The 57,671-nt window shown below is 27.8% G+C and carries 61 protein-coding genes and 1 tRNA gene (2 of these 62 running past the window's edge); 35 read left to right on the forward strand and 27 right to left on the reverse strand.

What is annotated here, in order from left to right; genetic code table 11:
• The 4 genes from ACH5BF_RS03065 to ACH5BF_RS03080 all read right to left on the reverse strand — a co-directional run.
• Positions 1-685, reverse strand: the 5' portion of a protein-coding gene (locus ACH5BF_RS03065) for a hypothetical protein (protein ID WP_423272582.1). Its footprint begins 65 nt before the window's first position; only the first 685 of its 750 coding nucleotides appear in the window; it begins with the start codon at positions 683-685; the stop codon falls past the left edge of the window.
• A complete protein-coding gene (locus ACH5BF_RS03070) occupies positions 682-1,422 on the reverse strand; it encodes a hypothetical protein (RefSeq protein WP_423272583.1) in 741 nt (246 codons plus the stop codon). The genes ACH5BF_RS03065 and ACH5BF_RS03070 overlap by 4 nt, the downstream gene beginning before the upstream one ends.
• A 32-nt stretch (positions 1,423-1,454) precedes the next feature.
• Positions 1,455-2,084, reverse strand: coding sequence for a hypothetical protein (locus ACH5BF_RS03075; RefSeq protein ID WP_423272584.1), 630 nt, complete (start codon positions 2,082-2,084; stop codon positions 1,455-1,457).
• 63 nt (positions 2,085-2,147) lie between these two features.
• Positions 2,148-2,687: a hypothetical protein gene (locus ACH5BF_RS03080; protein ID WP_423272585.1), complete on the reverse strand. Its 540-nt coding sequence runs from the start codon at positions 2,685-2,687 to the stop codon at positions 2,148-2,150.
• Between the two features lie 294 nt (positions 2,688-2,981).
• Between ACH5BF_RS03080 and ACH5BF_RS03085 the strand changes: the two genes are divergently transcribed.
• The 10 genes from ACH5BF_RS03085 to ACH5BF_RS03130 all read left to right on the forward strand — a co-directional run bounded on the left by ACH5BF_RS03085 (position 2,982) and on the right by ACH5BF_RS03130 (position 13,289).
• On the forward strand, positions 2,982-4,232 hold the full coding sequence (locus ACH5BF_RS03085; protein ID WP_423272586.1) for a GGDEF domain-containing protein: 1,251 nt from the start codon (positions 2,982-2,984) through the stop codon (positions 4,230-4,232).
• An 81-nt stretch (positions 4,233-4,313) separates the two neighbouring features.
• Positions 4,314-6,545 (forward strand): EAL domain-containing protein, encoded by a 2,232-nt coding sequence (locus tag ACH5BF_RS03090; protein ID WP_423272588.1) that lies wholly within the window; start codon positions 4,314-4,316, stop codon positions 6,543-6,545.
• Between the two features lie 50 nt (positions 6,546-6,595).
• Positions 6,596-7,228: a CBS domain-containing protein gene (locus tag ACH5BF_RS03095; RefSeq protein ID WP_423272590.1), complete on the forward strand. Its 633-nt coding sequence runs from the start codon at positions 6,596-6,598 to the stop codon at positions 7,226-7,228.
• Positions 7,229-7,300: 72 nt separating this feature from the next.
• The gene (locus ACH5BF_RS03100) at positions 7,301-8,083 is read left to right on the forward strand and encodes a phosphate/phosphite/phosphonate ABC transporter substrate-binding protein (RefSeq protein ID WP_423272592.1); all 783 of its coding nucleotides are present in this window, start codon (positions 7,301-7,303) and stop codon (positions 8,081-8,083) included.
• A 3-nt stretch (positions 8,084-8,086) separates the two neighbouring features.
• Positions 8,087-9,907: an ATP-binding protein gene (locus ACH5BF_RS03105; protein ID WP_423272594.1), complete on the forward strand. Its 1,821-nt coding sequence runs from the start codon at positions 8,087-8,089 to the stop codon at positions 9,905-9,907.
• A 271-nt stretch (positions 9,908-10,178) separates the two neighbouring features.
• Positions 10,179-10,928, forward strand: a complete 750-nt coding sequence (locus tag ACH5BF_RS03110) for a TIGR04255 family protein (RefSeq protein ID WP_423272599.1) — start codon at positions 10,179-10,181, stop codon at positions 10,926-10,928.
• A complete protein-coding gene (locus ACH5BF_RS03115) occupies positions 10,928-11,515 on the forward strand; it encodes a hypothetical protein (protein WP_423272603.1) in 588 nt (195 codons plus the stop codon). The genes ACH5BF_RS03110 and ACH5BF_RS03115 overlap by 1 nt, the downstream gene beginning before the upstream one ends.
• Positions 11,516-11,522: 7 nt before the next feature.
• The gene (locus tag ACH5BF_RS03120) at positions 11,523-12,197 is read left to right on the forward strand and encodes a hypothetical protein (RefSeq protein ID WP_423272605.1); all 675 of its coding nucleotides are present in this window, start codon (positions 11,523-11,525) and stop codon (positions 12,195-12,197) included.
• 136 nt (positions 12,198-12,333) lie between these two features.
• Complete coding sequence (locus ACH5BF_RS03125; RefSeq protein WP_423272607.1) at positions 12,334-13,017, forward strand: hypothetical protein; 684 nt, start codon at positions 12,334-12,336, stop codon at positions 13,015-13,017.
• The gene (locus ACH5BF_RS03130) at positions 13,014-13,289 is read left to right on the forward strand and encodes a hypothetical protein (RefSeq protein ID WP_423272610.1); all 276 of its coding nucleotides are present in this window, start codon (positions 13,014-13,016) and stop codon (positions 13,287-13,289) included. The genes ACH5BF_RS03125 and ACH5BF_RS03130 overlap by 4 nt, the downstream gene beginning before the upstream one ends.
• Positions 13,290-13,293: 4 nt before the next feature.
• On the opposite strand, the gene ACH5BF_RS03135 is transcribed toward ACH5BF_RS03130, so the two are convergent.
• Positions 13,294-14,058, reverse strand: a complete 765-nt coding sequence (locus ACH5BF_RS03135; RefSeq protein ID WP_423272612.1) for a rolling circle replication-associated protein — start codon at positions 14,056-14,058, stop codon at positions 13,294-13,296.
• A 76-nt stretch (positions 14,059-14,134) separates the two neighbouring features.
• On the opposite strand from ACH5BF_RS03135, the gene ACH5BF_RS03140 reads away from it, so the two are divergent.
• The 3 genes from ACH5BF_RS03140 (at position 14,135) to ACH5BF_RS03150 (ending at position 17,210) form a co-directional block, all read left to right on the forward strand.
• Positions 14,135-15,598 (forward strand): hypothetical protein, encoded by a 1,464-nt coding sequence (locus ACH5BF_RS03140; protein WP_423272614.1) that lies wholly within the window; start codon positions 14,135-14,137, stop codon positions 15,596-15,598.
• Between the two features lie 113 nt (positions 15,599-15,711).
• Positions 15,712-16,020, forward strand: a complete 309-nt coding sequence (locus tag ACH5BF_RS03145; protein ID WP_423272617.1) for a DNA-binding protein — start codon at positions 15,712-15,714, stop codon at positions 16,018-16,020.
• Between the two features lie 74 nt (positions 16,021-16,094).
• Positions 16,095-17,210, forward strand: a complete 1,116-nt coding sequence (locus tag ACH5BF_RS03150; RefSeq protein ID WP_423272620.1) for a tyrosine-type recombinase/integrase — start codon at positions 16,095-16,097, stop codon at positions 17,208-17,210.
• A gap of 82 nt (positions 17,211-17,292) precedes the next feature.
• Here ACH5BF_RS03150 and ACH5BF_RS03155 read toward each other — a convergent pair.
• From ACH5BF_RS03155 to ACH5BF_RS03170, 4 genes are all read right to left on the reverse strand, one after another.
• Positions 17,293-17,369, reverse strand: a tRNA-Arg gene (locus tag ACH5BF_RS03155).
• Between the two features lie 50 nt (positions 17,370-17,419).
• The gene (locus tag ACH5BF_RS03160; RefSeq protein WP_423272623.1) at positions 17,420-18,223 is read right to left on the reverse strand and encodes a GGDEF domain-containing protein; all 804 of its coding nucleotides are present in this window, start codon (positions 18,221-18,223) and stop codon (positions 17,420-17,422) included.
• An 82-nt stretch (positions 18,224-18,305) separates the two neighbouring features.
• Positions 18,306-19,163 (reverse strand): menaquinone biosynthesis prenyltransferase MqnP, encoded by an 858-nt coding sequence (gene mqnP / locus ACH5BF_RS03165; RefSeq protein WP_423272625.1) that lies wholly within the window; start codon positions 19,161-19,163, stop codon positions 18,306-18,308.
• An 82-nt stretch (positions 19,164-19,245) separates the two neighbouring features.
• Complete coding sequence (locus ACH5BF_RS03170) at positions 19,246-19,725, reverse strand: OmpA family protein (RefSeq protein WP_423272628.1); 480 nt, start codon at positions 19,723-19,725, stop codon at positions 19,246-19,248.
• Positions 19,726-19,837: 112 nt separating this feature from the next.
• Between ACH5BF_RS03170 and ACH5BF_RS03175 the strand changes: the two genes are divergently transcribed.
• The 5 genes from ACH5BF_RS03175 to rsmI all read left to right on the forward strand — a co-directional run bounded on the left by ACH5BF_RS03175 (position 19,838) and on the right by rsmI (position 23,320).
• Entirely contained in the window at positions 19,838-21,073 is a 1,236-nt protein-coding gene (locus ACH5BF_RS03175; RefSeq protein WP_423272630.1) for a peptidoglycan-binding domain-containing protein, read from the forward strand.
• Between the two features lie 49 nt (positions 21,074-21,122).
• The gene (locus ACH5BF_RS03180) at positions 21,123-21,320 is read left to right on the forward strand and encodes a hypothetical protein (RefSeq protein WP_423272632.1); all 198 of its coding nucleotides are present in this window, start codon (positions 21,123-21,125) and stop codon (positions 21,318-21,320) included.
• Positions 21,321-21,351: 31 nt separating this feature from the next.
• Positions 21,352-22,227 carry a tRNA (adenosine(37)-N6)-dimethylallyltransferase MiaA gene (gene miaA, locus ACH5BF_RS03185; RefSeq protein WP_423272634.1) on the forward strand — a complete coding sequence of 292 codons (876 nt, stop codon included), beginning with the start codon at positions 21,352-21,354 and terminating at the stop codon, positions 22,225-22,227.
• Between the two features lie 80 nt (positions 22,228-22,307).
• A complete protein-coding gene (rpmE, locus tag ACH5BF_RS03190) occupies positions 22,308-22,505 on the forward strand; it encodes a 50S ribosomal protein L31 (RefSeq protein ID WP_423272636.1) in 198 nt (65 codons plus the stop codon).
• 8 nt (positions 22,506-22,513) lie between these two features.
• A complete protein-coding gene (rsmI, locus tag ACH5BF_RS03195; RefSeq protein WP_423272638.1) occupies positions 22,514-23,320 on the forward strand; it encodes a 16S rRNA (cytidine(1402)-2'-O)-methyltransferase in 807 nt (268 codons plus the stop codon).
• A 16-nt stretch (positions 23,321-23,336) separates the two neighbouring features.
• Here rsmI and ACH5BF_RS03200 read toward each other — a convergent pair whose 3' ends face one another.
• The gene (locus ACH5BF_RS03200) at positions 23,337-25,304 is read right to left on the reverse strand and encodes a methyl-accepting chemotaxis protein (protein ID WP_423272641.1); all 1,968 of its coding nucleotides are present in this window, start codon (positions 25,302-25,304) and stop codon (positions 23,337-23,339) included.
• A 130-nt stretch (positions 25,305-25,434) separates the two neighbouring features.
• Between ACH5BF_RS03200 and rlmB the strand changes: the two genes are divergently transcribed.
• The 5 genes from rlmB to ACH5BF_RS03225 all read left to right on the forward strand — a co-directional run bounded on the left by rlmB (position 25,435) and on the right by ACH5BF_RS03225 (position 30,890).
• Entirely contained in the window at positions 25,435-26,124 is a 690-nt protein-coding gene (rlmB, locus tag ACH5BF_RS03205; RefSeq protein WP_423272643.1) for a 23S rRNA (guanosine(2251)-2'-O)-methyltransferase RlmB, read from the forward strand.
• A 10-nt stretch (positions 26,125-26,134) separates the two neighbouring features.
• Entirely contained in the window at positions 26,135-26,944 is an 810-nt protein-coding gene (locus tag ACH5BF_RS03210; protein ID WP_423272646.1) for a hypothetical protein, read from the forward strand.
• Between the two features lie 4 nt (positions 26,945-26,948).
• Positions 26,949-28,163, forward strand: coding sequence for an LL-diaminopimelate aminotransferase (locus tag ACH5BF_RS03215; protein ID WP_423272648.1), 1,215 nt, complete (start codon positions 26,949-26,951; stop codon positions 28,161-28,163).
• An 8-nt stretch (positions 28,164-28,171) separates the two neighbouring features.
• Positions 28,172-29,434 carry a homoserine dehydrogenase gene (locus ACH5BF_RS03220; RefSeq protein WP_423272651.1) on the forward strand — a complete coding sequence of 421 codons (1,263 nt, stop codon included), beginning with the start codon at positions 28,172-28,174 and terminating at the stop codon, positions 29,432-29,434.
• A 100-nt stretch (positions 29,435-29,534) separates the two neighbouring features.
• Positions 29,535-30,890, forward strand: coding sequence for an MATE family efflux transporter (locus ACH5BF_RS03225; protein ID WP_423272654.1), 1,356 nt, complete (start codon positions 29,535-29,537; stop codon positions 30,888-30,890).
• Between the two features lie 8 nt (positions 30,891-30,898).
• Here the strand turns inward: ACH5BF_RS03225 and ACH5BF_RS03230 are convergent, their stop codons facing one another.
• From ACH5BF_RS03230 to ACH5BF_RS03275, 10 genes are all read right to left on the reverse strand, one after another.
• Positions 30,899-31,585 (reverse strand): HvfC family peptide modification chaperone, encoded by a 687-nt coding sequence (locus ACH5BF_RS03230; RefSeq protein WP_423272655.1) that lies wholly within the window; start codon positions 31,583-31,585, stop codon positions 30,899-30,901.
• A complete protein-coding gene (locus ACH5BF_RS03235; RefSeq protein WP_423272657.1) occupies positions 31,578-32,399 on the reverse strand; it encodes an MbnB/TglH/ChrH family RiPP precursor modification enzyme in 822 nt (273 codons plus the stop codon). Before ACH5BF_RS03235 ends, ACH5BF_RS03230 begins: the two co-directional genes overlap by 8 nt.
• An 18-nt stretch (positions 32,400-32,417) precedes the next feature.
• Positions 32,418-32,777, reverse strand: coding sequence for an HvfA family oxazolone/thioamide-modified RiPP metallophore (locus ACH5BF_RS03240; RefSeq protein WP_423272659.1), 360 nt, complete (start codon positions 32,775-32,777; stop codon positions 32,418-32,420).
• A gap of 33 nt (positions 32,778-32,810) precedes the next feature.
• Positions 32,811-33,389 carry a YceI family protein gene (locus tag ACH5BF_RS03245; RefSeq protein WP_423272662.1) on the reverse strand — a complete coding sequence of 193 codons (579 nt, stop codon included), beginning with the start codon at positions 33,387-33,389 and terminating at the stop codon, positions 32,811-32,813.
• A gap of 101 nt (positions 33,390-33,490) precedes the next feature.
• Positions 33,491-36,607: an efflux RND transporter permease subunit gene (locus ACH5BF_RS03250; RefSeq protein ID WP_423272665.1), complete on the reverse strand. Its 3,117-nt coding sequence runs from the start codon at positions 36,605-36,607 to the stop codon at positions 33,491-33,493.
• A gap of 9 nt (positions 36,608-36,616) precedes the next feature.
• A complete protein-coding gene (locus ACH5BF_RS03255) occupies positions 36,617-37,636 on the reverse strand; it encodes an efflux RND transporter periplasmic adaptor subunit (protein ID WP_423272668.1) in 1,020 nt (339 codons plus the stop codon).
• Between the two features lie 3 nt (positions 37,637-37,639).
• A complete protein-coding gene (locus tag ACH5BF_RS03260) occupies positions 37,640-38,836 on the reverse strand; it encodes a TolC family protein (RefSeq protein WP_423272670.1) in 1,197 nt (398 codons plus the stop codon).
• Positions 38,836-39,219, reverse strand: a complete 384-nt coding sequence (locus tag ACH5BF_RS03265) for a FixH family protein (RefSeq protein ID WP_423272672.1) — start codon at positions 39,217-39,219, stop codon at positions 38,836-38,838. Before ACH5BF_RS03265 ends, ACH5BF_RS03260 begins: the two co-directional genes overlap by 1 nt.
• Before the next feature lie 61 nt (positions 39,220-39,280).
• Positions 39,281-40,354, reverse strand: a complete 1,074-nt coding sequence (locus tag ACH5BF_RS03270) for a sensor histidine kinase (protein WP_423272674.1) — start codon at positions 40,352-40,354, stop codon at positions 39,281-39,283.
• A gap of 55 nt (positions 40,355-40,409) precedes the next feature.
• Complete coding sequence (locus ACH5BF_RS03275; RefSeq protein WP_423272677.1) at positions 40,410-41,072, reverse strand: response regulator transcription factor; 663 nt, start codon at positions 41,070-41,072, stop codon at positions 40,410-40,412.
• 110 nt (positions 41,073-41,182) lie between these two features.
• On the opposite strand from ACH5BF_RS03275, the gene ACH5BF_RS03280 reads away from it, so the two are divergent.
• The 4 genes from ACH5BF_RS03280 to ACH5BF_RS03295 are packed head-to-tail and all read left to right on the forward strand — an operon-like array spanning position 41,183 to position 42,945.
• Positions 41,183-41,398 (forward strand): SHOCT domain-containing protein, encoded by a 216-nt coding sequence (locus tag ACH5BF_RS03280; RefSeq protein WP_423272679.1) that lies wholly within the window; start codon positions 41,183-41,185, stop codon positions 41,396-41,398.
• Positions 41,399-41,827: a DUF411 domain-containing protein gene (locus tag ACH5BF_RS03285; RefSeq protein WP_423272682.1), complete on the forward strand. Its 429-nt coding sequence runs from the start codon at positions 41,399-41,401 to the stop codon at positions 41,825-41,827.
• Positions 41,828-41,836: 9 nt separating this feature from the next.
• Positions 41,837-42,283, forward strand: a complete 447-nt coding sequence (locus tag ACH5BF_RS03290) for a c-type cytochrome (protein WP_423272685.1) — start codon at positions 41,837-41,839, stop codon at positions 42,281-42,283.
• Complete coding sequence (locus ACH5BF_RS03295; protein WP_423272687.1) at positions 42,280-42,945, forward strand: response regulator transcription factor; 666 nt, start codon at positions 42,280-42,282, stop codon at positions 42,943-42,945. Before ACH5BF_RS03290 ends, ACH5BF_RS03295 begins: the two co-directional genes overlap by 4 nt.
• Before the next feature lie 23 nt (positions 42,946-42,968).
• On the opposite strand, the gene ACH5BF_RS03300 is transcribed toward ACH5BF_RS03295, so the two are convergent.
• Entirely contained in the window at positions 42,969-43,169 is a 201-nt protein-coding gene (locus ACH5BF_RS03300) for a hypothetical protein (RefSeq protein ID WP_423272690.1), read from the reverse strand.
• Positions 43,170-43,358: 189 nt separating this feature from the next.
• Here ACH5BF_RS03300 and ACH5BF_RS03305 point away from each other — a divergent pair, with 189 nt between their 5' ends.
• The gene (locus ACH5BF_RS03305) at positions 43,359-45,770 is read left to right on the forward strand and encodes a methyl-accepting chemotaxis protein (protein ID WP_423272693.1); all 2,412 of its coding nucleotides are present in this window, start codon (positions 43,359-43,361) and stop codon (positions 45,768-45,770) included.
• Positions 45,771-45,832: 62 nt separating this feature from the next.
• On the opposite strand, the gene rbp is transcribed toward ACH5BF_RS03305, so the two are convergent.
• From rbp to hisF, 6 genes are all read right to left on the reverse strand, one after another.
• On the reverse strand, positions 45,833-46,099 hold the full coding sequence (gene rbp / locus ACH5BF_RS03310) for an RNA-binding regulator (protein ID WP_423272695.1): 267 nt from the start codon (positions 46,097-46,099) through the stop codon (positions 45,833-45,835).
• Between the two features lie 68 nt (positions 46,100-46,167).
• On the reverse strand, positions 46,168-47,577 hold the full coding sequence (gene gltX, locus ACH5BF_RS03315) for a glutamate--tRNA ligase (protein ID WP_423272697.1): 1,410 nt from the start codon (positions 47,575-47,577) through the stop codon (positions 46,168-46,170).
• 100 nt (positions 47,578-47,677) lie between these two features.
• On the reverse strand, positions 47,678-48,760 hold the full coding sequence (gene rlmN, locus ACH5BF_RS03320) for a dual-specificity RNA methyltransferase RlmN (RefSeq protein WP_423272699.1): 1,083 nt from the start codon (positions 48,758-48,760) through the stop codon (positions 47,678-47,680).
• An 11-nt stretch (positions 48,761-48,771) separates the two neighbouring features.
• Entirely contained in the window at positions 48,772-49,308 is a 537-nt protein-coding gene (locus ACH5BF_RS03325) for a phosphorylase family protein (RefSeq protein WP_423272701.1), read from the reverse strand.
• Positions 49,308-49,994, reverse strand: coding sequence for an SIMPL domain-containing protein (locus tag ACH5BF_RS03330; protein WP_423272704.1), 687 nt, complete (start codon positions 49,992-49,994; stop codon positions 49,308-49,310). The genes ACH5BF_RS03325 and ACH5BF_RS03330 overlap by 1 nt, the downstream gene beginning before the upstream one ends.
• A 2-nt stretch (positions 49,995-49,996) precedes the next feature.
• Complete coding sequence (gene hisF / locus ACH5BF_RS03335; protein WP_423272706.1) at positions 49,997-50,758, reverse strand: imidazole glycerol phosphate synthase subunit HisF; 762 nt, start codon at positions 50,756-50,758, stop codon at positions 49,997-49,999.
• Positions 50,759-50,831: 73 nt separating this feature from the next.
• On the opposite strand from hisF, the gene rsmA reads away from it, so the two are divergent.
• The 7 genes in view from rsmA to ACH5BF_RS03370 are tightly spaced (at most 17 nt apart) and all read left to right on the forward strand, a layout consistent with a single transcriptional unit that may run on beyond the window.
• The gene (rsmA, locus tag ACH5BF_RS03340) at positions 50,832-51,626 is read left to right on the forward strand and encodes a 16S rRNA (adenine(1518)-N(6)/adenine(1519)-N(6))-dimethyltransferase RsmA (RefSeq protein WP_423272708.1); all 795 of its coding nucleotides are present in this window, start codon (positions 50,832-50,834) and stop codon (positions 51,624-51,626) included.
• The gene (locus ACH5BF_RS03345; protein ID WP_423272710.1) at positions 51,613-53,529 is read left to right on the forward strand and encodes a ribonuclease J; all 1,917 of its coding nucleotides are present in this window, start codon (positions 51,613-51,615) and stop codon (positions 53,527-53,529) included. Before rsmA ends, ACH5BF_RS03345 begins: the two co-directional genes overlap by 14 nt.
• A gap of 17 nt (positions 53,530-53,546) precedes the next feature.
• Entirely contained in the window at positions 53,547-54,506 is a 960-nt protein-coding gene (locus ACH5BF_RS03350; protein WP_423272712.1) for a KpsF/GutQ family sugar-phosphate isomerase, read from the forward strand.
• A complete protein-coding gene (locus tag ACH5BF_RS03355; protein WP_423272714.1) occupies positions 54,506-55,327 on the forward strand; it encodes a pseudouridine synthase in 822 nt (273 codons plus the stop codon). Before ACH5BF_RS03350 ends, ACH5BF_RS03355 begins: the two co-directional genes overlap by 1 nt.
• Positions 55,308-56,486, forward strand: coding sequence for a replication-associated recombination protein A (locus ACH5BF_RS03360; protein ID WP_423272716.1), 1,179 nt, complete (start codon positions 55,308-55,310; stop codon positions 56,484-56,486). Before ACH5BF_RS03355 ends, ACH5BF_RS03360 begins: the two co-directional genes overlap by 20 nt.
• Before the next feature lie 17 nt (positions 56,487-56,503).
• Positions 56,504-57,019 carry a protoporphyrinogen oxidase HemJ gene (gene hemJ, locus ACH5BF_RS03365; protein WP_423272719.1) on the forward strand — a complete coding sequence of 172 codons (516 nt, stop codon included), beginning with the start codon at positions 56,504-56,506 and terminating at the stop codon, positions 57,017-57,019.
• Positions 57,019-57,671, forward strand: the beginning of a protein-coding gene (locus ACH5BF_RS03370) for a PhoH family protein (protein ID WP_423272721.1). The gene runs 748 nt beyond the window's last position; the window shows 653 of its 1,401 coding nt (coding positions 1-653); the start codon lies at positions 57,019-57,021; the stop codon falls past the right edge of the window. Before hemJ ends, ACH5BF_RS03370 begins: the two co-directional genes overlap by 1 nt.

The following is a 57,671-nucleotide window of genomic DNA, read 5'->3' on the forward strand; positions in this document are numbered from 1 at the left end:
TAGTTCCCGGAACTAGATTTAAAAACTCTTCTGAATCATGTAAAGTTCTGTCATCTGTGATGATAATAGGTCCTGTTTTAAAGTTTTCTATATAAAAAAACATCAAAAGGTTACTAAGTTTAATATCTCCATTTGTTTCTAGTTTATCTGTTGAATTGAAGATATAAATATGATTATCTTTTAAACAATACTTTATAGTAGTATCTGTACAAGCATTTATAGCTTTACTTTGCATTTGCATCAAAGTGTGTAAAGTTTTTGCATAGCTGTCATTTAATCTAATAATCACCTTATTGTCATAAACAAAAGTATTTTCTCTATAGTTTGTACTTCTATATAAAGCTTTAATTGAAGTATCAATACTTGAATTTGTTGTAATCAGTCTATAGTTGAAATTTAATTTACCAGTTGAATCTAACACATAATCTTCAAAAAGTAATTCATCTCCTGAATCAAAACTACTTTTAAATGTCGTACCTAAGTATTCATCTGTTTTTAGCTGGGATATATTTGTAGGATATTTCATCTCATTTACAATATATCTTTCATAGGCTCTTGCTATAGCTTCTTCTTGTTGAATAATCTTTTTTACTTTATCCACCAAAATTTTTCTTTGCTCAAAAAAATCACTATTAGCTTGTAAAAAGTTTATTATAAAAAATAGGGTAAATATATATTTCATCATAAAAAACTCTTTAATTTATTATATAGTTTTATATCTCTGGGGCTTTGAGATTTTAAAAGTTCATCCAAAACTCTTTGTTTAAAATACTCTTCTTGCCTTTGCTTTAAAACATCAGCATCTAAAGGTAAAGTCTCACCATCTTTTGAAAAGTCTTGATACATAAGGTTATATGGAATATATTGTTTTACTAAGTTACCATAATTTGATTCATTCATAATAGGATAGATATAGTAAGCTATTTCAATTACTTTTTGTATTGATTTTTGAATCACTTCATCTTTATAAGAAATATTTTTTTCTTCAATACCAACTTCTAAAGTAAAAGTTCTCTCACCTACAACTCCATCCGTTGTAACACCTGTATCATCATTTCCTGATTCTCTAAGTTTTGCTCTTAGTGCAAAAAGTTTAAGTTTTTGTTCTTCACTTATTTGTAAAGACCCATCTTCTTGAAGTAAGGCATCATTTTCTAAATCAGCACTTGAGGTTCTATCAAGTAAAAGTAACCATTCCCAGTTACCATCTTGAGGTAATAAAGCTATGATTTCATCCCTTGAAATATCTTGTGGGTCTATTGAGTATTTGTAAGCAAGAAGTGTTTTTATATCTCTTATAATCTCATAGCTTTCTTGCATATGTTTTACATCTTGCAAATCGCTATAAGATTTATAAGCAACAGATGCAGAAAATATGGCTACTACTGCAAGTGCCGAGCTTAGCCATATGTTTCCTAGCATCTAGTTTTTCTTATAAAGAACCATTAATAATATTATCTAACTACTTCTGTAGTTCCAAAATCATTAAAATAAATTATAAACATCCCATCAGCATTAGTACCACCATCTCCATTAGCTGCAGGTGTTCTAGCTGCAATACCAGTAGCATTAGCAGGTAAAGCTCCTGCATTTGCAGATGTTGCAGTTCTATCAATAGTTGCAATTGAATCTAAGTCATTAGCAATTTGTGCTTCTAAAAAACCTGCATTCGCTGCTAAAGTACCATTTGATAAATCAACAAATATTCCAGGTATTGCACCTTGTACATCATTAACCATTGTTATTTGTAAAGAGTTATCAGCACCAAAAGATATAGCTTGATATATAGTAGCTGTATCTACTTGACCGTCTACATCTAACTGCTCATTAATTTGTTCTGGAAAATAAGCAAACTCAGCTAAACCTTCTAAAGTTGTTACGGCTTCTGTATTTGCATTTGCAGCAGATTCAATGTGCTCTGATCTAGCAGCTAACTTAAGCCCATTCTTAATATTATTGATTTCTGTAATTACACTTGTCTTTTGAGCAATACCCTCAATCTTATCACCAGTTCCTCCAAATGTTTGGAACATATAAATCATAGCTCCAACTACTACTATTACCATTGCTATCAGTTGTGGCATTTCAATCCTTTCTGTTTTTAATTAAATTCGTCATAATACCTACCTACCGCCCGTTACTTAAAACTATTTATAAACTATACACACCAAGAAGCCATCACTATTTGTACCTGAACCTGTAAATTCAATATTTGTTGCATCATATGTTTTTTTTTCATAATCAACTTTTCCAAATAAAGCTTTTTCGCAAAACTCTCTTCCTACAAAACTCTCTGAAAATCTTGCTTTACTCATTAGAGAAGCATTACCACTCATATTTACCATAAGTGAATATGAGTTATTTTCATCATCTTTTGTTGGAATTATTTGCCATATAACATCTTCCTTATTTGGATGCTTAAGAGTTGTTGACATACCTCCTGCATCAGCTGGAGTTAAATCACTCCCTTCAAGTAAAATACCTTTATCCTCTAAAAACTCAAAGTTTATAGAAGATAGGCTCTCCCCTGCTTGGATAGCTGTGTTTACATAAGAGTCCACTAACTCAAACATCACTCTCATCTCTTCAAGTTCCGCTTTTATAGTAGAATCATCTGCCTCGTACCGTGTAAGTATAATAATCATAGCCGAGGTTACAGCAATAATTGATGCTACAAAATAAGCCATGAAATTCCCCTACTTACTTAACTTTTTGTTATATCACATTATACTACAATTTTTTTTAAAAATATACTTATAAATGTAAAAAAGTGACACTTTCAATAATATTAAAAAATTATTAATTTTTTTAAACATCATGTAAGTTCCAATATATGATGATATATACATAATTATTACATTATTAGCCTTTTCTTAAATTTAAATAAATTTCTACTATAGTGTTATAAAAAACTGTTATACTTGGTTATTTATTATTATTTTTATGATAGAATTTATTAATATATTTAAAAAGCCTAGAAAATGAGTATTCAAATAAAATCAAATGAAGTTAAAATCTTATTTATTAAAAAAGATAAAAAAAATAAAAGTAAAATAGATGATATCTTGCACTCTTTTTATTCTAAAATAATTTTTCAGAATCAAGAAACGACTGATTTTAATGGCGATATAATCATACTTGACAAAGATGAATTTGATACTGACATCTTCACTTACATTAAAAATATTAAAAGAATAAATCCTTATAAAGTCGTTATTATTCTTACAGAAAATTTTGAAAATGAGTTTATTTATGAATCCCTAAATCATGATATTGATTCTATAATCAAAAAGAATGACACTAAAAAACTATTAAAAGACTTAGAATATTTTAAAAACAAAGTTTTATTAAGAAATAAAAATATTAAAAAAAGAGTTACTTTAGAAAATATTTTAAATACACAATCTGCATTAGTTTTATTAACTGACTTTAGAACTATAAATTTTTGTTCAAAATCATTTTTGAGATTTTTTAATATCAATGATAAAGATGAATTATTTGAAAGATATGAAAATATAAGTGATATTTTTATTCCTCACAAAGATTATATCCATGGTTCAAATGGTGAGATTATTGCAAAGTACAAAAACTCAAAAGCTGCACAAAAAGTTGTACTTCTTTTATCAAAAGATTTTAATCCAAAGGCTTTTCATATTACGATTGATAAAATAAAAGAGAGTGATTTATATATTATTACTCTTTCAAACATAAGTATCATGCAAGAAAAAAGCATAAAGATAACTCATAAAGCATATATTGATATGCTAACAGGTGTTTATAATAGAAATAAATTTGAAGAAATTTTTCAATATGAACATAAACAGTTTATTAGATACAAAGAGATATTTTCAATTTGTATTTTAGATATCGACCACTTTAAAAGGTTTAATGATACACACGGGCATTTGATTGGAGATGAAGTATTAAAATTATTAGCTCAAACAGTTAACTCAAACATCAGAAAAGCAGATACTTTTGCTAGATGGGGCGGAGAAGAGTTTGTAATCTTAATGCCAAAAACAACAATAAATGAAGCTCATATTTTATGTGAAAAATTAAGAGAATGTGTTGAAAATATATGCCACGTAACCGCAGGAAAAATAACATCTAGTTTTGGTGTTACTCAAATAGAAGAAGAGGACACTATGAACAAAGCTTTAAAAAGATGTGATATAGCTCTTTATAATGCAAAAGCTGCAGGAAGAAACAAAGTATTTACACAAATTTCTTAACTTATAATAAATAATTATATTAAAATACTTTTTTGATACTATTTATCTATATAATAAAAGTATATAAAACTAAGGGTTCATATGAGTAAAATTAGCTATAAATTTTCATTTATATTTATTTATTTCGTTGTTGTAACTATCTCTTTCTTTATACTATTTCTCATAATTGATAACAATAAACTTACGAATATTCATGAAGTATCATCAAACAAGTTTTATGAAGAGTTTGATGAAAAAAATAAGAAAATAGAAAACTTTATAAATATGTATAAAAACTCTTTAAGTTCTTTATCTCAAAATAAACTATTTTTAGATTATGTCAAAAATAATAAAAATGAAGCCTATGTAAATGACTTATTTAAATCTTATATAAAAGTCTTATCTGATGTTTTTCAAATAAGATATTTGGATAATAAAGGAAATGAAAGAATCAGAGTTGAAAAGCTTTTAAATGAAAACCTTTCAGAAATCATAATTCAACCAAAAGAGAGACTTCAAAACAAAGCTTCTAATTCTTACTTTCAAAGATTTATACAACTAGATGAAGAACAAATTGGTTTATCATTTATAAACTTAAACAAAGAGTTTGGAAAAGTTGATAAAAATAAAACAATTACACTTAGAATTGCAACAACTGTATTTTCAAAAGAAAATAAAAAAGAAGGTGTGTTAATTTTAAATATAGATTTAAAAAACTTTTTTGATAGATTAAAGAACTCATCTTTATATGACATTATGCTTATTGATAATCAAGGGAAGTTTTTACTTCATTATGAAGATAGAAGAGGAATTAGAACTGCAAGTTTTCATAGCTTTACAATTTATAATGAATTTGGTAAAAATGCAGCCAAAAAACTTCTAAATAACACAGCTTTTATCAATGATGATATATTTAGTAAACATGTTTATCTATCAAATGAAGAGCAAAATGTTAAACTTATTTTAAAAACAAAATTTAATGAATTAGTAGACGAACAAAGAGATAATGAAATCTTGATTTATGTATTTATTATATTCTTGGTTCTACTTTTTTTACCTGTAACTTTATACTTTTCAAGAAAGCCTGAAAGTCTTAGAAATCAGATAAACCTTCAAAATATTACTGATCCTATTACAAAACTACCAAATAGAGAGTTTTTGATAAATGACTTGAAGAGTTCTTATTATAATGACTGTATTTTAGTATTAATCAATATTGACAATTATCAAAAGATACAAAATATTTATGGTTATAAAATAGCTGATAAAATAGTAGTAAAATGTTCTATATTTCTTAAAAACTATGTTAAAAAGAGTAATACTTTTAGGCTTTATAAATTATCAAAAAATCAATTTGGACTTCTTTTTAGACCAATGCAATTTGAATATTTAAATGATACTTTAAAGCAACTACAAAATGAGATAGAAAACAACTATGTAGACTTTGAATTACTAATTTCAATAGCAACCAGTTCAAATAAACTAAATAAAAAAGGTTTAGAAAAACTTCAAGAAGCAAGTATAGCCCTTGAAATATGTCATAGCAAAAAACTTGATATTTGTATTTATGATGAGAATTTATCTAAAGATATTGATTTAAACAAAAAAAATCTGAATATGGTAAAAACTATAAGACATGCTTTAAAAAATGATGAAGTGATTATTCAGTTTCAACCTATTTATAATAATATAAAAAATAAGATTGATAAATATGAGACATTAGTTAGAATCAAAAAAGATGATAAATTAATCTACCCAGGTGAATTTATAAATATTGCAAAAGATATTAAAAAGTATAAAGATTTAACAAAAATTGTTATAGATAAATCTTTTGAGTATTTCAAAGATAAAAACTATGAGTTCTCAATAAACCTTACTTTAGAAGATATAAACGATAAAGAGATTACTTCTCATTTGTTTAAACAGATTCAAAACTTTGATGTAAATGAAAAACTAGTTATCGAAATAGTTGAGTCAGAAGCTATTGAAAATATGGATGAATTTATGGAGTTTTTAAAAGCTGTAAAATCATATGGTTGTAAAGTTGCCATTGATGATTTTGGAAGTGGTTACTCAAATTATGAGTATATTATGAAACTTAGTGAATATATAGATTATGTAAAACTTGATGGTTCACTAATAAAAACTGTGCATAAAGACCCTAAAGTTCATGTTTTAGTAGGAAGTATTAAATTTATCTGTGATACTTTACAAATAAAACTTATCGCTGAATATGTTGAAAATTTAGAACTTTTTGAGTATGTAAAATCTATGGGTATTGATTATTCACAAGGTTACTATATTGGAAAATCAAAAGATGAAATTGAAGATTAACTTTTGATTAAATAATTTATACTATTATAGAGTAAATAAAAGGATTTTTCATGTTTGCAATTTATAATAGTGGAAGTGTAGGTTTTAGAAGTACTGCTGACAATCTTTATGAACTAAAAAATACAGATGCACCTGCAGAAGCTAGACTAAAGCCTGATGATGATACTTTATTTCAAGAGTATATGGACTCAAAAAACAAAAAGCAAGGCTCTAATTCACATGCAATAAACAGCTATAAAAAAATGGCTAATATTGATACAAATGAACCTATTTACCATGTGGGTGATATCATGACTGAAAACTGTGTATTTGTAAAAAGTACTGCCACTTTAAAAGAAGCCTACGAAATTCTAAAAAAGAATAGAGTAAGTCAAATTCCAGTTGTACATGAAAATAAAAAAATATATGGTCTTATAAATAAAAAAATCATCCTAAATGAGATTATGGATGATATTGATAATTCAAGACTTGTTATTCAAAAATATGTAAAAGACATACAAGCAAGTGAGTTAATAACAACAGATCCTATTTCTGATATAAGAAGAGTTGCAAAAGTAATGATAGACTTTAGACTTGATGCAATTCCCGTAGTAAATGAAGAAGATGTTTTAGTTGGTATTGTTTCAAAAACGGATATTATTAAAGCAGTTTCCAATATCCCATCCTTACAGCTTTGGGGTTAAATAACTTTAAAAACTCTTTTTTGATACACTATTGGTACATTTTTATAATATAATAAAAATAAAAGGCATATCATGAAAAAGTTACTTCTTCTTACAGCTTGTGCATCATTTGCTCTTGCTCAGCAACTAACATTGGGTGTAGTTCCACAACAAAGCCCCTTAAAACTTTTTAACAAATGGGTTAAAGTTACAAAATATCTTGAAGATACTACTGGTATTAAAATTGTTTTTAAAACTGAAAGATCTATACCTCAGTTTGAAAAAGAGCTTTATGCAGGTAAGTATGATATTTCCTATATGAACCCTTATCATTTTATTGTGGCAAAAAAAGAACAAAACTATGAGGCTTTCACAAGAGCAAATAAAAATATCGTAGGAATTTTACTTGCAAAAGAAGAAAAGATTGATTTTACTAAAGAGAACTTAGAAGGTAAAACTTTTTTATTCCCTGCACCAAATGCTTTTGCAGCAACACTACTTACAAAATTTGAGTTAAAAGAAAAATTCAATTTTGATATTGATAAACAAGGTAAAGTTTTATATGTAAATTCACATGATTCAGTTTATAAAGGTATCTCAAGAGATATTGGTTATATAGGTGGTGGAATTATTAGAACATATAATAACTTCCAAGCAACACAAGATAAAAAGAATTTACATATTGTTTATAAAACAAATGCTTATCCAAGTCACCCAATAGCAGCACACCCAAGAGTAGATAAAGAGACTGTAAAGAAACTTCAAGATGCCTTTTTAAATATGCCTGAAGATATCAAAAAAACTCTAAGTATAAAAAAGTTTAAAGTAACAAATAGTGAAGAGTTTAAAGTTATTGAAAATATTGGTGTAAAGTAGTAAATGTCATTTAAATATAGGTTCATTTTATCTTTTGTTTTACTTGAGATATTTTTTATTATTTTAATTGTTTCAGTAAACTTTATAGCTATAAGTAGCTCTTCTAAAAAACTAACTGAAGAGAAAATCACATCTAATGAAAAGTTTTTAAAAGAGCTTCTTAGTGTACCTATTACTATTTACGATTTAGCCACACTTGATAACCTTGTGCAAAAGACTTATGAAACTGACTATATAAACTCTATAGTTGTTCTTGATGCACAAGATAAAGTTTTATCGCAAAAATATGACTTTAAATACGAAAAGCTTGATGACTTTTTGAAAATAAAAACGAATAGAAGTATAAATTTCAATACAAATAGTTATGAAACCAGATATGTTAAAGTGTATCAAGATGAACTATTTTTAGGCTCAATTTATTTGGTTTTTGATACATCTGAAAATACAAACTTCATTGAAGACAATAAGCAAAAAACTATTTTGATAGTTCTAATAGAAATCTTAATTTCAACATTGTTAGCATACCTAATAGGAACAAGACTTACTAAAATACTTACAAAACTAGCTTCAGTTGCAAAAGATATTGGAGAAGAAAAATCTGTCTCAATCCCATATCAAAATAACAAAGATGAGATAGGAATACTAAGTAAATCTTTAAATAAAATGAAGAATGATTTAAAGAAAAGAAACAATGAACTGAAAAAAGCAAATAAAGCAAAAGACACTTTTCTTGCAAATATGTCACATGAGATTAGAACACCCTTAAATGCAATCATTGGATTTTCAACTATTTTAAAAGAGTCGAATATGCCATTAGAGCAGAAAAAACAAGCAACTATTATTTCAAAAAGTGCAAACTCTTTACTTCATATAATAAATGAGATTTTAGACTTCTCAAAAATAGAGAGTGGAAAAATGCCATTTACTTTAGAGTCTAATAACTTTTATGAGCTTTGCAATCAACTGCAAACTCTTTTTGAAGGGCAAGCTTCTCAAAAAAATCTTACAATGAATTTTGAATTTGATAGAAATATACCTTCACATTTGATATTTGATAAAACACGGTTACAGCAAGTTATCTCAAATCTTTTATCAAATGCTGTAAAGTTCTCTAAAAATGATGGAAATATCTATTTTAAAACTACTCTTATAGAAAAAAACAATGATGAAGCAAAAATAAAAATAGAAGTAAAAGATAATGGTATTGGTATTCCAAAAGATAAACAAAAACAAATCTTTAAACCTTTTTTACAAGCAGACCAAAGTATCTCAAAAGAGTATGGTGGGACAGGATTAGGGCTAGCTATTATTTCAAAAATACTAGAACATATGAACTCATCAATTATACTTGAAAGTAAAGAGAATCATGGTAGTAGTTTTAGTTTTGAATTAAGTCTAAAAATATGTGATAAAAATACAAAACTTGAAAAAGAAAAAATAGAACAAATGCCTATAAATACAGAAAATAAAAAAGTATTAGTAGCAGAAGATAACGAAATAAATCAAGAACTTATCAAAGCAATTTTTGCTGAACTAAACTTAGATGCAGACTTTGCAAACAATGGATTAGAAGCAATAGAATTATTTAACGAAAATAGCTACAACTTAATCTTTATGGATATTAATATGCCTATTTGTGGTGGAATTGAAGCATGTGAGAAGATAAGAGAATTAGATAAAAAAATACCAATCATTGCCCTTACTGCAAATGCAATAAAAGGTGATAAAGAGAAGTTTTTAAAAGTAGGAATGAATAAACATCTTACAAAACCAATAAACTTTGACAAATTAAAAGAAGTTCTTAGGAAATATCTAAATAAATAAAAAAAGCCAGACACAAAAACTTCTCAAAGTAATTGTATCTGGCTTTTAATGGCACGCCTAGTAGGATTATGTAAAATAAAACATAAATAACCATAAATAAATGCTTTTTGAAATTACAAACTTTTCAATATACTATATATTATAGTTAATAATGGAACAATACTGGAACATTCTACGTTAAGTGATATATTATCTAATCTAATCTAATTAGATTATAATTAAATTTATAATATTATATTAGTATTAATGGAATATCAAAAGGAAAAATAGAATGTCAACGTATCCTACGGAGCTAAAAAACCCTCCAATTATTGAATCAATTATTGAAATTAAATTTAATTCATCATTACCCAACGAAGCAGTATTTGGTGTTTTTTATGAAAAATTAAAAGATAGATACGATGATATAGAGCAATTAAATACTGCCAACTTACCAAAACAGATACTTGATGAACAACCTGAATTAAAATTTGCACCACATTACAACCTTAAATCTGAAGGTAAACCATTAAATGTGTTGATAGGTCCTAAGGTTATTATATTTAAATATCAAAAATACAATAAAGATGTAGAAAATGAATATCCAGGTTGGAACAAATATTTATATACAGAAATTATTGAAATTTTATCTACAATAACAGAAGCAGGATATATTAAAGAAATTCTAAGAGTAGGATTAAGAACTATAGACTTTGTTGAAGATGAAATATTTAGTCATCTAAATATAGATATAAGTATGTCTAATAGAGAATTAAAAAATGTTGCAAAAAGTTTTAGATTTCAAATTAAAGAAAATGATTTTAATAATACAATTGCCATATCAAATAATTCAAGCTTGATAAAAAATGGTACTCCACATAATGGTTCAACTATAGATGTTGATACATCAAAAGAAGAAAGCATTACAACAGATATAGAAGAATATTTAAAAGCAGTAATTAAAGAAGGGCATGAAACTAATAAAAGCCTATTCTTTGAACTTTTAAAAGAAGAATATATAGCTAAATTAAAGGAGGAATAATGAATTTAAGTACACACACTAACTCTAATAATAGCCCATACTATTATTCCTTTGAAAATGACAATGATACATACTCAATGTTTGAATTAGATAAAGAAATCATAGAATACCCTAAAACTACAACTGACTTAACAAAGCAAAATAAAACATTGTTTTATACATTATTAACATTAGGTATATTAAGTAGTACATTATCTGCTAATCAAGAGCTTACATATGATAAATATGATAGAAACAATGTTTTGGTTAATGAAGTTAAAGAAGCTTCATTATTAGAATATACAGAACAATACTGGATATACGAATTGTTTGCAGATGTAGATAAATTAAAAACAACAAAAGATATTTATCCTTATTATTCTAAGATTAATGACCTTGTTGCAAATACTGACTTTAATACATATAACAAGATACTTGATAATATAGATGTTAAAAATGCTCATGAAGTATTAATACTTTCTCTACTTAGAATACCTTTTCTAAGAAAAGATGAAATTACTTCATGGAGTAGTTTTTTAGAAAAGACTAAAGAAGAACTAATTAGTAGAGGGCATGACACAAAAAAACTATTAAATGGATTAATATAAATATTCTATGGAAATAAAGTCTACAGATAAACACAACATTTCCGATATAAGTCATGTCTGTATTGTAATAAGTAAACCAGAATCAGAACAATTACATACAGGATTTTTTTTCAGAAACATTGAAGATAAAGTTATGTTTTTACATCTAGCTTGGTTTGATAATTTATTATATGAAGAACCAAGTAATGATTATTATTGGCTAGATATACCATTAGATGAATTTGATTTAATGCAGATACAATTACGATTAGAACACATTTACGAAAAGAATGGTCAAGGGTTCCCTTATGGAATTGCTATAGATGGTATCAAATTTGAAAATGATGGAACTTTATCAAAAGAAGAACATTCTGGTTTAACTTGCGCGACCTTTGTTATAAGAACTCTACAATCACTAGGATATAATATAATTAATTTAGATGGATGGGAAATTAGAGAAGAAGATAAAGATTGGCAAGAAAAGATTATTAGTGCACTTAAAAACTATTGGAAAACTACTGATGAGTTTGTAACCAAACAAAAAGAATATATTGGGAATGTTCCAAGATTTAAACCTAATGAAGTAGTTGCTGCAACTGCAAATGCTGATAAAAGACCTTTAGAACAAGAAACTGTTATAGAACTAGGTGAAAAACTTTTAGAAGATATAAAAGAACTATATAGGATTCAACAAGGAGGATAAACTCTCCTTTTGCAAGGAGGATAAAATTTATTTTTCCTATCTTGACCTTTTTTAACTTCAAAGAAATTCTAAATTTTATTCCAAATTAAAACAATGAAATTTTATTAACTCATATAATGACTCCAAGGAGTTAATTATGATAATAAAATTTAAATCTATAAAAAACTGGCAAAATCATATCTACTATTTGTTTAATGAAGACAAACATCTTAATCAAGAAATAGTAAGTAAAAACTTTTTTAAAAACTACAATCTTAATCAAGAAATAATAGATTCATTTCATTTTGGGAAAAATGGAAGAAGAAGTAGAATGTTAAGTGTTGTTATTTCATTTAAAAAAGGTATATCAAAAATTGATGCAGAATCAAGATTTAAAAAAGTTTACTTAGATTTCTATATATATGTTAATAATACATATGCTCTAGGTCTTGATATTGATGAATTAAAAGAACTAGTTTACCAAATCCCTTTTGTGTACCATGGAAAAGAAGATAACCCTCACTTTCATACCTTTTTAAATAGAGTTATTTACTCAAAAAAAGAGAATAAATATATCTCTATTGATTTTTCAAAAAAAACATTTGTAAATAAATTTAGGCAGCTAGCAGGCTGGGATTTAAAAAAAGATATTTCAAAATCAAAAACTAAGAATAATTACACATACAAAATAGAACAGCTTGAAAAAGAGATTTTAAAGTATAAAAATATATCTTCTAAGCTAGATAAATATATTGCCATAGCTTTAAGAGACTTAAAGAATAATCGTACTGATAACGCCTTAAAAAAACTAAAAAAAATAAGACAAAGGAACACCTTATGAAAAAAAATACTGAAAATGAAAGAATGGGCTTAATGACTAGAAATAAAAAGTTTATGGAAGAGTTTAAAGAATATAAAAAACATTCTAACTTCTTAAAAGATATACAAAATAAATTTGAAGAAAATGGTTTTAAATTCAAAAATATGAAAGATGTAGAAAATATAATTCTATTACTTAAAGATGAAGTAGATGATGAGCTTTTTATAGAAGATTCTGATAGCAACTATAAAGGGAATAAGCGAACACCTAATTTTAATAGAAAAAAACCTTAATAGATTAAAAGACACATTTCCTTCTGTGTCTTTTTTTGTTCTTTATTAATCTTTTAATCTTATATGTAATCTTTTTACACCTTTTTTTATTAATAAATACAATAACAGTATATACTCCTACTTTTTTTGATATAGCTCCTTTAGGTTTATTTCTAACATAGCCATATCGCACCTGAACCATATCTTCATTAATAAAGTCAAGTATCTCTTTATACTTATTTTTAGTTTTAAAACTTAACATGCTAACCAAATATCTTATAACCTGGTTTGTATACGCTTTTCTAGAACTAGTTATATATTTGATATTTCTTGTTTGCTTTAATCTTTCAAGTGATAAATCAGTATTAAGATAATCTTTAATAATATATGTAAAAACAAGATTATTATTTTTAGCAATTGATAATGAATTTTGCGAAGTATTGCCAACTTTATGATTAACTATTGAATTATATGACTTTTGAATAGCTGTAATGTTAGTATAAAAAAGTTGTATATGGAGATGAGATACAAATTGCTGCGTAAATTCTATATTAGAAAAATACTTAATTGTTTTATCTCCATCTTTTTTATTCATTTTATAGCTATTTAACTTTTTAAAAAAGTCTTTTCTTAATTTAAGCGTAGTAGATAATTTACCATCAGAAGGAGTCAAAGTAACTAAACATTTATTTAAATGCATATTCTCTGTATATAATGCTAAGTATTGTGCTACTATACGTTTGTTATACTTTTTACGTTTGTATAAAAATATTTTGTCTTGTTGTGTCATGAATAATCCTTTTATTTTAATTTTAGCTCTACTCACATATTAAAGATATATTAATAAGCTCTCATTGGGGGTATGTATGTTATATTTAATCATGAAGAATAAAAGCCCAAGATATAAGAACAACCTTTACATTACCTATGAGAAACATATAAGTAGAACTATCAAAACCTATCTAAAATACGAAGATATAAAAAAGATGTATTTAACTTTTAATAACGCTGAAGATAAATATCAATTACATTTACTAATAGAATTAAAAGACACTATTCCAGAAGATGCTATTGAAGTTTTTGATAGAGAAATAGCAATGTTTAGAAAAACTGATACCAATTTAATTTTAGAAATTATTCAAAATTCATTATACACTTTGTATAAAAAAGATTTTATTGATAGGCTTATACAGCTTGTGAGAAAGTTCCACGGAGAAAAGCTAAATAGTTTCTTTTTAGAAGATGAAGAAAATGTAGTAAGTAAACTAAAAGAAATTCTACCGAGCTCAAATAATCAAAACATGATAGCAAGAAGAATATACACTACATTATTAAATAAACTTGTTTATATAGAAGATTCATTTGAAAAGATAGATTACTTAAAGGATGAAGTTTATATATCAGAATCTCGTAAAAAAAGACAAGTTAATAAAGACATTAAACTATTAAATTTTAAACTAGAAAAAATAAATAACCTTTATAAAGAATATGACACGTATGAAACAGAAAACATAGAAGAAATTAATGAACAAATAAAACACTATTATAATCCGAGTTATGAAAATACAAAAAATATTGATGATTTAATTTTAGAAAAAAACTTAATTGAACATAATCAATTGGTTTTAAAACAAGAAATAAGTCTTTTAAATAAGATAAAATATCAAATTAAAGAAGCAATATCCTACGAATTTAATGACTATATAAAAATAAAGGCTTACCTAGATTCAAATAATAAAAACTTCACACAAAATGCTATTACAAGATATTCAAAAAAGCTTATAGAAGATGTTAATATATCAAAAAAACTATCAGGAGCGAAAAGTAGAAAATCAATAGAAAAACTTAAAAAAATGTATTCATCTAATTATTCAGATTTTTATAAAACTTTTATTGACATTAATAAAAAGCACCTATTTATATATAAACTCAAGGCACTTCATAAAAATAAACATTTATTATCACATCTAAATAAAACTGAGCAAAAAGAATTAATAGCTAAGAATGAAATTTCTAAAGAAATTCAGCAAAATGTAAAACTTACTCCAACTCTCAGTATTGAAGAAGAAATTATATATTTAAAAAATAAGATACGCCCTATACAGGATGAACTAAATTGTATTAATGAATATATTATTGAAATTGAACTATTAATACAAGAGTGCTATGAACATAATGATAAAATTCAAGAGGAAAAGTTGGAACGCGAACTTTCTAATCTTAATACACAAAAAGAAGAATTAACTATAAAAATTGAAAAATATGATAATAAAATAAAAGAACTTGGTAGGATAAGAAAACACTCAATAAATGATATAGTATACTGTTAAATACATAGAAGTACTATTTCTAGCAATTTAAATACCCCCAATGAAACACTATTAATACTAAATAGAAAGTTGATACCATGTAAACTGTTCTTATAAAAATCGAAGGATTAAATATGAACATTTCACTTGAAAACTTAGAATTATTACCTGAAATAAAAAGACTTCTTGAAGAACTTAATGAGAAAATTGAATTTAATACTGATAAGAGATGGTTAAATATCACTGAAACTGCTAAGTACTTAGGATACTCAAAAGACCATATACACAAACTAAAAAATAATGAGTTTGATTTAAATATTCATTATTACAAGAAATCAGGAAAACTATTATTTGATAAAACCAAATTAGACGAATGGGTGATGTCAACACAAACATCTAGTTTCACTAAAGAATTATTAAATTCAGTTTCACTTGCAGCTTAACAAAAATATCCTATAATACTTTGGTAATTCAAAAAGTCTTTATAGGTTATTTATAATAATTAAAGGAATTATAAATGACAGTAAATATGACTACCCCTAAAATCTATACTAGAGGCTCAACTCTATGGATTAGATTTACATTAAATAAAAAAGTAATTAAAAAATCTTTAAAATTGGAAGACAATAAGAATAATAGGAAAATTGTGGAAACACAAATTATTCCTCAATTAATTCTCAATGCTCACAATCCAGAGTTCTTTAAAAACAAAAATAAAAAAGAAATTCCTACTATTAATGAATTTATAGAAACTTCATTTAAACTCCATGAAGGAGAGAGATGTGACTCAACAATTTATGCATATAAAAGAAACTATGACAAATATATAAAAGAGAAGTTTGGAAATAAAAAGCTTGATACCATTACAGGTAATCAAATTACAATTTGGCAGAATAGTTTACAGAAAAAAGAAAAACTTGCAAAGTCAACACTTAAAAAAATTAGGACCATTTTATATACATTATTTCAAGATGCAATTGAAGAGGATATAATTTCTGATAACCCAGTTAAAAAAGCTAAAAGAATTAAAAAAATTGAAGATACAAAAGTAAAAAGGATTAAACTGACTCCTTTTACTATATCTGAAATCGCTTCTATTCTAAATGTATTAGAGGGTCAATCTAAAAACTTAATTGCTACATTATTCTATACAGGAATACGAGCAGGAGAATGTATAGGATTAAAATGGGAAAATATAGATTTTGAGAAAGGTACAATATCAATTAGACAACAAATTGTGAATGGTACACAAAAAGAAGTTCTAAAAACTACAAAAAGCCGAAGAACTATACCTATAATTAAATCTTTAATTCCTTTTTTACAATCTCAATATCAGAAAACAGGACATTTAAATAGCTATGTTTTCATGACTATAAGAACTAAGAAACACTATCATAGTGCAGGAAAAATTAGAGAACAAATTTGGGTTAAAGCATTAAAAAGTGCTAATGTAAAATATAGAAACCTACATCAAACTAGAGGAACTTTTATATCAACTTTAATTTCTAATGGAGAAGATATAAATTATGTTTCAAAAATAGCAGGTCATGAAAATGTGAAAATTACTTTTGAAAGTTATTCAGAGTATATTCCTAAAGAAAATGATAACTTTGGAAACTGCTTTGATAGTTAGTGGAACAAAATTGGTACAATTTTGGAACAATCTATTATTAGGTAAATAAAATATCCCAAATTATGGGAATATTACAGAGTAATGGCACGCCTAGTAGGATTCGAACCCACAACCCCCGGGGCCGAAACCCGGCGCTCTATCCAGTTGAGCCATAGACGCGTGTGTTTTAAGATTGGAATCTTATCATAGGTAAACTTAAAAAATTTAAGCTACCTATTTTTTAGTTTATTCTCATACATTAGTTCATCTGCTTGTTCTAAAATCGTTTCAATCTTATCACCACTTTTGAAATCAACTATCCCATATGAAAATGAAAACTGTAATCCTGCAACTTTTGCTGATTTTAATTTTTGTCTTGAAAGTTTTGCTTGTGTCTCTTCCATTGCTTTAGGTATGTCTAAACTAGTTAAAGCTTTACCAGTAAATAGTACCATAAACTCGTCACCTGCATACCTTACAACACTAACACCCTCATGGTCTAGCTCTTTTGTTAGAAATTTAACAAGATATTTTAAAACCTGATCACCAAGAAGATGTCCATATGTGTCATTTATGATTTTAAATTTATTTAAATCAATAAATGCAAGTTTTCCTTCTTCTGTAAAAGCTTCATCTTCTAAAAAAGAGTCCATAAACCATTTTCTATTATATGCAGTAGTTAAACTATCTGAAAATAACTCTTTTTGTAAGAACTGAATTTGTTGTTGCATTTTTCCTAGTTGAGATGATATGTTTATTAAAGCTTTATCATCTTTATTTAGAATTGCAACTTGTGCTTGTTGTGTTGAGTTTTTTATGTTGTTTAAATTTTCATTTGTTGATTTAACGATATTTTCTACTCTGTTATTATCAGACTGCAATTCGTCTAAAATTGCTTGTTTATCATCAAGATTTACATTTAACTCTTTAGCAAAGTGTGCAAATCTTTTTGAGTAATCTCCAGGTAGAATGATTTCGTTATTTTTTAAATCTTTTACTGTAAGATAAGTTACTTCTTTTAATTTTTCACTCATAAATATTTATTCCTTACAAGTTTTTCATGAAGTATACAGAAAAAAGACACAAATGTCTATACCATATAACAGATAATATAACTTATAAAATATTATCTATTATAATTAAGATGAAAAATACTATTCCTAAATACCCATTTACAGTAAAAAATGCTCTATCAATTTTAGTAAAATCTTTATTTACTAAGTAGTGTTCATAAGTAAGCATTATTGCACTTGCAAGTACTGCTATATAAGCGAAAACTCCACTATTTGATGTGATTACAAAAAGTAACCAGAATACTACTGTTAAAATATGAAAAACTTTTGAAATCATCATAGTTTTTTGTGCACCAAATTTTGAAGGAATTGAGTGTAAATTTAACTTTTTATCTACTTCCATATCTTGTAAAGAATAAAGTAAATCAAATCCAGCTACCCAAAACATAACACCAATACTTAAAAGAACTGTCCATAAAGGAATCGTTTCACTAACAGCAACAACACCTGCTATTGGAGCTAATGCTAAAGATACCCCTAATATCACATGTGCTAAGTAAGAAAATCTTTTAAAGTAAGAATAAGATCCTATGATAATCAATATAGGAATAGATAAATAAAATGCTAAGTCATTTACAAAATATGCTACAAGTATAAAACCTAAAGCATTTGCTATATTAAAAAGAAGCATAGATTTTGCAGAAATTCTACCATCAACATTTGGTCTATTTTCTGTTCTTGGATTTAAAGCATCTATATCTCTATCCATATACCTATTAAAGCCCATTGCAAAATTTCTTGCAGTTAAAGCAGCTAATACACCTAAAACTAAAAGTTTAAAACCAAACCAACCTTTTGCAGCTACTACCATTGCAATAAAAATAAATGGTAAAGAGAAGATTGAGTGTTTGAACATTACTAGTTCATTGAAGTCATTAATTTTTTTTATGAGTTTTTCCATAAACGAGATTCTATCAAAATAATTAAAAATGTAAGTTTAATGTATTTATAAAATAAAGACTATTTTCTAGTCTTTATTTTATTTATTGTTCTTTATATTTGATTGTTTTTATTCTTGCTTTTTCAGCCTCAATATAAGAGTTTAATTCTTCTGCACTATTAAACACTTCTGCAATAACTCTTCTATTTTTTGCTGACCCCTCTTCTGTTGAGTTATCATATAAAGGTGAGCTCTCTCCAAATCCCATATATCTAACTTTGTTTGAATTCACTCCTGCATTTACAATTGCATTTCTAACTTTAGCAGCTCTATTTGTTGATAAATCATAATTATATCCAGCAGGAGCACTCGCACTTGTATGTCCTTCTATAACTGCATATAAATCAGTTTTTTTTAAGAATTGTGTAAATTCTTGAATTTCTTTAATTTCTGAAGAATCACTATATATAGTAGAATCATTTTTAAACTGTACATTTAAATCTTTAACCATAATACAATCCCCTGCATTTAGGCTATAAACTGTCATAAAACCAATTAATGATGTTGTTAAAAGTTTTTTCAAAACTTAACTCCTTTAGATAATTTTAAAAATTATAACATCTTTAATCTAATTTTAAAGTAATTTTTAATCTTATTTTGTTAAAATTTTTAAAATTATTTAATAAAGGCTTAAAATGACTACTTATTTAAGAACTTCAGCTATTGCTGCTACTACTGCTTTATTGTTATTTACAGGTTGTACTTCAAAAGATACAAACTTAACTGCTAATGATGCAAAAATTTCACAACTTCAAAAAGAGATTGAATTAAAAGATAATAAAATCTCACAACTAGAAGCTCAAAATGAAAAAGCATTAGCTTCAATTAATGCTATGAATTCTGAGTCAAAAGATAAAAATGCAGTTGTAAACTCTTTAGTTCCAGCAAATGCAAAAGCTGGAGAATGTTATGCAAAGGTATTAGTTCCTTCTGTATATGAAACTAAATACATCAAAAAAATGGTTCAAGAAGAACAAGAAAAGATTGATATTATTCCAGCAACTTACAAAGTTGTAGAAAAAAAAGTAACTTTAAGAGAAGAAACAACAAAACTAGTTCCAGTAGCTGCGACATACAAAACTGTAACTGAAAAAATTATGGTAACACCTGAGAGTTCAAAAATAGTAACAGTTGAACCAACATACAAAACTGTAACTGAAGAAATTATGGTAGAGCCTGAAAAAACTAAACTTGTTACAGTTCCTGCAACATATAAAACAGTTACTGAAAAAATAAAAGTTTCAGATGCTTATACTACTTGGAAAAAAGGTAGAGGAGAAATAGAAAAAGTTGATAATACAACTGGTGATATTTTATGTTTAGTTGAAGTTCCAGCTGTATATAAAACTGTAAGTAAAAAAGTTATTGATAAGCCTGCTTCGACAAAAGAGATTAAAATCCCTGCTGTTTATAAATATGTTAAAACTAGAGTTGTAGATACACCTGCTTCTCAAAAAGAGATTAAAATCCCTGCAACATACAAAACTATTACAAAACAAGTAGTTGCAACACCTGCTACAACAAAAGAAATTAAATCACCAGCAATTTGTAAGATGGTTAAAACTAGAGTTATTGATACACCTGCAAAAGAAGTTAAAACAACAATTCCAGCAATTTATAAAAATGTACCTGTAAAAGTTAAAGTTTCAGACTCTTACTTAAGATGGCAAGAGATTTTATGTGAAACAAATACTACAAAAGATGTAATTTCTAATTTACAACAAGCATTAAAAGATAAAAAATATAAAATCACAACAGTTGATGGAGTATATGGACCAGAAACTAAAGCTGCTGTTGAAGCTTATCAAAGAGACAACAAGCTAAGTGAGGGAGCTTTAACATTAAAAACGCTAAAATCTTTAGGTTTATAATATAAAAGATAAAAGCTTTTGGCTTTTATCTTTACTTGAAGAAGGAAAAATGAAGAAACTACTATTTACTATATTTACAATAACATTTACTCTTTTTTTCACAGCTTGTAGTTCAAAGTCTCAAACAGATGTATTAAACTCAAGTAAACAAGATGTATCAGACTTATTATCACAACTAATTGAAAAAGAAAAAGAGATAAATAGACTAACTAAAGAGTTGGAAGCTTGTAAAGCTGCTTCAAAGTAAGCTTTCACTAAAACTTAGCTAAAATTTCTTTATGAAAGAAATAGCAATTATTGGCTCAACTGCCTCAGGAAAAACTGGCTTATCTATAGATATAGCTAAAAAAACTAACTCAATTATACTTTCACTTGATTCATTAAGTGTTTACAAAGATATCGATATTGCCTCTGCAAAACCAACAATTGTTGAAAGAGGTGATATTATTCATTTTGGAATAGATGAAGTCTATCCAAATGAAGAGTTTGATGTCTTAGAATTTATAAAACTTTATCATAAAGCTAAAGAGTTTGCACAAAACAACGATAAAAATCTAATTATTGTAGGTGGAACAAGTTTTTACTTAAAAACATTGATTGAAGGTATGTCAATGGGTATTAATTCTAAAACTAAACTTGATATTCCCGTAGACGAAGCTTATGATTTATTATTTAGTTTAGATAAAAAGTATATGCAAAAAATTGAGAAAAATGACAGATATAGAGTTGAAAAAGCTTATGCCATTTATAAAGAGTCAAAATTAACTCCTACAGAATACTTTAAAGCAAATCCAAAAACTCCAATAGCACCAGACCTTAAAATATTTGAAATTTTATGGGATAGAGATGAGTTGAGAAAAAGAATAAATCTTAGAACAAAACAAATGATGAAAGATGGATTAATTGATGAAGTAATCTATTTAGAAAGTAAGTACACAAGAGAACCAAATGCTATGAGCTCAATTGGAATAATAGAAACTTTAGAGTACCTTGATGGGAAAATTACAAAAGAACAACTTGAAGAAAAAGTCTCTTTAAATACAGCCAAACTTGCAAAAAGACAGAACACTTTTAACAAAGGACAATTTGAGAATAAATGCTCAAATATTATAGAAAACTTAAATTCAGATATAATTAAGTATTTTTCGATATAATCCCGCCTTACAAAGAGTTTTATAAAGGACAACAGAGACTTGATCTTTTATATTACATTAATCAAAATAAGGAATATGGCGTGAAAAAAGACATCCACCCAGATTACAAAGAGTGTGCAGTATCTTGTGCTTGTGGTAATTCATTTGTTACTAAATCAAATGTTGAATCTATGAGAATTGATATTTGTTCTGCTTGTCACCCATTCTTTACTGGTGAGCAAAAAATCGTTGATGCTGCTGGTAGAGTTGAGAAATTCAAAGCTAAATATAACAAGTAATTATATTTATGCTTACATTAGTTCCAACTCCAATAGGAAACTTAGAGGATATTTCTCTAAGGGCTTTAAATACCCTATTGGAGGCCGAACTAATTTTTTGTGAAGATACAAGAGTCACAAAAAAACTACTAAACCTTTTAGGTGAAAAAAATAACCTAGACTTTTCAAATAAAGAATACAAATCTTTTCATTCTCATAATGAAAATCAAATTTTAAAAACTTTAACTACTGAAACTTTTACTAAAAATGTTGTTTATGTAAGTGATGCAGGGATGCCTTGTGTTTCTGATCCAGGAGCAACACTTGTTGATTTTTGTATAAATAATGACATAAAATATGATGTTCTACCAGGAGCAAATGCAGTTTTAACAGCATATGCGATGAGTGGTTTTACTAATACTACTTTTGCCTTTCATGGATTTTTAGCTCACAAAGGAAATGAAAGAACTTCAAAATTAGATGCTATTTTAAATGATGATAAATTAGCTATTTTATATGAGTCACCACATAGACTTTTAAAACTATTAGAAGAATTAGCAAAAAAAGATGAAAATAGAACAATATTTTTAGTAAAAGAGATTTCAAAGCTTTATCAAACAACTTACAAAAACAGTGCAAAAAACCTTTATGAAGAGTTTAAAACAATAACTATCAAAGGTGAATGGGTTGTTGTAATCGAAGCTGTTGAAAAAACTGGAGAAGCTTTAAGTATCAAAGATATAGAAGATTTAGATATTCCTCCAAAAATTAAAGCAAAACTTTTGTCTAAAATGACAGGAAGAAAAACAAAAGAGATTTATCAAGAACTTATGTAAAAAGTATATATACTTTTTACATATTGTTTTCAAGTTTTTCTAAACTTCTTTGAATTTGCTCGATTCTTTCAATACTATTTATTAAAGCCTCAAATCTATCTTGTTTATCTTCTATTATTCTATTTGTTTGAGAACTACTTTGTTTTATCTCTACAAATGAATCACTAATTTCTGAAACATCACTTGTAACTGACTGTAAACTTGTACTTGCCACATCAATCATTTTTGATATCTCTGTTACACCTGATACAGTAATATCAACAGAATTGTTACTTAGTTTTAAACTATCTTGTGTTCTTTTAGCAAGTTTCTTTACCTCATCAGCAACAACCTTAAACCCTTTACCATACTCACCTGCTCTTGATGCCTCAATTGCTGCATTTAAGGCAAGTAAATTTGTCTGTATTGCAATATCTGAAATAGAAGATAAAACTTTTTTAATTTCATCAGCATTTTTAGTTAAAGTTTGCATACTTGAAACTAAACTATTATTTGTATCAACATTTTTCATAATATCATTACTAAATGATTCAAATCTACTATTTACTTTATCAATAATCTGATTGCCCTCTTTTGTATTTCCATAAACAGAATTGATAATATTTACCATATCTTGAATTAAAGGGAAAGCAGCTTTTAGAGTATCTAAAATAGATGTTCTAACTCTTGCTAAAAGTTTATACTGGTATAACTCTTTTTTCTCATAATAAGAAGAGAATTGTGCATATTTTTGAACAAAATTATCTACATATTCATCAGCAAAATCATTTTCGTTTTCAACTTTATAGAAAAATAAAGCTGTAAGTGTTTGATTGATATTTAAACCTAAAAGCTCTCCAAAAGTAGAAAAACCTGCTACAGGAATATTATTAAAAGTGTTTAAAGAGTTTAATCTATCTTGATTTAACAATCTTCTTAAAATACAATCATTAAATAAAGCCCCTACTGGTTCAACTCTTTTATTTGAACAATATCTTCTATAATCTTGTTCTGTTTGAGAAACAAAATCTTTATTTTTTACTAAATGTAAAATATCACCAAATGAGATATCACAGAAGAAAGCAATCTCTTTATTTTCTATATCTACATTAGCAACTGATCTTATATAGATTTCATCTTCAAGCTTAATTGCAAAACTATACTCTTTTAATACTTCTGGTAAAGAAGATAAACTACAATTTAAATGAGAACATAAAACATCTACAAAACTAACTATTTGATTTGTTGATTTATTTAATACACTTTTAACTGTTCTTTTTAATACATCAGCTTGTGCTACTAAATAAGATAAGTTTGTTTCTTCACAACTTTGTGATTTAAATACACCATATTTTATATTTTCATTTAATTTAACTAGAACAACAACTGCATTATGTCTTAATACTTCAGTTCCATTAAAAATAAATGTTTCTTGAAAATCAAGTTTTCCTCCTGCTGAACCACCAATTATTAAACATGGAAGTTTCCCACTTTTATATACAGCTTCTGTAAAAAAACTTTCACTATTTGATAAACCATCTACTAAAGTTAACGCAAAACAATCTTCATAATTTATTTTAAAAGGAATATTAGTTCTTTTTAGGGTATCACTAATTTTATTTACCCTTTGGGCATGAGTTAAAACATTTGCATCTAAGTTCTCACTAAATAGAGGAACTGTTAAGATTTCAACTCTATCAATTATCTCATTACTATATGCTTGTAAAACTATATTATCCCAACTACTACTTGCATCATTATAAAGCTTTTCTTTTTTACTATTAGCATTAAAAGTACACAATTCACCAGCTGTTGTTGATAAAATTACTTTTACATTGTTTGAGAAAAATGATTTGATTTTTCTTGATACTTCATGAAAGTTAACATGAGGAGATACAAAGCCCATTACCAAGCTTGGTTCTTGATTATCAAAATATAATGTTTCAACCTCTTGCTTAGTTAAACCTGACTCTTTAACATCAATTATTTTTATAAAATTATTCATTTGGTGTACTCTTTTTTTCTTCACATAAGATTTGTATAAATTATATTAAAATAATAAAGCTTAAATATAGCGATTAATTACTTTTACTAGTCAAAGAGGATTATCAACAATTTTTAGATAAAATCATGTCATGATAATATATGGTAAACAAATCGTACTTTACGTACTAGAAAAACATCCCCATTTAATTGAAGAAGTTATGTTCTCAAAAGAGATAGACAAAAAGCTATTCTCAAAGTTTTTAAAGCTTGGTAAGAAAATTGTTAAACTTGATAATAAAAAAGCTCAAGGTCTTTCTAAAGGTGGAAACCACCAAGGATTCTTTTTAAAACTAAAAGAGTTTGAATATACAGACATTAAAGACATTAAGAATATGAACTTCATTCTTGTTTTAGATGGATTAACTGATGTTGGAAATATTGGAGCAATTGTTAGAACTGCTTATTCACTTGGTGTTGAAGGAATAGTAGCTTCAAATGTAAGAACTCTAAACAACTCTGGAATTTTTAGAACAAGTGCTGGTTCATTAATTGATGTGCCATTTGCACTTTACCCAAAAAGTGTTGACCTAGCAAATGAACTACAACAGTGTGGTTTTGCATTAATAGGTGCAACAATGGATGGAACTGATTTAAAGAAATATGGAAAAATTGAAAAAGATGATAAAGTTGCACTTTTCTTAGGAAGTGAAGGAGAAGGTATCTCTCCTAAAGTTCAAAAGAAACTTGACTTAAAAGTTTCTATTGGAATGGAACATGATTTTGATTCTTTAAACGTATCAGTTGCAGCAGGAATATTAATTTATAATTTAAAAAAGTAGAGATTTACTCATGGTTAAAAAGTTAGTTTTAATTGTAGCATTAGGAATTACATTAAGTGCAAATATAAATACTAAAGTTCAAAATTTATTAGGTGTTGAAACGTATAATACTCATCAAAACCTTATTAACTTTATATTTTCACAAAAAAGTGCATACTATACAAATGGTCAATTAAACTATACTTTAGTAACACAAAAACTACAAGATAATAATCTTTTAAAACTAAACTTTCCAAGTACTACTTATATAAATGTAAACTTCATCTTAAAAGGTGAAGAGAAAAAAGCTTTATTCATTTTAAAAGATATTTTAAAATCATTAGGTCACTACTATTACTTTACTCAAGAAGCAAACCATAATGAAAATGACTTATTTTGGAGTATTAAACTAAAAACTGATGTCGCCATTAACCCTCTTAGATTATCGCAGTCTCTTGATAAAGCAAACAGCAAGATACTAAATATAATTAAAGAGGGTAGTTCTAATTATACTTATGTAATAGATTTTACAAATAGTGAATTAGCAAAAGTTGAAGATTTAAAATTTAACAGCCAAATAACATTAAAAAAACCATTTAGACCTTATATGATAAATGTAGCAAATGCTACTTCAATAAATATAGATTCTCATATAGGTAATAGATGGCATCCAAATATTACTTTTTATGACAATAGTATGAATATTTTAGAGGTTGTTAAAGAGGATAGTTTTAAAAAAAGTTTTAAGGTTGATGTACCTGTTGATACATCATATATCAAAATAGATGATTTATATTCCCTTTCCAATTTAAAAAGAGGGATTAGTATAACTAAGGAGTAAAAAAGTGTTTCCTGAAATAGAGTTTGAAAGAATGAAAAGACTTCCTAATTATGTGTTTGCTGAAGTAAACAACATAAAAATGGAAGCAAGAAGAAGAGGTGAAGATATTATAGATTTCTCAATGGGAAATCCTGATGGTCCAGCGCCACAACATATCACTGACAAGTTAACTGAAGCGGCATTAAAACCAAAAAATCATGGTTATTCTGCAAGTGCTGGTATTTACAAATTAAGACTTGCAATTTGTAATTGGTATAAAAGAAAATATGGTGTTGAAGGGTTAGATCCAGATAAACATGCTTGTGCAACTATGGGTTCAAAAGAGGGTTATGTTCACTTAGTACAAGCTATTGTTAATGTTGGAGATACGGCAATTGTTCCAGATCCAACTTATCCTATTCACTCATATGCATTTATGCTTGCTGGTGCTGGTATTCACAAATTTGAATTAAGCTTTGATGATGAATATAAAGTTGATGAAGATTTATTCTTTGAAAGATTACAAAAAACTTTAGATGAATCTATTCCAAAAGCAAAATTTGTAGTAGTAAACTTCCCACATAACCCATCATGTGCGACGGTTACTCCTGAATTCTACCAAAGACTTGTAGATATGGCTAAAAAAGAGAGATTCTATATTATCTCTGATATTGCTTATGCTGATATTACATTTGATGGATATAAAACTCCTTCAATTTTCCAAGCAGAAGGTGCTTTAGATGTTGCTGTTGAATCATTTACTTTATCTAAATCATACAATATGGCAGGATGGAGAGTTGGTTTCATCACTGGAAATGAAAAACTAGTTGGAGCATTAAAAAGAATTAAATCTTGGCTTGACTATGGTATGTTTACACCAATTCAAGTTGCGGCTACTGTAGCACTTGATGGTCCACAAGAGTGTGTAGAAGAGCATATTGAAAAATATAGAAAAAGAAGAGATATTATGCTTGAAACTTTTGCTGATGCAGGTTGGGAAATGAATACTCCAAATGCATCAATGTTTATTTGGGCAAAAATTCCTGAATGTGCACAGCACTTAGGAAGCATGGAGTTCTCAAAACAGCTTCTAACTGAAGCAAAAGTTGCTGTAAGTCCAGGTATTGGTTTTGGTAAATATGGTGACCAATATGTAAGAATTGCTTTAATTGAAAATGAAAAAAGAATTAGACAAGCAGCAAAAAATATAAAAAAATATTTAAAAACTTTAGAAAAATAGGAAAAGAGATGTTAAAAGTAGGAATTATCGGTGTAGGAACTGTTGGAGCTAGTGTTGCAAATATATTAAGAGATAATAAAGATATTATTACTGCAAGAGCTGGTGTAGAAATAGAGCCTGTACTAGGTGTAGTTTCAAACTTAAATAAGCAAAGAGATGTATCTATAAAACTAACTGACAATGTTGATGAAGTGTTAAATGATGAATCAATTGACATTGTAGTTGAGTTAATGGGTGGAGTTGAAAAACCTTATGAGATTGTTAAAAAAGCTTTAGAAAAAGGTAAAGCAGTTGTGACAGCAAATAAAGCATTATTAGCATACCATAGATATGAATTACAAGAAATTGCAGGGGATACAGCATTTGAATATGAGGCAGCTGTTGCTGGTGGTATTCCTATTATTAATGCTTTAAGAGAAGGATTAACTGCTAATAATATTGATACTATTAGAGGTATCATGAATGGAACTTGTAACTATATGCTTACAAAAATGATTAATGAAGGTGTTGATTACGACACTATATTAAAAGAGTCTCAAGATTTAGGTTATGCTGAAGCTGATCCAACATTTGATGTTGGAGGATTTGATGCGGCGCATAAACTATTAATTCTTGGTTCTATTGCATATGGTATTGATGCTAAACCTGAAGATATTTTAATTGAAGGTATTCAAGACATTGAACCTGAAGATATTGACTTTGCAAATGAGTTTAACTACTCAATCAAACTTTTAACAATTGCTAAAAAAGTAGGAAATGAGATTGAACTTAGAGTTCATCCTGTATTTATTCCAAGTAAAGAGATGATTGCAAAAGTTGATGGTGTTATGAATGGAGTTTCTGTTATTGGAGATAAAGTTGGTGAAACTATGTATTATGGACCAGGAGCAGGTGGTGATGCTACTGCTTCTGCTGTAATTGCAAATATTATTGATGTGGCAAGAAGAGGTAAAGGTTCTCCTATGCTTGGATTTGAAACGCCAAATAGTGAGAAATTATCATTAATGCCAAAAGATAAAATTCAAACAAAATATTACTTAAGATTTACAGTTGAAGATAAAGCAGGTGTTTTAGCAAAAATTGCAAATATCTTAGGAGATAGAAATATTTCAATTGAAAAAATGATACAAAAACCAATAGATGAGAAAACTGCACATATCTTACTTTCAACTCATACTTCTGTTGAAAAAGACATCAACGATGCATTAAAAGCTGTAGAAGATGCAAATGTAGTTACTAGAAAACCTATGATGATTAGAATAGAGGACTAACCCCTCTATTTTATAATTTTTATTTATTACTTACTTTTTTCTTTCCAAATAAAACTTTTTTTACTATAATCCACTTTTATTTTAATAATGGATATATATTTTGAAACAAACAAATGAACTTACAACAAAAGAGATTCCATCACTTATAAAACAACTTGCTATTCCTGCTAGTACTGGTATGTTTTTTAATACTATGTACAATGTTGTTGATACATTTTATGCTGGACTAATCTCAACACAAGCAGTTGCTGCTTTATCTTTATCATTTATGATATTTTTTACAATTATAGGATTTGGATATGGTTTTTCATCTGCTACAACAGCTTTAATAGGTAATAACTTTGGTAAAAAAAGATATAAACTAGCTTCTTTATATGCACAAAAAGGCTTAGTATTTATCCCTTTAATAGGTGTGTTTTTAACTATTTTAGGTTTTATATTCTCGCCTAGCCTTTTCGTACTTCTTGGAGCAAAAGAAGCATACTTACAAGATGCTATGACATATATCAATCCTATTTTATATGGAAGTATTTTCTTTATGATTAACTTTGCTTTAAATGCAATACTTGTAGCCAAAGGTGATACTAAAACATATAGAAATACTTTAATTTTTGGCTTCTTCGCAAATTTAGTTTTAAACCCTTTATTTATATATGGATTTTTATTTGTTCCTGCAATGGGCTTACAAGGTATAGCAATTGCAACTGTTTTAATACAGATAATAAATATGTTCTATATGCTTCATAAAGTAAATCAAACAAATATCATCAAATATGATAGATTTGATTACTTTCTACCAAATCTAAGAGTATATAAAGAGTTTCTAAATCAAGGCTTACCAGCAAGTTTAAATATGCTTATCATGTCAATAGGTTCGCTTATACTTACATATTTTGTATCTCACTATGGGATGCAAGCAGTTGCAGGATATGGTATTGGTTTTAGAGTTGAACAGCTTATGCTTTTACCTGCACTTGGACTTAATACAGCAGTACTTACACTTGTATCAAATAACTATGGTGCAAAAAAATATGATAGGGTAATAGAGACTTTAAAAGTTGCAATAAAATATGGATTTATAATCTCTACTTTTGGAATAATATTTCTAACTATATTTGGAAGATTGATTATCTCACAATTTGACTCAAACGAAATAGTTGTAAACTATGGTTTAGATTACTTACTTATTGAAGTTTGGATTTTCTATGCTTATGTAGTTTTATTTATTTGTGTATCAACACTTCAAGGTATAAAAAAACCAAAAATGATTTTATATATAGCTTTATATAGACAGATTTTTGCAAAATTAATAGTTGCTTTTTTAATTGTAAAATACTTTGAAATGAGTTTTGCCTCACTTTGGATAGGTATTTTTATAGTTATAAACTCTGCAGCAATTTTTGCCTACTTTTATACAAATAACCTTCTTAAAAAACATTGTCATAGAACTTTATAGTTCTATGATTAATTTATAACTTTCATATTATGAAGCTCGTCCAAAGGCTCTTGTAAAACCTGCATAGCTTCATTTAAGTCAATATCATTTTGCTTACAAAGTTTTTTTAGTGTTTTTTTAATTGATTCTTTTTTATTTAGATTTTTTAGAAGAGCGTATAAAAACTCATTTACCTCTCTAAATAGTACCTCATCACTTGAAAAGTCGTAGTAGATTACTGTAAAATTTTCTCTTTTTTCTTCATAATTAGCATTTATCACATCATATTTGAATTTTTTAATTCTAGAGCTTTTACTTAAAGAGTATGAACTATCCCATGAAAAAGCTTTTTGTTTTTTTGTTTTATACTCTTTCATTAGAAGTTCTAACTCTATCCAGTCAAAATATAAAAGTTCATATAAATATTTTCTATCATGAAAAAGCTTTTTCTTTTTTACCATTTTTCTATAATCATCTGCTATTTGCCATACAAAAGGAGTTGAAGGAGGATTTTGCATAAAAGTATAAATAGTTTCTTCTAACTCTTTTAGTGAAATATGCTCTAAAAAAAGTGGAAAGGTATTATTTATAATCTCTTCATATCTATAAAAAACAAGTTTTTGATAAATACCAAAAGCATTAGAGCTTGGATTTTCTTTTTGATTTGTAATAATATCAAAAAATCTATCTTCAACATCTCTTTCTAATTTAGCCATTTCTAACTTCTTTACAGATTTTTTTCATTTGTTTATATTCACTTATTAACTCTTCTAAAGGTGGAATATTATTGTCCCTCTCTATCATAACAGGAGCGTCTACTTGCTTTAAAGTATAATCTAAAAGTTTCCATACACCTTTGTCTATTGGCATACCATGGGAGTCTATTTTCATATTTGCTTCTTCATCAAAATAGTGGCCTGCCATATGCATGTAAGCAACTTTACTTTTATCTATTTGGTCTATAAATTTTCTTGCTTTAAAGCCATGATTTACTGAGTTTACAAATACATTGTTTACATCAAGAAGCATTTTAGCACCTGATTTTTCCATAACTTCATTTATAAAATCAACTTCTGCCATTTCACTATAAGGTACTAAATAATAAGTAGCATTTTCAAGTATCAAATTTCTTTGAATAATATCCTCAACCTCTTTTACTCTATCACTAATAACTTCAATCATTTTTTTAGTCATGGGAACCGGTAAGAGTTCATATGATTGTTTGTTATCTAATGATGAGAAACTTAGATGTTCAGAATAGTATTCGATATTGTATCTATCTAAAAAAGTTTTGATCTGTTTGACAAACTTTTTATTTAGTTTGTCAACAGACCCAATCGATAGAGATAAACCATGGGCTATAGTTGGTCTTTCAAAAACTGCTTGCTCAAAAGCTTTTTCAAAAAATTTTGGCATATGCATCCAGTTTTCAGGAGTAACCTCCCAAAAATCAGGTCTAAATTTTGTATCTTTTAAATCAAGCAGAAAATCGCTTCTAAGTCCTAAGCCACAGCCTTTTAAGTTTATCATCTATTCATCTTCTCCGTTTCACCCACACTTACCAGCGCCACAAGCACCAGTAGCTTTTTTCTCAGTTTTTTTCATGTCGCTTTTCATTTCATTTTTCATATCACCGCCACACTTACCAGCACCACAAGCACCTTTTTTCATATCTTTTTTCATGTCGCTTTTCATATCACCACCACATTTTCCAGCTCCGCAAGCACCTTTCATGTGTTTAGCTTTTTCTCCACCACACTTACCAGCGCCACAACCAGTTTTTTCTACTTTTTTCTTAGCTTCACCACCACATTTTCCAGCTCCACAAGCTCCATTTCCTGCAAATGCAGCTGTTGTTGATAATGCTGCTCCTAGCATAATTCCTGCTAATTTCATTTTTTTACTCATTTTCTCTTCCTTTTATTAAATTTGATTTTTTATTTATTTTTCAATTGCTTGAACTTCAACGATGATTTTCACATCTTCACTAACTGCAACACCACCAAACTCTAAAGCTTTATTCCATTTTAAATCATAATCCATTCTATTGATTTTACCTTTTAAAGTAAATCCAACTCTGTTATTACCTTTAAAATCTTTAACTGTTGCTAAATCTTCAACTTCTAAAGTTACTGGTTTTGTAATACCTCTGATTGTTAAATCACCTTGCATTTTTCCTTCATCACCATCTGCTTTATATGATTTCATTACAAAAGTCATTTTAGGAAACTTTTCTGATAAGAAAAAGTCTGCACTTTTTAAGTGATTGTCTCTTTTTTCAATACCTGTATCAATTGAAGCTGTTTGTACTGTTGCTTCAAAAGCATTGAAAATTTTTGTTTTATTATCAAAGTCAATCTTTGCGTCATATTTCTTAAAATCACCCTTTACATTTGTAATCATTAGGTGTTTTACAGAAAAACCAACATTTGTATGTGAACCATCTAAGTTATATGGTGTTGCAAATGCTACACCTGCTGATAAAACTGCTGTTGCTAAAAACTTACTAAAGAATCCCATATTTGTCTCCTTTTATTAACCCTTATTTAATATTGTTAGGAGAATTTTATATTTTTTTTGTTTAGTCAATGTTAAGCAGTCATTAAACTTAAAAATAAGTTTTAATGACTAACAGTAATATCTTTTAACTTATCTCCTTTATATATTGCATATATATAAAAAATTGCAGGAATTATAATAAGTGTCAATAAAGCTGAACTCACCATCCCACCAATCATTGGTGCTGCTATTCTTTGCATAACTTCACTTCCTACTCCATCTATATACATAATAGGAATAAGTCCACCTAAAATAGCAAACAGAGTCATAAGTTTTGGTCTTAATCTTAAAACAGCACCTTTATAAATTCCATGGAATATATGCTCTTTTGTAAACTCCACTTGCTTTTTAACTAGCTCATTCATAGCTTCGTGTAAATAAACAAGCATCACAATAGAAGTTTCAGCGGCAACTCCTAAAAGAGCTAAGAAACCAACTATTACAGCAATAGAGATATTAAAATTTAGATAATCTAAATAGAATATCCCACCTGTTAGAGCAAATGGCAATGTAAAGAAAATTATTACCGTGTAAGTAATATTTCTTAGTGCAAAATATATCAAAATAAATATAATCACAAAAGTTAAAGGAATAATATAAGCTAACCTTTCCATTGCTGATTCAAGATATTCACTCTGTCCTGCCCACTCAAAATAGTAGCCCTCAGGAAGTTTTATCTCTTCAAGAAGTTTTACAGCTTCATCTTTATACTGTTTTGAAGAAATACTATTTTTAGGAGTGATATAAATAAAGTTTACATTTAAAGCCTTCTCTGATTTAATAACAGAGGGTCCTTCTTCATAGTAAAGTTCTGCAAGCATTTCTAATGGTTGAAAACCTAGTTTTGTTTTTACTTGAAGATTTTTTAATGCTGTAATATCTTCTCTTTGCGCTGTTTCATATCTTAGACTTATTGGGTATCGCTCTAAACCATCAATAAAAGTTGAGATTTTACTTCCTGCAACCCCTAAACTAATAGTTGATAAAATATCATTTTTATTAATACCATATCTTGATAAAAGCTCTTCTTTTACATCAATATTTAGATAGTATCCAGAATTTATCTTATCAGTTGACACAGATAATGTTTTATCAAAAGCTTTTAATTTTTGCTCTATTAATCCTGCTGTTTCTTCTAGTTGCTCATGACCGCTTCCATAAAGCTTAATACCAAGAGGAGTTCTAATACCTGTTAAAAGCATATCAATTCTTCCTCTAATAGGATATGTCCAAGAGTTTATAAGCCCTGCTACTCTTAACTTATCATCCATTTCTTGCATAAGCTTTTTATATGTCATACCCTCTCGCCATTGATCTTCTGGCTTAAAAGTAATAATTGTCTCAATCATTGCAAGTGGTGCTGGGTCTGTTGCGGTATCTGCTCGCCCTGCTTTACCAAATACTGTATCAACCTCAGGGAAAGACTTGATAATCTTATCTGTTTTGTTTGTAAGTTCCCTTGCTAAATCAACACCTATACCATAAGGAGTTACAGGCATATACATAAAAGTTTGCTCATTCATCATGGGCATAAACTCCCAGTTTTGTTTTTTGTAAACTGGATAAGCAGCTATGATAGTTCCTATAAATCCTAACACTATTAAATATCTTAGTTTTAGTGAGGCTTTTAATAGTGGCGAATATAAAAGTGTAAAGAATCTATTTAAGATATTTTTATTCTCACTTAGTATCTTTCCTTTTATTAAAAATACCATTAAAATAGGCACTAAAGTAATAGATAAAATAGCTCCTGCTATCATGGCAAAAGTTTTAGTAAATGCAAGTGGAGTAAACAATCTTCCTTCTTGTCCGGTTAAAGCAAATATAGGTAAGAAAGATACCACTACTAAAATAAGTGCAAAAAAGATTGGACGTCCTACTTGTTTTGCTGATTTTATTATAATCTCTACTCGCTCTTTGTTAGAGATATTCTCTTTTCCTTGAAGATACTTGTGAGCATTTTCCACCATAACTATTGTTGCATCTACCATTGCTCCAATTGCAATAGCAATACCACCTAAACTCATAATATTTGAACCCATTCCAAATAGTTTCATTAGTAAAAAAGTAATTAAAACAGTAATAGGTAAAGTAATGATAATAATCAATGCACTTCTAAAGTGGAATAAAAACAAGGCACTAACAATAATAACTATAATAGACTCTTCAATAAGAGTATTTTTTAAAGTATCAATAGCCTTATCAATAAGTGATGTTCTATCGTAAGTCTCAACTACTTCAACACCCTCTACTTTTAAAGTCTCTAGCTTTTTCTTTACAGCTTTGATTACAGCATAAGGGTTTTCGCCATATCTTACAACAACTATTCCACCTACTGTATCACCCTGCCCATTTAAATCAGCCATACCTCTTCTGTTTGTAGAAGTTATATTTACATCAGCTATATCTTTTATTTTTAAAGGTGTGTCATTAAACGTTTTAATTGTGATATTTTCAATATCTACAACACTTTGTAAATAGCCTTTGGCTTGAATCATATGCTCAAAACCATTTTCTAAAACAATTCTTCCTCCTTGTTCATCATTGTTTGAAGTCAGAGCCTTTTTTATTTCATCAATACTTAAATCATACTGCACTAACTTATCTTGATTTAGTGTAATCTCATAGTTTTTTATAAAACCACCAATTGAAGCTACTTCACTTACACCATCAACACCCAAAAGTGCATATTTATAATAGTAATCTTGTAGAGTTCTTAACTCATCAAGGGATTTAGTATCTGATTTTAAAGCATACTCATATGCCCAACCAACACCTGTAGCATCTGGACCAATAGCAACATTTACACCATCTGGAAATGTTCCTTGAAGCTGTGATAACTGCTCTAAAATTCTATTTCTTGAATCATATAAATCTGTACCATCTTTAAAAATGATATAAATCAAAGCATTTTGAAAAGAACTCATGGCTCTTACTGTTTCAATATCAGGTAAACTCATCAGATTCGAAATCAAAGGATATGATACTTGCTCTTCTATTGTTTTAGGACTTTGTCCTGGCCATTTAACTTGTACAATTACCTGAGGTGGTGATAAATCAGGAATTGCATCAAGAGATGTGTTTTTAACTGCCCAAAACGAAGCAAAACTTAGAACTATTACTGAAAATAGAATTAAGAACTTATTTCTAATACTATATGAGATTATACTTTCAACCATGATATATTCCTACCAGTCATCATCTGTATCAGAGTCATAAAGTGCATTTGTAACTGCATCTGAATCTAATAAGAATAAAGCATTATTAATTACTTCATCACCCTCTTCTAAGCCATCAAGTATTTCGTATTTGTAAGAAGATAACCTTTTTGCTTCAACCTTTACAGGTTCAAACTCTTTTTTAGAAATAGGCTTAAATACATAGTGTTCACTTCCTTTTGATAAAACTGCTGTTTTAGGAAGTGTAAGCATAGTTTTTTGAGTAGATTTTAGTTTAACATTTCCAAACATATTTGGATAAAGTTTTAAATCTTTGTTATCAACTACAAATCTTACATCAACACTTTTATCTTTTTCATCTACATTTGGATAAATATAATCAAGTTTTGTTTTAATAGGAGTAGCTATTCCATCCACATAAACTAAAGCTTCCATTTCATCTTTTAAAAAGTTCAAATCTTTTTGGTAAATATTTGCAATAAACCAAAGTTTTTCTATATTTGCAAGCTGTAATAAAAGGTTACCTTTTTTTATGGCACCTTTGTCATTTATATTTTTTTGTAAAACTATTGAATTTATAGGCGAGTATACTTTTATTCCTTCATAAGAAAGCTTTGCATTTTTTATTTTTTGTAGCTCTTTTTTATTTATATCTAAAGCTTTCAATCTCTCTAAAGTACTTAAATAAAGGGCTTTATTAACTTTTTTTGCGATTTGTAACTCTTTTTGAATTGAGTAAATCTCATCTGAATAAACTTGAAAAAGCTCTTCATTTTTCTTCACTTTCATAAAAGTTTTATTTGCATTTAAATTTGTAATAAACCCATCAAATCTAGTAACCACATCAACTACTTTTGACTCATCAATTGCCATCTTTCCATAAAAGCTTTTTGTTATTGAAACCTCTTCTTGTTTAACTTTTACTGTTTTTCTATTAAATAACTGTTCAACTTCTATAATTTTTGCATTTAAATTTGTAAAAATAAATATTGATAAAAAAATTGCACTTTTTAAATAAAACTTCTGCATTTATTAATCCTCTAAAGTATAATATTTTGTTTTTGAATAGTTTGAAAAGTACTCAAACTTTTCATCAAGGGCTTTTATCTCAAATGAGATTAACTCATTTAGATTTTTGATTAAAGCTTGTGGCTTTACACTTGAAAAACTATTGTAGTTTTCAAGGTTTTTCTGGATTTTATTTTTCAGTGGTAAAACCTGTTTTTTAATTAGCTCATAGTTTACATAAGCACTATTTGCATTGTTTATATAAGTTTTAAGTTCAGTTTGTAAAACTCTTTTTGAATCATCAAGTTTTGAAGAGACTTTACTTGATTCAAACTTTGCTTTTAAAGATTTCACACTTTGAGTATTGTTTATAGCCAAAGGAATATTCACAGAAATATTTGCATAATCTTCAAACTTGCTATCTCTATTAAAATAAGTCACATTTAACTTAATATCTGGGATTTCATTTGCTTTTTCAAGCTTTGAAAGATACATATATCTTTTTGACTTTACATACTCTTGCTTTATAATTGGATGTTCATCACTATTCATATTTAAAGCTAGTTTAGAAAGATTTTCTATTTTTGTTTGAGTAATCTCATCTATTTTCATATAAGAAATCTGTTCTAACTTTAAATATAAATTATCAATTAGATTCTTTAATTTTTGTTTTTGTATCTGCACATTTAAAAACAAAACTTTTGTATCAAGTATTTCATTTTGTGTAGCTTTCCCAAACTCATAAAGAGATTTTGATAAAGACTCTAATGTTTTGATATTTTTTTCATACTCATTTAGTAGTTTTAGCTTCTTTTCTAAAACTACTATTGAGTATGCTAATTCATAAATTTTTGCTTTTAACTTTAACTTTTTATCTTCTAATACTAAAGACTTTATTTGCATGTCTTTTAAAGCGATTTTCTCTTTTATTTCTAACTTATCATTTGTAGGTATAACTTGAGAAAGTCCGATAAAAGAAGCCTGCATTGCTTCTTTATCTCTTTTAAAAGGCTTAGTAAAATGAATATCATTAAAACCTAAACTTAAAACTGGATCACTCCATTTTGAAGCTAGTTTTATATTCTCATTTGCCACTTTAATAGAGTGATTTAAACTTCTTAAATCACTACTATTTTGTAAACTATTTGAAACGATTTCATCTATTGATACAGCAAAACTAAAAGATGTACATAAAGTTAATGTTAAAGCTAGCTTTTTCATTATAAGTTCACGCTTCCTCTTACAGTATGAACTTTTCCTTCTTTAGTTTTAAACTTTAGTTGATACTGCCAAGTTCCGCCCATAGAGAAGTTAATCATCATTTTATATTTGTCATTTACTAGTTTTGCTTTATCTGTGTATTCCATATATGGCATACCTGGCATTTCTGGCATAAAAAACTTTGATTTAACTTTTGCGTTTGTTATTGCTTGTCCATCTTTAGATAATTCTACAAAAATATCATTATCACCAACAACTAAAGATTTTTCAGAAGTTAATTTAATAGTATAACCATCCTTTTCTCCTGTTTGAGAAACTGGTTCTGCACTTAAAATACCAACTGCAAATAACATTGCTACTAAAACTTTGAAAATTGACTTCATTTAAGACTCCTAAATTTTTATTTTAGGAATCTTATCTTTTTTATATGTAGTTTGTGTGGAGTTAAAATTTTAATTTAAAAGTAGTTGATTTTTGGTACTCTGAACTTACTTCAACTCTTATATTATAGTATTTACAAATATCACTTACGATATTTAAACCAAGTCCAAAACCGCCTTGTTCATTAGTGGCTCTATAGTATCTGTTGAAAATATCATTTACTTTTTCTTTTTTTATACCTATTCCCGTATCTTCAACTGTCAAAATGCCATCTTTTAAAGATATATAAATTGTTCCATTTATTTTATTGTATTTCAATGCATTTGAGATTAGATTATTTGCTACTCTGATAAAATCATCTTTATCTATTTGAAAATTAAAATCCTCAAGTTGAGTTTTTATTTCAACTCTTTTTTTATTTGCTAAAGGAATAAAATACTCTAACTGTTCTTCAATAAGCTCTTTTAGATTATAGTTCTGTACGTTTCTATTTTTATCTTTATCTTGTAAAAAAATATATGTTAAATCTTTATATATCTCTGATACTCGTTGTGCACTAAGTCTTATACGTTCAATCTTTTTCTCATTTAAACTTGTACTTTCTGTAGACATCATAATAGCACTAATTGGTGTATTTAATTCATGTGTAGTATCTTTAATAAAGTTGTTTAACTTTAATCTTTCTTCTTTAATTGGCTTCAAAAACAGTTTTGCTAAATAGTAACCTGTTAAGAAAACAAAAGAGTAAACTAATAAAAAGAATAAAGCTATATCTAGCTTAAGTTTTTTGACCTTTTTATGGAATAAATTTTCTTCAATAGCTATATAATAAACACCCAAATGTCCTAAGGTAGAGTCATCAACTAAAATAAAATGTTCTTTATGAATTACAATCTCTTTTGAGAAATCTATTTCATCATTTAAATTCCCAAAAATCTTTTTTTTATTTTCATTATAAAAAGATATCTTGTAATCTTTTGTATCTAAAATATCTGTTGTATCAAAGTTTGTATTTGTCATATGTGCATATATTATCTTTGAAGATATTTGAGAAACAATATTTTGCATGTTTGATTTTATTAAATCAAAATATAATCTTTTTTCATTTTGAAAATAAAAAAATGCAATTAAAAGCATTAATATTAAAGAAGAACCTAAATAAAGACCTAAAAATCTAAAAAATGTTCTCTTTTCACTTCTTGTTAAATCTATAACCTATTCCTCTTGTATTTGATATATACTCTTCACCAATATATTTTCTTATATTTTTTATATAAGTCCTAATTGTTGAGTCAGATGGTATTTCTTCATATATCCAGATATTATTACATAATTCTTCTATACTTACATGTCTCATATGATTTTTTATTAAATAAGATAAAACTTCAAACTCTTTTTTTGCCAAATGTTTTTCTTTGCCATGATTTATTATTTTTAATTCTGAACTATCTAATAAAATATTCTCATCAATCTTTATAATATTTGAAGAAGAGATATTATGCAATCTTTTTTGATTTTCTATTCTTAAATTTAGTTCTTTTAACTCAAAAGGTTTTTTTATATAATCATCACAACCTGATCTAAACCCCTCTTCCATATCTTCCAATAAATTTGCTGAAGTTATAAAAATAGCAGGTGTTTTTATCTCTTTTTCTCTTAGCTCTTTTAAAAGAGTAAAACCATTTATATTAGGTACATTTACATCTAAAAGTAATAAATCAAAAGTCTTTGAATATAAAAGTTCTTGAGCAGATTCACCATCAAAACATACAGTTACTTCATAACCTTGTTCTTCTAAAAACTCTTCAATTATCTCATTTAATACAAAATCGTCTTCTAATAATAATATTTTCATACTAATCCTTATTATTTTTTATTGTAACATAATTTTTTTATAAAAATAAGCTAAATATTACTCCACACAAAATCCACACTATCCTTCTATAATGAAAAAAAGGAGCTATCATGTTTGCATATATGGATATGAATATGACTATATTTCATGGCTTTGCCATGTTTATATTTTGGATTATCATCTTTTTTATTTTATTTTCATTATTAAATAAAAAGGAACATAAAAAAGACTCAGCAATTGAAATATTGCAAAAACGTTTGGCAAAAGGTGAAATCTCTAAAGAGCAATATGAAGAAATCAAAAAAACATTAAGACAGGAGCATTAAATGAAAAAAATCATTTTATCATCACTACTATTAGCTACATCAATCTTCGCTATGGAAGGAAAAGAAATGACAGTTTACAAATCACCTTACTGTGGGTGCTGTACAAAATGGATTGATATTATGAAGGAAAAAGGGTTTAAAGTAAAAACTATTATGTCTAATAATATGAATGAAATAAAAGCTAATGTTGGAATTACTCCTAAAACTGCTTCATGTCATACAGCCTTAGTTGATGGTTATGTAATAGAAGGGCATGTAAACTATAGTGCGGTAAAAAAAATGCTAACTCAAAAACCTAATATAGTAGGGATTACAGTTCAGGGAATGCCTATTGGAAGTCCAGGTATGGAGCAAGGAAATATGAAACAAGCCTACAATATTTTAGCAATTAAAAATGATGGTTCTACAGATATTTATGAGAAACACTAAAGGCAATATATGAAAATAAAACTTTTAATCCTAACTATAATTAGTTTCTTTTTTTTACTATTTTATCTTGAATATAACTCATCAAAAGTTGATGATATAACAAATAGATGGTATACAAAAGAGCAAGTTGTTTTTGGAGAGAAAGTGTTTTCACAAAACTGTGCAAGTTGTCATGGTTATAAGGCAGAAAAAACTATTGAGTGGAAAAAAACTCTACCTGATGGCTCATATCCACCTCCACCATTAAATGACAAAGCTCATGCTTGGCATCATCCAAAATGGCAATTATTAGAGATTATTTCAAAAGGTGGAGCTCTTTATGATGGAAAAATGCCTGCTTTTGAAGATAAACTTTCAAAAGAAGAGAAAGAGGCAGCCATAGCATATTTTCAATCTTTTTGGGAAGATAAATATTATAACTTATGGTTAGAATATGGTGGATTGAAAGATAAATGAAAATCTTACTTTTAGAAGATGATTTCATCCTAAATGAAATAATTGAAGAATTTTTACTATCATTGAAATATGAAGTAACTGTTTGTTTTGATGGTCAAGATGCACTTGAAATAATCTATGAAGAACAATTTGACCTTTTTTTATTTGATGTTAATGTACCAAATCTTAATGGATTTGACTTACTAAAAGAGTTAAAAACACAGAACATAAATACAGCTTCAATATTTATAACATCTAGAAATATGCCTGAAGATTTAAAACTTGGATTTAATTTAGGTTGCGATGATTACATAAAAAAACCTTTTGATTTAAGTGAATTACAACTAAGAATTGAAAATATTAAAAGATTGCGTAATATTAAAGATTATGGGATAATAAGAATTACAAAAGATATTAATTATAATACAAAATCAAAAACAATAATTAATAAAACAGATAAATATGATTTATCCCATATAGAATCTAAGATATTTGAATATCTACTAAAAAACAAAAATAGACCTTTATCTATAGAAGAAATTTCAATTAATAATTGGGCTTATGATGATATTCCTGAAAGTAGTACTATTCGAACTTATATCAAAAATTTAAGAAAAAAAATGAATAAAGATATCATTTCTACAATGAAAAATATTGGTTATAAGCTAAATATTGAGGATTAATTAAAAAGCAGATATTCTGCTTTTTAATCTAAATCTTCTTCTGGATAAAGAGCATCAAGCACATCTTTAGAGATAGTTATTTTAGATGGTTGAATACTCTTATTTTTATGAAATTCTTTATGCATTTTAATACATTCATCTTTATTCATCATATGAGTATCATTTGCAAATAGACTTCCTGCCATTACACTTGATAGTAAAACTGTTGATACTAATTTTTTCATTTCTAATCCTTTATTTTGTATTTTATGTATTATAGAAAAAGCATATGGAAGCAATGTGGAATATTATTTATAAGTTTTACATCTATTTTATTTTCATAGTTATTTATTAATTTTATAACAGTTTATATAACCAAATGATACTTTTTAGTGCTATAATTTTTTATATAGCACTTAGGAAAAGGATTCATTATGGAAAAGAAATCTAGTTTCGGTAAAAAATTATTATTACAAGTTTTAGGTGCAACTATACTTGTATTCTCAATAACAATGTATTTTGTTTCTAGTTACTCCTACAGTACAGCTCAAGAAGATGCTAGAAAATATCTAAAAGAACTTGCTTCTAAACATGCCCAAAATATTAAAGGACAAATTGAACAATCGATTATTGTAACAAGAGGATTAGCTTCTCAATTTGAACAGGCAATTGCTCATAATACAAGAATGAATGAAAAGGAAACTATCAACTTTTTCAAGTCTATTCTTGAACATAACAATAATATAATTGGTGTTTGGTTTAAAGTAAAAGAAAAAGGAAGTTTCTTTGATGTTTTACCTGAAGGCATGAAAAAAGCAGGATATGATAAAACAGGTCAATTTAACCCTTATGTAGTTAGATCAAAAGGTTCTTATGTTTTAGATACAGGCTCTGTTTATAATGATGATTTAGAATGGATAAAAGGACCTAGAGAAGCTAGAAAAACTTTTATCACAAAACCATATAAATATCCAGTTGATGGAGTTGAAGTTCTTATGACAACAGTTGCAATTCCTATGTATAAAGATGGTGTTTTCTTAGGTTCAATTGGTGTTGATATTGTACTTGATACTTTTGCAAAAATGGCTAATTCTATAAAAGTTTTTGATACGGGTTATACTTTCTTGATAGATAATTATGGAATTATGTTAGGGCATAAAAATAAAGATTATCTAGGAAAAGATATATTAGAAATTACTAATAATTCGCAAGACTATATAAACTTATTAAGTAATTCAAAACAAAATAAATCTTATTCATTTACTAAAGTATCTGAAAATACAGGAAATGAATCATTTTACTACTCTACTCCTTTTGAATTAAAAGGAACAGGTAAATATTGGAACTTCATAGTTTTAGCTCCAACTAAAGAGTATTTAGGAAATGCCATATTTATCAGAAATTTTTCAATCCTAGCAGGTATTATTGGTCTGATTTTAATTGCAGGTGTTATTTACATATCAGTTAGAAAACTAAATACAAATCTAAATAGTATCTCTGTTGGACTTGAAGGATTTTTTAAATACCTAAATAAAGAATCATCAACAACTAATGCTATCTCTATTAATAGTAGCGATGAGTTTGGTGTTATGGCATACTCTATCAATAGTAATATTGAAAAGATCAAAGTAGGAATTGAACAAGACAATAGATTAATTGAAGAAGTTAAAGGCGTTGTAAATACTGTTAGTCAAGGACTTTTAGATAAAAGAATCAATAGTTCAACTACAACAGAATCACTAAATGAACTAAAAGAGCTATTAAACTCTATGCTTAATAATTTAGAAAGTTTAGTGGGGCAAGACTTAAATAAAATAAGTGAAGTATTATCTAAATATACACAAAGAGATTTTACTGCAAAATTAGACTCAAGTTCTTCTGGTAAAATTGGAAATGAAATCATTGAAATGAATAAAATGATTACGCAAATGCTTAAAGATAGTGAAGAAGACGGTATTTCTTTACAAAATAGTTCAGATGAATTAACTCAAAATGTTAGAACATTAAGTAATAATGCTACTTCACAAGCAAGTTCACTTGAAGAGACAGCTGCATCTATAGATGAAATTACAAGTAATATTGAACAAACAAATCAAAAAGCTCAAGAAATGCTTAGTATATCAAATCAGACTAAAACATCTGCAAGTGAAGGTCAAAACTTAGCAAATCAAACAGTTAAAGCTATGGATGAAATCAATGATACAGTTGTTGCTATTAATGATGCAATTTCTGTTATTGATCAAATTGCATTCCAAACAAATATTCTTTCACTAAACGCAGCGGTTGAAGCAGCAACAGCAGGTGAAGCAGGAAAAGGTTTTGCAGTTGTTGCACAAGAAGTAAGAAATCTTGCAAGTAGATCAGCAGAAGCTGCTAAAGAGATAAAAGAGTTAGTTGAAACAGCTACAGTTAAAGCAAATACAGGTAAAGGTATTAGTAGTAAAATGATTGAAGGGTTTAATCAATTAGATGAAAAGATTGTAGAAACAAGTAAACTAATTGATGATGTTACGCACGCAGCAAACGAACAAACAATAGGAATGACTCAAATTGCTGATGCGGTAGGACAATTAGATCAATTTACTCAACAAAATGCTGCTATTGCTGATAAAACTAATTCTATTGCCCATGAAACAAATAAAATTGCCTCTGAAGTTGTTGAAAATGTTAATAAAAACAATTTTGAAGGTAAAGGTATTGCAAAACGACAAAAACCATCTTCAAATTCTAATGAAATTAAAGTAAAAGAGATTAAGCCTATTAAAATTGATAAAAACTCTTCTACAAAAACAACAACTATAAAAAGTAATATAAAAGATTCTGATGATGAATGGGAAAGCTTTTAAAATAAAAAAGCCTTAGGTAAAATACCTAAGGCTTTTCTTTATTATTAGAAAAAGTGTTCCGACTAGAATTGTCTTCTAGGTCTTTCTTCTCTTGGTTTAGCTTCGTTAACTCTTAAAGTTCTACCTTCACATTCATTACCATTTAATGCTTCGATAGCTTCACTTCCTGCTTCAGATGAATTCATTTCAACAAAACCGAAACCTTTAGATCTTCCAGTTTCTCTATCCATGATAACTTTTGCACTTTTAACTTCGCCAAATTTAGCAAAAACTTCTTCTAAATCCTTATCTGCCATTCTGTATGACAAATTTCCAACATAAATGTTCATCTTAATTTTTCCTTTATTTAAGTATAAACATTATGCCTTATTATGAAATAATAATCAAGAGAGTTTAACTACTCTTTTCCAAAATTTTTAGCTATTGCGTTATTAATTCTACTTTTTGTCTCTTCAAAGCCTAAAATAGCTGTAATATCATAAACAGAAGGAGCTTGAGTTCCACCTGTTAAAGCAATTCTAATTGGCTGGAATAATTGTGGGAATTTTAAACCATTTTCTTCAATAAATGGTTTTGTAATTGCTTCATAATCAGGAGCAATATGTAATGAATCTTTATTTGCTTCAAGTAAAGCTAAATAGTCATTTAACATTTCAATAGTTCCCTCTTTAACAAATTTCTTAGTTCCTTTTGCTTCATATTCAGTAGGAACTTCTAAAATATTGTTAATTGCATCTTTTAATTCAATTAGTGTTTGAGCTCTCTCTTTACATAAATCTAAAAGCATCTCTTTTTTATCATGTCCATCTAAAGTACAATCAAAGAACTCTAGCTCTTTTGCTAATCTTTCATTTGATACATTTTTAATGTAGTGAGCGTTTAACCATAAAAGTTTTTCTGCATTATAAGCAGATGCTGATTTATTAATATTATTTGGATCAAATAGCTCTAACATCTCGTCCATTGAGAAGATTTCTTGATCTCCATTTGACCAACCTAATCTAACTAAGAAGTTAAGTAATGCTTCTGGTAAATATCCATCTCTTTTATATTGCATAACATCCATCGCACCATCTCTTTTAGATAGTTTTTTACCTTGAGGGTTGTTAATCATAGGCATATGATAGAATTTTGGTACATCAAAACCTAAAGCATTATAAATTACGATTTGTTTTGGAGTATTTGATAAGTGGTCATCACCTCTTAATACATCTGTCATTCCCATTAAATGGTCATCAATAGCAACAACAAAGTTATAAATAGGCATACCATTTGCTCTTGCAATTACAAAATCATCTACTTGAGATGCATCAAAACTCATCTTACCTTTTACACCATCTTCAAACTCAATTTTTCCCTCAGTTGGAGCTTTGATTCTAATAACTGGCTCAACTCCCTCTGGAATAGCAGGAAGAGTTTTCCCCTCTTCTGGTCTCCAAGTACCATCATATCTTGGGTTTTCTTTTGCCGCTTCTTGTTTTGCTCTTAAAGCATCAAGTTCTTCTCTTGACATATAACATTTATATGCTTTACCCTCTTCTAATAGCTGAGCAATATATTTTTTATAAATATCTGTTCTTTTTGATTGATATTCAATTTCACAGTCACTTGGCATTCCAACCCATTCAAAAGCTTCAAGAATAGCTCTTACTGCATCTTCATTATTTCTTTGTGTATCTGTATCTTCAATTCTTAATTTAAACTCACCACCAGTTTTCTTTGCCCAAAGGTAGCTATATAAAGCTGTTCTAAGCCCTCCAATGTGTAAGTATCCTGTTGGACTTGGTGCAAATCTTGTAATTGCCATTTTAAATTAATTCTCCTCTTCTTTATCTTCTTTATTACTTATATAAAAACCTATTGCTGAAACTACTACCACTACTACTATAAAAACTAAAAGTGCTATCTCAAGTGTTGCCATTTGCTTCCTTTTCCTTTAGCTGACCACATGCAGCTGAAATATCAAGCCCCTTTGACTCTCTTATAGTACAAATAAGTCCCCTGTCATTTAAAAAGTCTTTGAATTTTATCATATCTTTTTCTTCTGGTCGCTGATATGTTGTTCCAGGATATGGATTAAAGTAAATTAAATTCACTTTTGCATGAATTCCATTTAATAAAACAAGTAGTTTTCTTGCTGCTTCAATAGAGTCATTCTTACCTTTTATTACAAGATATTCAAACATAACTTTTTTTCTTGTATCAACTGGGAATTTTTTAACAGCATCAATAATTGAAGCAATATTATAAGCCTTATTCATAGGAATAAGTTCACTTCTTAAATCATCATCAACAGCATGAAGAGAAATAGCAAGTTGTATTCCTAAATCTTTTTCACCAAGTTTTTCAATCTTTGAAGCTACCCCTGATGTTGAAACAGTTTGTCTTCTTCTATTTATTGATAAACCATCTTCTTCTGAGAATATCTGAACAGCTTTAGTAAAGTTGTTAAAGTTATCAAGTGGTTCACCCATTCCCATGTATACGATATTTAAAGACTTGTTTTCAGGGATATCATTATCTCTTTTGATATTTACAATTTGTGCTATATATTCACCAACTGTAAGGTTTCTAACAAAACCACCTTTTGCTGTAAGACAAAAAGTACATCCTACTTTACATCCTACTTGTGATGAAATACAAACAGTATATTGTTCACTTCTTTGGATATTTCCATCTTCATCAATTTTTTTCTTTTTCATTAAAAGCAATACAGCTTCTACTGTATGCCCATCTCTTAATTTAAATAAATACTTAATACTTCCATCTCTACTTTGTTCTTTCTTTACGATTTCCATAATATCAATAGGATATTCATCTTTAAGTGTTTGCTTTAAATCATTTGGGATATTCTTCATCTCATCATAAGATGAAGCATAGTTTTTATATAGCCAGTTATATACTTGCTTTGCTCTAAATGCAGGTTTTAAAGTACCTTTTAATTCATCTAAAGTAAAGTCATATATAGAAGCTTCTGCAAATTTTGACATATTTTCTACTCTTATTTTATAATTTGTTTTTCTAATAAATAGTTTGTTAGTTTTTCCATTGCTACTTTATGATTCTTCATAAAATCTTCATGGGCATTTTCATCTGTAAAGTTTGTAACTACAAAAATTCCTGCAACTGGTATTTCAAACTGTTTGGCAACTTGAAGTACAGAGAAGTACTCCATATTTTCAATACCTATTCCATACTCTTTAAAGTTTTTTGTAAGCTCTTTATTTGTTGATATATAGTTTGACGAATTTACGATAGTATCATTTCTAGCAAACTTATTTTCAGACTCTAAAACATTATCTAATGGTGTATATGAACTATTTGTTAAGAAACTAAGTTCTATATTCGAAGCTCTTTTTGATTCAACAATATCAAATATTTTATGTTCTCCATATGAACCTGCACTTCCTATAAATAGTAAGTAATCAGGTTTATCAAATAGACATTGTCTTGTAAGATTTATAGCTGATTCTACAAGCCCTACTCCAATTGGTGTTGCAAATGGAAATACTTCATTTCTTCCTGCACAAACTATCATTATTTACACTCCATTACAATACTTGGATTTAATGATATAGTTTTATCACTATTTACAGGAGCTAAATCAGAAGCAGCCTTTGTTGCCATTGCCATTGTTTCATTTCTTAAGAAATTATTTCTTACTACATTATTTATATTTATATCTTTTAACTCACAAGTTTTAAAAAGTTTAGCACTTAAAGCTTTACTATAATCATTTGCCCAAGTAATAACTTCAATTCTTAATAAATCAACTGATCTTTCGTATAGTTCTTCACTAATTTGCCATGATAAATTAGAAATATTAACTTTTACTTTTCTAGTATCAACTCTTTTCTTTAAGGCTATTAAATCTTCAATAAATTTATTTATTTTTTTCGCATCTGTTGATTGAATTTCATATCTTAATGTACCAACATACCCCATAAACTCTTGTTTGTTTTTGTAGTATCTATACATTGGGTTTAAAATATATGAACCATTTTTTTTGATAATTGTGTCATTATCTTTTATAAAACTATTAAATCTATCTATATTAATATTAATAAAGTTTTCATCATCTGCTTCTACATTTACAGATACAAATGTTTTTAATACATCAGGAGTAACTACACTTGAAAACTTCTTATTAAAACTTATATCATATGAAAATAGTTGTAATGGCAATAAACAAAATAGTGCCATTATCATCATTTTTCTAATCATTATTAAATCCTTACGGGAATATTGTTATCTCTTAAATATCTTTTTAAATCCATAATATCAATCTCTTTGAAGTGGAAAATTGAAGCAGCTAATGCAGCACTTGCTCCATGGTCAAACGCTTCTTTCATATGCTCCATAGTTCCAGCTCCACCACTTGCAATAACAGGAATATCAACTAAAGATGAAACTTGTTCTGTAATATTAAGTTCAAAACCTGTTTTTGCACCATCTGTGTCCATTGAAGTTAATAGGATTTCACCAGCACCTCTATCATAAACCTCTTTAGCCCATTGTAGTGCATCAATACCTGTATCTTCTCTACCACCTTTTACAAAAACGTGGTAAGAACCATCTTCTACTTTTTTTACATCAATGGCAACTACAATACATTGACTTCCAAATCTTTTTGCACCCTCATTAATAAAATCAGGGTTTGTCACTGCTGAAGAGTTAATTGAAACTTTATCACAACCTACATTTAAAAGCTTATAAATATCATCTAGTTTTCTAATTCCTCCACCAACAGTTAAAGGAATAAAAACCTCTTTAGCTACTTCTTTAACAATATCTACAATAGTTCCTCTATTTTCATGACTTGCTGTAATATCTAAAAATGTTATCTCATCAGCACCCTCATTGTTGTATCTTTTAGCTACTTCAACAGGATCTCCTGCATCTCTTAAACCTACAAAGTTTACACCTTTTACTACTCTTCCATTATCAACATCTAAACATGGTATTATTCTTTTTGCAAAATTACTCAAATAAATTCCTTTATTATAACTAGTATTTATCTTATCTAATTGTAAGTTAAAAACAGATATACTCTTCGTCATAATGGAAAAAGTAATAGCAAAGAAAAAATACGGACAAAATTTTTTAATTGATTCATCGATTTTAGGAAAGATCATCCAATCGATGCCCAATAATGACAATCATCTCGTAGAGATTGGGCCTGGATTAGGTGATTTGACTAAATACTTAGTCAAGTACAAAGATACAACTGCTTATGAAGTAGATACCGATTTAATTGGTATTTTAGAATCGAAATTTAAAGAGCAAATAGAGCAAGGGAAACTAAAACTGATCCACACTGACGTTTTAGAGGCTTGGGATAAGCAAGGAACCTTGAATAATGGTAAATATGACATGATTGCAAACTTACCATACTATATTGCAACAAATATTATATTAAGAGCGTTAGAAGACAAAACTTGTGAACATATTATAGTTATGATTCAAAAAGAAGTTGCTCAAAAGTTTACTGCAAATGTAAATGATAAAGAGTACTCATCTTTAGGAATTATAAATGAGCTTTTATCAATTGAGTCAAGGATACTATTTGATGTACCTCCTGAATCATTTGATCCTCCGCCAAAAGTAATGTCTTCTATACTTTATATAAAAAAAGATATGAGTAAAACTATTGATAACGACTTTAAAAAGTTTTTAAAAGCTTGTTTCACACAACCAAGAAAAAAACTTTCTAAAAATCTAAGTTCAGTAGTAGATAAGGAAACTCTTTCTTCTATATATGAAGAGCTAGAAATAGATTCTAATATTAGACCTCATGAAGTAAGTTCATCTTTGTATAGCCAAATGTATACAAAGGTTAAAAATGGAAGAGACTAAGCAAGAAGAGACTGTTGTAGTAAAAGAAGAAGTTAAATCTGAAGAAAATAAAACTGCTCCTAAAAATCAAGATAAAAAAGAACAAAGAAAACCGGCTGCTAATCAAAACAGAAAAAGAAAACCTAGACCTAAACAACCATTAAAAGGGCAGGGTTGGATTAATGATTTAAAAAAAGCACATTTAATCAATGAAAAAATTCATAAAGATAGATTAAACCCTCACTATAAATTAAATCTAAATACTAATGCAAAAGTTAGAATTACTCCACTTGGAGGTTTAGGTGAAATTGGTGGAAACATGATGGTAATGGAGACTGAGAAGTCTGCGATTATTGTTGATGTTGGTATGAGTTTCCCTGATGATGATATGCACGGTGTGGATATCTTAATCCCTGATTTTACATATATTAGACAAATCAAAGATAAGATTGCTGGTATTGTAATTACACATGGACATGAAGATCATATTGGTGCAATGCCTTATTTATTTAAAGAGATGCAATTCCCTGTTTATGGTACATCATTACCATTAGAAATGATTGGTTCAAAATTTGATGAACACAAAATGAGAGAGCATAGAAAACTATTTAGAGCTATTCAAAAAAGAACACCTATTAAAATAGGGGACTTTGAAGTTGAATGGATGCATATTACTCACTCAATTATTGATTCATCAGCAATTGCAGTAAAAACTGAAGCTGGAACTATTATTCATACTGGTGACTTTAAAATTGACCATACACCAATTGATGGTTACCCAACAGATTTACATAGATTAGCACAATATGGAGAAGAGGGTGTTTTATTATTAACATCAGACTCTACTAACTCACATTCTCCAGGATTCACAAAAACTGAAAAATCAGTTGGTCCTACTTTTGAGAGAATTTTTGCATCAGCAAAAGGAAGAGTTATTATGTCTACATTCTCTTCAAATATTCACAGAGTTGCACAAGCTATTGAAAAAGGTTTAAAATACAACAGAAAAATCTGTGTTATTGGAAGATCAATGGAGAAAAACCTTGATATTGCTATGTCTTTAGGATATATCAAATTTCCAAAAGATCAATTTATTGATCCACATGAAGTTAATAAATATAATGACAATGAAGTATTAATCGTAACTACTGGTTCTCAAGGTGAATCTATGTCAGCTCTTTACAGAATGGCAATTCATGAACACAGACATATTAAGATAAAACCAACAGATCAAATTATTTTATCTGCAAAAGCAATTCCTGGAAATGAAGGAAGTGTATCTGGTATTATTAACCACTTATTAAAAGCTGGTGCTAAAGTTGCATACCAAGACTTTACAGATATTCACGTATCAGGTCACGCTGCGCAAGAAGAGCAAAAATTAATGCTTAGACTTGTTAAGCCTAAATTTTTTATGCCAGTTCATGGTGAGTACAATCATGCACTTAAACATGGTCAAACAGGAATTGAGTGTGGAATTTTAGAGAGAAACTTATACATTATGAGTGATGGGGAACAAGTTGAAGTATCTCCAAAATATCTTAAAAAAGTAAAAACAGTTAAAACTGGTAAAGTGTATATTGATAATCAATTAAACCACAAAATCTCTGATGATATTGTAATTGATAGACAAACTATGGCAAACGAGGGTGTTGTTATGATTGTTGCTCAAATTAATGAGAATGATAGAACATTAGCTCAAAAACCAAAAGTAGCATCATTTGGATTAGTTCCTGATAAACAAGATAGATTCTTTGCAAAAGAGATTGAAGATTTATTAACAACATTTTTAACAAATGCAAAACCAGGTATTTTCAAAAATACTAGAGTTTTAGAAGATGAATTAAGAAAAGTAGTAAGAAAACACTGTATTAGAAAATACAAAAAATATCCTATGATTGTTCCAACAATATTTGTACAATAATATAAGGAGTAGGGCAAATGAATTTTAATGAGATTATTAAAGATGTTTTACTAACAGAAGCAAAAGAGATTGAAAAAGCTGCTAGTAATATAACTTTTGATATTGATAAAGCAGTTGATATGATAATCAACTCAAAAGGCAAGCTAATTGTTACTGGTGTTGGTAAATCAGGACTTGTTGGTTCAAAAATTGCTGCTACTCTTGCTAGTACTGGAACATCTTCATTCTTTTTACACCCAACAGAAGCTATGCATGGGGACTTAGGAATGATAGGAGAAAATGATATTGTTCTTGGAATCTCTTATAGTGGAGAGAGTGAAGAGCTAGTTCAAATTCTTCCTCATTTAAAAAGATTTAATATTCCTTTAATTGCAATGGCAAAAAATGAGAACTCTACACTTGCTAAATATTCAGATATATTTATCAATATAAGTGTAGAAAAAGAAGCTTGTCCTCTTGATACAGCACCAACTTCGTCAACTACATTGACAATGGCTATGGGTGATGCACTTGCAGTTTGTCTTATGAAAAAAAGAGATTTCAAAAAAGAGGATTTTGCATCATTCCACCCAGGTGGAAGTTTAGGTAAGAAACTTTTTGTAAAAGTAGATGATTTACTAAGAAAAGATAACCTTCCTATAGTTTCACGTGAAACTAAACTTAAAGATGCAATTGTAGTTATGAGTGAAGGAAGACTTGGTAATGTTATAATTACTGACAACAATAAAGTAATTGGACTCTTAAGTGATGGTGACTTAAGAAGAGCATTAATGAATGAAGATTTTAGCTTAGATTGTAATGTGGAAGAGATTGCAACAATTAATCCTAAAACTTTAAAAAATAAAAATCTTTTAGCTAGTGATGCATTATCAATAATAGAAGATTATAAAATACAACTATTAGTAGTAACACAAGAAGATGATGAACTTGTTGGTGTACTACATATTCACGACCTAATTGAAGCAGGAATAAAATAATGAACGAAAAAAACTGGTTTAACAATAAAGAAGAGAGCGAAGAGCCTGTTAGACTAAATAAATTTATCTCTCATAATAGTAATTACTCTAGAAGAGAAGCAGATAAAATAATAGAAGAGGGTAGAGTAAAAGTTAATGGAAAAGTAGTAAATAATTTAGCTACTAAAGTTTTACCTACAGATAAAGTACAAATTGGAAAACAAATTATCAAACATCAAACTGATAAATTAGTTACTGCCATTGTATATAATAAGCCAAAAGGTGAGATTGTATCTAAAAATGACCCTCAAGGAAGAAAAACTATATTTGATTCACTAGGAAGAAAATATAAGCACTTTTTACCAGTAGGTAGACTTGACTATGCCAGTGAAGGTTTATTGATTCTAACGGACTCTGTAGACGCTTTAAATGCATTAGTTCATTCAAACTTAGAAAGAGTATATAAAATCAAAGTAAATGGTGAAATTACTCCTAAAGTAGAAGAGGCTATGCAAAATGGTTTAGAACTTGAAGATGCAAGTGTAGGGGCTCATAAAAACTCAAAAATTAAAGAGATGAACTTCAAACCTTTCTTAGCATATGATATTCAAAGAAATGAATCTAATTTTTCTAGAATAAAAGTAGTAATAAATGAAGGTAAAAATAGAGAACTTAGAAGATTCTTTGGACACTTTGGATTAGACGTATTAGACTTAAAAAGATTAGAATTTGGTGGAATTTCACTAAATAATTTACCAACAGGAAAATCAAGATACTTAACAAGAGAAGAGTATAGAAATTTAAGATATTTTTTAAATCAAGATGACAGATCTAGCAAATAAATTAAGACCAACAAGTTTAGAAACTTTTGTTGGTCAATCTCACATAATATCAAAAGACAAAGCCCTTTACAAACTAATTAAAAAGAAAGATATCCCACACCTATTTTTTTATGGTAAACCAGGAACAGGGAAAACTACACTTGCAAAAATCATTGCAAAAGAAATAGATACAGACTATTACTATTTTAACGCTACATCTATAAAGATTGAAGACTTAAGAAAAGTTTTTGATAGATATAAAAATGCACTTATCAAACCCTTAGTTTTTATAGATGAAGTACATAGATTATCAAAAAATCAACAAGAAGTTCTACTTCCAATAATGGAAAACTATGATGCAATAATAATTGGTGCAAGTACAGAGAATCCTTTTTTTACTTTAACAAATGCAATTAGATCAAGGTCATTTCTTTATGAATTTAAAGCTTTTACAAAAATTGAAATGATTCAAATACTAAATAAAGCTTTAGAGGGTATTGATATTAATATTGATAATGAAGCTAAAGAGTACTTAATAATATCTAGTAGTGGTGATGCAAGAGCCATGCTAACGCTTTTAAATTTTTCATATAAAGTATCTAAAAATATAGATATTTCTTTATTAAAAGAGTTAAGAGAGAATGTAATAGGGGATGGAGTTTCATCATCTGATAGTCATTATGATTTGGCAAGTGCTATGATTAAGTCTATTAGAGGTTCAGATGTTGATGCTGCTTTATATTATCTAGCAAGATTAATAAATGGCGGTGAATCAGTTGACTTTATTACTAGAAGATTAGTTATATTTGCCAGTGAAGATATAGGAAATGCAAATCCTAATGCACTAAATTTAGCTGTAAGCACAATGCAAGCTTGTAATAAGATAGGTTATCCAGAATCAAGGATAATGTTAGGACAATGTATTATCTATTTAGCAAGTTCACCAAAGTCTAATAGTGCTTATAGTGCCATAAATAAAGCATTAAGTGAAGTTAAAAATGGTAGAATACTTGAAGTACCAAAACATTTAGACTCGCAACATATTGGATATAAATACCCACACGATTATGGGGGATATGTACAACAAGAGTATTTAAAAGAACCATTATATTTATATGAAAGTTTGAATATTGGTTTTGAAAAAACACTAAATGAATGGCTTCAAAAGATTAAAAACTAATATTATAAGGATTTGATTTGGAATATTATAGTTGGATATTAACTTTTCATGTAGTAGCAGTGATGTCTTGGATGGCAATGCTATTTTATTTACCAAGATTATTTGTTTATCATGTTGAAAACTCAAATAAAAAAGAGTATGTTGAAGTAGTTAAAATTCAAGAATTTAAAATTTATAAATACATTGGTGCACCTGCCATGTGGGCAACAATAATAAGTGGTGCTATAATGCTATCAATAAATAGCTCTATATTAACATCTGGTGGATGGATGCATGCAAAACTACTGGCTTTAGCTTTTTTAATAGCTTACTCTTTTTCTTTAGAGAAATATAGAAAACAATTAGCAAATGATACATGTAAAAAAAGTGGTAAATTCTTTAGAATGTATAATGAAATACCAACTATGCTAGCTATTTTGATAGTAGGGTATGTTATTACAAAAAGTGTTTCAATTCCTTTTACTATAGGTGTTATTGCACTTTTTAGTTTTGTTGGATATATGATTATGAAGCCAAAAAAGGATAAAAACTAATGTCTTTTGATAAATACTATGTATTAGATACAAATATCTTACTTGAAGATGCAAACAATATATTTAAACTATCACAAGAGGGTACAAACCTTATAATATTAGCAGAAACAGTTCTAGATGAAATTGATAGCAAAAAAAGTGGATTTGATGAAATAAACTTTCAAGCAAGAGAGTTTGCTAGATTACTTGAAAATTCGAAAATAGAATACTCTAAAAGTATTGATGAATATAAAGTTATAAGATTGACAATTAATGAAAATACAAATATTGATGTAATTTCTAAAGACAATTATAATGTAAAAGCAAACAGCACTTCATTAAATATTATAAATGATAGAAAGATACTTGAAGTAGCATCATTTGCAAAAACATACTATAACAAAGATATAGAGTTTATATCACTTGATATAATGGCTAGAACAAGAGCTATATCACTTGATATAAAAACTGATTCTTTAACAGCTTCTGAAAAAGGGGAGTTTGACTATAAATTTGTTAAAGAAATCACAATAGACTTTAATCAACAAGAACATCTTGATAATGAAGAGATTGTAAAATTTGATAAAGATTATGAACCTCATAACTATTCATATTGTTTTAAAATCAAATCATCAGACCAAGTAATATTAGCAAATATTCAAAATAAAAGAAT

Source organism: Arcobacter pernae (genome assembly GCF_049472135.1).
Lineage (GTDB): Bacteria > Campylobacterota > Campylobacteria > Campylobacterales > Arcobacteraceae > Arcobacter_B.

What these genes read in the sequence shown, in the direction of transcription:
- ACH5BF_RS03360 (WP_423272716.1), top strand. Translation starts at nt 55,308, where the DNA reads ATGACAGATCTAGCAAATAAATTAAGACCAACAAGTTTAGAAACTTTT.
- ACH5BF_RS03285 (WP_423272682.1), top strand. Translation starts at nt 41,399, where the DNA reads ATGAAAAAAATCATTTTATCATCACTACTATTAGCTACATCAATCTTC.
- ACH5BF_RS03265 (WP_423272672.1), bottom strand. Translation starts at nt 39,219, where the DNA reads ATGAAGTCAATTTTCAAAGTTTTAGTAGCAATGTTATTTGCAGTTGGT.
- ACH5BF_RS03120 (WP_423272605.1), top strand. Translation starts at nt 11,523, where the DNA reads ATGGAAATAAAGTCTACAGATAAACACAACATTTCCGATATAAGTCAT.
- ACH5BF_RS03160 (WP_423272623.1), bottom strand. Translation starts at nt 18,223, where the DNA reads ATGAGTGAAAAATTAAAAGAAGTAACTTATCTTACAGTAAAAGATTTA.
- ACH5BF_RS03220 (WP_423272651.1), top strand. Translation starts at nt 28,172, where the DNA reads ATGTTAAAAGTAGGAATTATCGGTGTAGGAACTGTTGGAGCTAGTGTT.
- ACH5BF_RS03090 (WP_423272588.1), top strand. Translation starts at nt 4,314, where the DNA reads ATGAGTAAAATTAGCTATAAATTTTCATTTATATTTATTTATTTCGTT.
- ACH5BF_RS03180 (WP_423272632.1), top strand. Translation starts at nt 21,123, where the DNA reads ATGAAGAAACTACTATTTACTATATTTACAATAACATTTACTCTTTTT.
- ACH5BF_RS03075 (WP_423272584.1), bottom strand. Translation starts at nt 2,084, where the DNA reads ATGCCACAACTGATAGCAATGGTAATAGTAGTAGTTGGAGCTATGATT.
- rsmA (WP_423272708.1), top strand. Translation starts at nt 50,832, where the DNA reads ATGGAAAAAGTAATAGCAAAGAAAAAATACGGACAAAATTTTTTAATT.
- mqnP (WP_423272625.1), bottom strand. Translation starts at nt 19,163, where the DNA reads ATGGAAAAACTCATAAAAAAAATTAATGACTTCAATGAACTAGTAATG.
- ACH5BF_RS03175 (WP_423272630.1), top strand. Translation starts at nt 19,838, where the DNA reads ATGACTACTTATTTAAGAACTTCAGCTATTGCTGCTACTACTGCTTTA.
- ACH5BF_RS03140 (WP_423272614.1), top strand. Translation starts at nt 14,135, where the DNA reads ATGTTATATTTAATCATGAAGAATAAAAGCCCAAGATATAAGAACAAC.
- ACH5BF_RS03270 (WP_423272674.1), bottom strand. Translation starts at nt 40,354, where the DNA reads ATGCTTTTAATTGCATTTTTTTATTTTCAAAATGAAAAAAGATTATAT.
- gltX (WP_423272697.1), bottom strand. Translation starts at nt 47,577, where the DNA reads ATGGCAATTACAAGATTTGCACCAAGTCCAACAGGATACTTACACATT.
- ACH5BF_RS03210 (WP_423272646.1), top strand. Translation starts at nt 26,135, where the DNA reads ATGGTTAAAAAGTTAGTTTTAATTGTAGCATTAGGAATTACATTAAGT.
- ACH5BF_RS03300 (WP_423272690.1), bottom strand. Translation starts at nt 43,169, where the DNA reads ATGAAAAAATTAGTATCAACAGTTTTACTATCAAGTGTAATGGCAGGA.
- ACH5BF_RS03355 (WP_423272714.1), top strand. Translation starts at nt 54,506, where the DNA reads ATGAACGAAAAAAACTGGTTTAACAATAAAGAAGAGAGCGAAGAGCCT.
- rlmN (WP_423272699.1), bottom strand. Translation starts at nt 48,760, where the DNA reads ATGTCAAAATTTGCAGAAGCTTCTATATATGACTTTACTTTAGATGAA.
- rlmB (WP_423272643.1), top strand. Translation starts at nt 25,435, where the DNA reads ATGATAATATATGGTAAACAAATCGTACTTTACGTACTAGAAAAACAT.
- rsmI (WP_423272638.1), top strand. Translation starts at nt 22,514, where the DNA reads ATGCTTACATTAGTTCCAACTCCAATAGGAAACTTAGAGGATATTTCT.
- ACH5BF_RS03110 (WP_423272599.1), top strand. Translation starts at nt 10,179, where the DNA reads ATGTCAACGTATCCTACGGAGCTAAAAAACCCTCCAATTATTGAATCA.
- ACH5BF_RS03325 (WP_423272701.1), bottom strand. Translation starts at nt 49,308, where the DNA reads ATGATAGTTTGTGCAGGAAGAAATGAAGTATTTCCATTTGCAACACCA.
- ACH5BF_RS03070 (WP_423272583.1), bottom strand. Translation starts at nt 1,422, where the DNA reads ATGCTAGGAAACATATGGCTAAGCTCGGCACTTGCAGTAGTAGCCATA.
- ACH5BF_RS03250 (WP_423272665.1), bottom strand. Translation starts at nt 36,607, where the DNA reads ATGGTTGAAAGTATAATCTCATATAGTATTAGAAATAAGTTCTTAATT.
- ACH5BF_RS03085 (WP_423272586.1), top strand. Translation starts at nt 2,982, where the DNA reads ATGAGTATTCAAATAAAATCAAATGAAGTTAAAATCTTATTTATTAAA.
- ACH5BF_RS03345 (WP_423272710.1), top strand. Translation starts at nt 51,613, where the DNA reads ATGGAAGAGACTAAGCAAGAAGAGACTGTTGTAGTAAAAGAAGAAGTT.
- ACH5BF_RS03100 (WP_423272592.1), top strand. Translation starts at nt 7,301, where the DNA reads ATGAAAAAGTTACTTCTTCTTACAGCTTGTGCATCATTTGCTCTTGCT.
- ACH5BF_RS03240 (WP_423272659.1), bottom strand. Translation starts at nt 32,777, where the DNA reads ATGAGTAAAAAAATGAAATTAGCAGGAATTATGCTAGGAGCAGCATTA.
- ACH5BF_RS03255 (WP_423272668.1), bottom strand. Translation starts at nt 37,636, where the DNA reads ATGCAGAAGTTTTATTTAAAAAGTGCAATTTTTTTATCAATATTTATT.
- ACH5BF_RS03330 (WP_423272704.1), bottom strand. Translation starts at nt 49,994, where the DNA reads ATGATTAGAAAAATGATGATAATGGCACTATTTTGTTTATTGCCATTA.
- ACH5BF_RS03125 (WP_423272607.1), top strand. Translation starts at nt 12,334, where the DNA reads ATGATAATAAAATTTAAATCTATAAAAAACTGGCAAAATCATATCTAC.
- ACH5BF_RS03260 (WP_423272670.1), bottom strand. Translation starts at nt 38,836, where the DNA reads ATGAAAAAGCTAGCTTTAACATTAACTTTATGTACATCTTTTAGTTTT.
- ACH5BF_RS03280 (WP_423272679.1), top strand. Translation starts at nt 41,183, where the DNA reads ATGTTTGCATATATGGATATGAATATGACTATATTTCATGGCTTTGCC.
- ACH5BF_RS03230 (WP_423272655.1), bottom strand. Translation starts at nt 31,585, where the DNA reads ATGGCTAAATTAGAAAGAGATGTTGAAGATAGATTTTTTGATATTATT.
- ACH5BF_RS03245 (WP_423272662.1), bottom strand. Translation starts at nt 33,389, where the DNA reads ATGGGATTCTTTAGTAAGTTTTTAGCAACAGCAGTTTTATCAGCAGGT.
- ACH5BF_RS03130 (WP_423272610.1), top strand. Translation starts at nt 13,014, where the DNA reads ATGAAAAAAAATACTGAAAATGAAAGAATGGGCTTAATGACTAGAAAT.
- ACH5BF_RS03105 (WP_423272594.1), top strand. Translation starts at nt 8,087, where the DNA reads ATGTCATTTAAATATAGGTTCATTTTATCTTTTGTTTTACTTGAGATA.
- ACH5BF_RS03295 (WP_423272687.1), top strand. Translation starts at nt 42,280, where the DNA reads ATGAAAATCTTACTTTTAGAAGATGATTTCATCCTAAATGAAATAATT.
- ACH5BF_RS03200 (WP_423272641.1), bottom strand. Translation starts at nt 25,304, where the DNA reads ATGAATAATTTTATAAAAATAATTGATGTTAAAGAGTCAGGTTTAACT.
- ACH5BF_RS03235 (WP_423272657.1), bottom strand. Translation starts at nt 32,399, where the DNA reads ATGATAAACTTAAAAGGCTGTGGCTTAGGACTTAGAAGCGATTTTCTG.
- ACH5BF_RS03095 (WP_423272590.1), top strand. Translation starts at nt 6,596, where the DNA reads ATGTTTGCAATTTATAATAGTGGAAGTGTAGGTTTTAGAAGTACTGCT.
- ACH5BF_RS03080 (WP_423272585.1), bottom strand. Translation starts at nt 2,687, where the DNA reads ATGGCTTATTTTGTAGCATCAATTATTGCTGTAACCTCGGCTATGATT.
- ACH5BF_RS03115 (WP_423272603.1), top strand. Translation starts at nt 10,928, where the DNA reads ATGAATTTAAGTACACACACTAACTCTAATAATAGCCCATACTATTAT.
- rbp (WP_423272695.1), bottom strand. Translation starts at nt 46,099, where the DNA reads ATGAACATTTATGTTGGAAATTTGTCATACAGAATGGCAGATAAGGAT.
- ACH5BF_RS03290 (WP_423272685.1), top strand. Translation starts at nt 41,837, where the DNA reads ATGAAAATAAAACTTTTAATCCTAACTATAATTAGTTTCTTTTTTTTA.
- ACH5BF_RS03135 (WP_423272612.1), bottom strand. Translation starts at nt 14,058, where the DNA reads ATGACACAACAAGACAAAATATTTTTATACAAACGTAAAAAGTATAAC.
- ACH5BF_RS03145 (WP_423272617.1), top strand. Translation starts at nt 15,712, where the DNA reads ATGAACATTTCACTTGAAAACTTAGAATTATTACCTGAAATAAAAAGA.
- ACH5BF_RS03150 (WP_423272620.1), top strand. Translation starts at nt 16,095, where the DNA reads ATGACAGTAAATATGACTACCCCTAAAATCTATACTAGAGGCTCAACT.
- miaA (WP_423272634.1), top strand. Translation starts at nt 21,352, where the DNA reads ATGAAAGAAATAGCAATTATTGGCTCAACTGCCTCAGGAAAAACTGGC.
- ACH5BF_RS03305 (WP_423272693.1), top strand. Translation starts at nt 43,359, where the DNA reads ATGGAAAAGAAATCTAGTTTCGGTAAAAAATTATTATTACAAGTTTTA.
- ACH5BF_RS03275 (WP_423272677.1), bottom strand. Translation starts at nt 41,072, where the DNA reads ATGAAAATATTATTATTAGAAGACGATTTTGTATTAAATGAGATAATT.
- ACH5BF_RS03350 (WP_423272712.1), top strand. Translation starts at nt 53,547, where the DNA reads ATGAATTTTAATGAGATTATTAAAGATGTTTTACTAACAGAAGCAAAA.